At 73.6% G+C, this 52,848-nt stretch carries 61 protein-coding genes, 2 pseudogenes and 1 riboswitch (2 of these 64 cut by a window edge); of the genes and pseudogenes, 34 read left to right on the top strand and 29 right to left on the bottom strand.

Translation table 11 applies throughout. The features are described from left to right. Together HNR61_RS09620 and HNR61_RS09625 are read right to left on the bottom strand one after the other, a co-directional pair. Positions 1 to 637, bottom strand: the 5' portion of a protein-coding gene (locus HNR61_RS09620) for a sensor histidine kinase (protein WP_182842765.1). It extends 479 nt beyond the left edge of the window; only the first 637 of its 1,116 coding nucleotides appear in the window; the start codon lies at positions 635 to 637; its stop codon lies beyond the left edge, outside the window. Continuing rightward, positions 637 to 1,335: a response regulator gene (locus tag HNR61_RS09625; protein WP_067812552.1), complete on the bottom strand. Its 699-nt coding sequence runs from the start codon at positions 1,333 to 1,335 to the stop codon at positions 637 to 639. The genes HNR61_RS09620 and HNR61_RS09625 overlap by 1 nt, the downstream gene beginning before the upstream one ends. 270 nt (positions 1,336 to 1,605) lie before the next feature. On the opposite strand from HNR61_RS09625, the gene HNR61_RS09630 reads away from it, so the two are divergent. Further along, complete coding sequence (locus HNR61_RS09630) at positions 1,606 to 1,776, top strand: hypothetical protein (protein WP_169813905.1); 171 nt, start codon at positions 1,606 to 1,608, stop codon at positions 1,774 to 1,776. Between the two features lie 34 nt (positions 1,777 to 1,810). Here the strand turns inward: HNR61_RS09630 and HNR61_RS09635 are convergent, their stop codons facing one another. Further along, a complete protein-coding gene (locus HNR61_RS09635) occupies positions 1,811 to 3,175 on the bottom strand; it encodes an MFS transporter (RefSeq protein ID WP_182842766.1) in 1,365 nt (454 codons plus the stop codon). Between the two features lie 119 nt (positions 3,176 to 3,294). On the opposite strand from HNR61_RS09635, the gene HNR61_RS09640 reads away from it, so the two are divergent. Together HNR61_RS09640 and HNR61_RS09645 are read left to right on the top strand one after the other, a co-directional pair. Then, a complete protein-coding gene (locus tag HNR61_RS09640; RefSeq protein WP_182842767.1) occupies positions 3,295 to 4,152 on the top strand; it encodes a helix-turn-helix domain-containing protein in 858 nt (285 codons plus the stop codon). 81 nt (positions 4,153 to 4,233) lie between these two features. Further along, positions 4,234 to 5,790, top strand: coding sequence for a long-chain-fatty-acid--CoA ligase (locus tag HNR61_RS09645; RefSeq protein WP_182842768.1), 1,557 nt, complete (start codon positions 4,234 to 4,236; stop codon positions 5,788 to 5,790). 48 nt (positions 5,791 to 5,838) lie between these two features. Here the strand turns inward: HNR61_RS09645 and HNR61_RS09650 are convergent, their stop codons facing one another. The 3 genes from HNR61_RS09650 to HNR61_RS09660 all read right to left on the bottom strand — a co-directional run bounded on the left by HNR61_RS09650 (position 5,839) and on the right by HNR61_RS09660 (position 9,625). Next, positions 5,839 to 6,738 (bottom strand): endonuclease/exonuclease/phosphatase family protein, encoded by a 900-nt coding sequence (locus tag HNR61_RS09650; RefSeq protein WP_182842769.1) that lies wholly within the window; start codon positions 6,736 to 6,738, stop codon positions 5,839 to 5,841. Positions 6,739 to 6,878: 140 nt separating this feature from the next. Beyond that, positions 6,879 to 9,011, bottom strand: coding sequence for a bifunctional polysaccharide deacetylase/glycosyltransferase family 2 protein (locus HNR61_RS09655; protein WP_312897825.1), 2,133 nt, complete (start codon positions 9,009 to 9,011; stop codon positions 6,879 to 6,881). Further along, positions 9,002 to 9,625, bottom strand: coding sequence for a hypothetical protein (locus HNR61_RS09660; protein WP_182842770.1), 624 nt, complete (start codon positions 9,623 to 9,625; stop codon positions 9,002 to 9,004). The genes HNR61_RS09655 and HNR61_RS09660 overlap by 10 nt, the downstream gene beginning before the upstream one ends. A gap of 139 nt (positions 9,626 to 9,764) precedes the next feature. Here HNR61_RS09660 and HNR61_RS09665 point away from each other — a divergent pair, with 139 nt between their 5' ends. Both HNR61_RS09665 and HNR61_RS09670 read left to right on the top strand, forming a co-directional pair. Further along, entirely contained in the window at positions 9,765 to 10,370 is a 606-nt protein-coding gene (locus HNR61_RS09665) for an RNA polymerase sigma factor (RefSeq protein ID WP_312897826.1), read from the top strand. Continuing rightward, positions 10,367 to 11,080: a hypothetical protein gene (locus HNR61_RS09670; RefSeq protein WP_182842772.1), complete on the top strand. Its 714-nt coding sequence runs from the start codon at positions 10,367 to 10,369 to the stop codon at positions 11,078 to 11,080. The genes HNR61_RS09665 and HNR61_RS09670 overlap by 4 nt, the downstream gene beginning before the upstream one ends. A 57-nt stretch (positions 11,081 to 11,137) precedes the next feature. On the opposite strand, the gene tuf is transcribed toward HNR61_RS09670, so the two are convergent. Next, on the bottom strand, positions 11,138 to 12,322 hold the full coding sequence (gene tuf / locus HNR61_RS09675) for an elongation factor Tu (protein WP_182842773.1): 1,185 nt from the start codon (positions 12,320 to 12,322) through the stop codon (positions 11,138 to 11,140). A 319-nt stretch (positions 12,323 to 12,641) separates the two neighbouring features. On the opposite strand from tuf, the gene HNR61_RS09680 reads away from it, so the two are divergent. Then, a complete protein-coding gene (locus HNR61_RS09680; RefSeq protein WP_182842774.1) occupies positions 12,642 to 13,862 on the top strand; it encodes an arginine deiminase in 1,221 nt (406 codons plus the stop codon). Positions 13,863 to 13,988: 126 nt separating this feature from the next. On the opposite strand, the gene HNR61_RS09685 is transcribed toward HNR61_RS09680, so the two are convergent. From HNR61_RS09685 to HNR61_RS09700, 4 genes are all read right to left on the bottom strand, one after another. Continuing rightward, positions 13,989 to 14,588 (bottom strand): ATP-binding protein, encoded by a 600-nt coding sequence (locus tag HNR61_RS09685; RefSeq protein ID WP_312897827.1) that lies wholly within the window; start codon positions 14,586 to 14,588, stop codon positions 13,989 to 13,991. A 400-nt stretch (positions 14,589 to 14,988) separates the two neighbouring features. Next, the gene (locus tag HNR61_RS09690) at positions 14,989 to 17,022 is read right to left on the bottom strand and encodes a sensor histidine kinase (protein ID WP_182842775.1); all 2,034 of its coding nucleotides are present in this window, start codon (positions 17,020 to 17,022) and stop codon (positions 14,989 to 14,991) included. A gap of 115 nt (positions 17,023 to 17,137) precedes the next feature. Further along, positions 17,138 to 18,475 (bottom strand): purine-cytosine permease family protein, encoded by a 1,338-nt coding sequence (locus HNR61_RS09695; RefSeq protein ID WP_182842776.1) that lies wholly within the window; start codon positions 18,473 to 18,475, stop codon positions 17,138 to 17,140. Further along, positions 18,470 to 18,581: riboswitch (TPP riboswitch) on the bottom strand. It overlaps the preceding gene by 6 nt. 355 nt (positions 18,582 to 18,936) lie before the next feature. Then, positions 18,937 to 19,278 (bottom strand): rhodanese-like domain-containing protein, encoded by a 342-nt coding sequence (locus HNR61_RS09700; RefSeq protein WP_182842777.1) that lies wholly within the window; start codon positions 19,276 to 19,278, stop codon positions 18,937 to 18,939. 88 nt (positions 19,279 to 19,366) lie between these two features. On the opposite strand from HNR61_RS09700, the gene HNR61_RS09705 reads away from it, so the two are divergent. The 4 genes from HNR61_RS09705 to HNR61_RS09720 all read left to right on the top strand — a co-directional run bounded on the left by HNR61_RS09705 (position 19,367) and on the right by HNR61_RS09720 (position 23,858). Beyond that, positions 19,367 to 19,786, top strand: a complete 420-nt coding sequence (locus tag HNR61_RS09705) for an SSI family serine proteinase inhibitor (RefSeq protein WP_246442393.1) — start codon at positions 19,367 to 19,369, stop codon at positions 19,784 to 19,786. 573 nt (positions 19,787 to 20,359) lie between these two features. Beyond that, on the top strand, positions 20,360 to 20,569 hold the full coding sequence (locus HNR61_RS09710) for a heavy-metal-associated domain-containing protein (RefSeq protein WP_182842779.1): 210 nt from the start codon (positions 20,360 to 20,362) through the stop codon (positions 20,567 to 20,569). A 1-nt stretch (position 20,570) separates the two neighbouring features. After that, the gene (locus HNR61_RS09715; protein WP_182842780.1) at positions 20,571 to 21,566 is read left to right on the top strand and encodes a DUF8832 domain-containing protein; all 996 of its coding nucleotides are present in this window, start codon (positions 20,571 to 20,573) and stop codon (positions 21,564 to 21,566) included. Between the two features lie 36 nt (positions 21,567 to 21,602). Continuing rightward, positions 21,603 to 23,858, top strand: coding sequence for a heavy metal translocating P-type ATPase (locus HNR61_RS09720; protein WP_182842781.1), 2,256 nt, complete (start codon positions 21,603 to 21,605; stop codon positions 23,856 to 23,858). Positions 23,859 to 23,933: 75 nt separating this feature from the next. Here the strand turns inward: HNR61_RS09720 and HNR61_RS09725 are convergent, their stop codons facing one another. Together HNR61_RS09725 and HNR61_RS09730 are read right to left on the bottom strand one after the other, a co-directional pair. After that, positions 23,934 to 24,185, bottom strand: coding sequence for a hypothetical protein (locus HNR61_RS09725; RefSeq protein ID WP_067812537.1), 252 nt, complete (start codon positions 24,183 to 24,185; stop codon positions 23,934 to 23,936). 85 nt (positions 24,186 to 24,270) lie between these two features. After that, complete coding sequence (locus HNR61_RS09730) at positions 24,271 to 24,738, bottom strand: hypothetical protein (protein ID WP_182842782.1); 468 nt, start codon at positions 24,736 to 24,738, stop codon at positions 24,271 to 24,273. 192 nt (positions 24,739 to 24,930) lie between these two features. Between HNR61_RS09730 and HNR61_RS09735 the strand changes: the two genes are divergently transcribed. Both HNR61_RS09735 and HNR61_RS09740 read left to right on the top strand, forming a co-directional pair. Beyond that, entirely contained in the window at positions 24,931 to 25,710 is a 780-nt protein-coding gene (locus tag HNR61_RS09735; RefSeq protein ID WP_220509150.1) for a DUF8832 domain-containing protein, read from the top strand. 90 nt (positions 25,711 to 25,800) lie between these two features. Next, on the top strand, positions 25,801 to 26,613 hold the full coding sequence (locus tag HNR61_RS09740) for an NAD-dependent epimerase/dehydratase family protein (RefSeq protein WP_182842783.1): 813 nt from the start codon (positions 25,801 to 25,803) through the stop codon (positions 26,611 to 26,613). Here the strand turns inward: HNR61_RS09740 and HNR61_RS09745 are convergent. The 3 genes from HNR61_RS09745 to HNR61_RS09755 form a co-directional block, all read right to left on the bottom strand. Next, positions 26,525 to 27,511, bottom strand: a complete 987-nt coding sequence (locus HNR61_RS09745; RefSeq protein WP_182842784.1) for a CU044_5270 family protein — start codon at positions 27,509 to 27,511, stop codon at positions 26,525 to 26,527. The genes HNR61_RS09740 and HNR61_RS09745 overlap by 89 nt on opposite strands. Before the next feature lie 3 nt (positions 27,512 to 27,514). Then, on the bottom strand, positions 27,515 to 28,093 hold the full coding sequence (locus HNR61_RS09750) for an RNA polymerase sigma factor (RefSeq protein ID WP_182842785.1): 579 nt from the start codon (positions 28,091 to 28,093) through the stop codon (positions 27,515 to 27,517). 90 nt (positions 28,094 to 28,183) lie between these two features. Next, positions 28,184 to 28,606 (bottom strand): MarR family winged helix-turn-helix transcriptional regulator, encoded by a 423-nt coding sequence (locus HNR61_RS09755; protein ID WP_182842786.1) that lies wholly within the window; start codon positions 28,604 to 28,606, stop codon positions 28,184 to 28,186. 103 nt (positions 28,607 to 28,709) lie between these two features. Here HNR61_RS09755 and HNR61_RS09760 point away from each other — a divergent pair, with 103 nt between their 5' ends. Beyond that, positions 28,710 to 29,102: a RidA family protein gene (locus tag HNR61_RS09760; RefSeq protein WP_312897828.1), complete on the top strand. Its 393-nt coding sequence runs from the start codon at positions 28,710 to 28,712 to the stop codon at positions 29,100 to 29,102. 35 nt (positions 29,103 to 29,137) lie between these two features. Next, positions 29,138 to 30,211, top strand: coding sequence for an alkene reductase (locus HNR61_RS09765; RefSeq protein ID WP_182842788.1), 1,074 nt, complete (start codon positions 29,138 to 29,140; stop codon positions 30,209 to 30,211). Here HNR61_RS09765 and HNR61_RS09770 read toward each other — a convergent pair. Together HNR61_RS09770 and HNR61_RS09775 are read right to left on the bottom strand one after the other, a co-directional pair. Further along, complete coding sequence (locus HNR61_RS09770) at positions 30,175 to 30,792, bottom strand: GNAT family N-acetyltransferase (RefSeq protein ID WP_182842789.1); 618 nt, start codon at positions 30,790 to 30,792, stop codon at positions 30,175 to 30,177. The genes HNR61_RS09765 and HNR61_RS09770 overlap by 37 nt on opposite strands. A gap of 68 nt (positions 30,793 to 30,860) precedes the next feature. Next, positions 30,861 to 31,469 (bottom strand): TenA family protein, encoded by a 609-nt coding sequence (locus HNR61_RS09775; RefSeq protein WP_182842790.1) that lies wholly within the window; start codon positions 31,467 to 31,469, stop codon positions 30,861 to 30,863. A 303-nt stretch (positions 31,470 to 31,772) separates the two neighbouring features. On the opposite strand from HNR61_RS09775, the gene HNR61_RS09780 reads away from it, so the two are divergent. The 4 genes from HNR61_RS09780 (at position 31,773) to HNR61_RS09795 (ending at position 33,908) form a co-directional block, all read left to right on the top strand. Next, positions 31,773 to 32,567, top strand: coding sequence for an alpha/beta fold hydrolase (locus tag HNR61_RS09780; RefSeq protein ID WP_182842791.1), 795 nt, complete (start codon positions 31,773 to 31,775; stop codon positions 32,565 to 32,567). Between the two features lie 5 nt (positions 32,568 to 32,572). Next, positions 32,573 to 32,932, top strand: a complete 360-nt coding sequence (locus HNR61_RS09785) for a 5-carboxymethyl-2-hydroxymuconate Delta-isomerase (protein WP_182842792.1) — start codon at positions 32,573 to 32,575, stop codon at positions 32,930 to 32,932. 49 nt (positions 32,933 to 32,981) lie between these two features. Continuing rightward, entirely contained in the window at positions 32,982 to 33,404 is a 423-nt protein-coding gene (locus HNR61_RS09790; protein WP_182842793.1) for an STAS domain-containing protein, read from the top strand. A gap of 75 nt (positions 33,405 to 33,479) precedes the next feature. After that, entirely contained in the window at positions 33,480 to 33,908 is a 429-nt protein-coding gene (locus tag HNR61_RS09795; protein WP_182842794.1) for a hypothetical protein, read from the top strand. 14 nt (positions 33,909 to 33,922) lie between these two features. Here the strand turns inward: HNR61_RS09795 and HNR61_RS09800 are convergent, their stop codons facing one another. Beyond that, positions 33,923 to 34,432 carry an isochorismatase family protein gene (locus HNR61_RS09800; RefSeq protein ID WP_182842795.1) on the bottom strand — a complete coding sequence of 170 codons (510 nt, stop codon included), beginning with the start codon at positions 34,430 to 34,432 and terminating at the stop codon, positions 33,923 to 33,925. A gap of 68 nt (positions 34,433 to 34,500) precedes the next feature. On the opposite strand from HNR61_RS09800, the gene HNR61_RS09805 reads away from it, so the two are divergent. The 4 genes from HNR61_RS09805 to HNR61_RS09820 are packed head-to-tail and all read left to right on the top strand — an operon-like array spanning position 34,501 to position 36,566. Then, positions 34,501 to 35,082 carry a TetR/AcrR family transcriptional regulator gene (locus HNR61_RS09805; protein WP_182842796.1) on the top strand — a complete coding sequence of 194 codons (582 nt, stop codon included), beginning with the start codon at positions 34,501 to 34,503 and terminating at the stop codon, positions 35,080 to 35,082. Next, entirely contained in the window at positions 35,079 to 35,666 is a 588-nt protein-coding gene (locus HNR61_RS09810; RefSeq protein WP_182842797.1) for a hypothetical protein, read from the top strand. The genes HNR61_RS09805 and HNR61_RS09810 overlap by 4 nt, the downstream gene beginning before the upstream one ends. Positions 35,667 to 35,682: 16 nt before the next feature. After that, the gene (locus HNR61_RS09815) at positions 35,683 to 35,880 is read left to right on the top strand and encodes a hypothetical protein (RefSeq protein WP_182842798.1); all 198 of its coding nucleotides are present in this window, start codon (positions 35,683 to 35,685) and stop codon (positions 35,878 to 35,880) included. Between the two features lie 2 nt (positions 35,881 to 35,882). Beyond that, positions 35,883 to 36,566, top strand: coding sequence for a PhzF family phenazine biosynthesis protein (locus HNR61_RS09820; protein WP_312897829.1), 684 nt, complete (start codon positions 35,883 to 35,885; stop codon positions 36,564 to 36,566). On the opposite strand, the gene HNR61_RS09825 is transcribed toward HNR61_RS09820, so the two are convergent. After that, complete coding sequence (locus HNR61_RS09825; RefSeq protein WP_182842799.1) at positions 36,563 to 37,381, bottom strand: MOSC domain-containing protein; 819 nt, start codon at positions 37,379 to 37,381, stop codon at positions 36,563 to 36,565. The genes HNR61_RS09820 and HNR61_RS09825 overlap by 4 nt on opposite strands. 138 nt (positions 37,382 to 37,519) lie before the next feature. On the opposite strand from HNR61_RS09825, the gene HNR61_RS09830 reads away from it, so the two are divergent. Both HNR61_RS09830 and HNR61_RS09835 read left to right on the top strand, forming a co-directional pair. After that, entirely contained in the window at positions 37,520 to 38,077 is a 558-nt protein-coding gene (locus HNR61_RS09830) for a dihydrofolate reductase family protein (protein WP_182842800.1), read from the top strand. A 54-nt stretch (positions 38,078 to 38,131) separates the two neighbouring features. Continuing rightward, entirely contained in the window at positions 38,132 to 38,521 is a 390-nt protein-coding gene (locus HNR61_RS09835; RefSeq protein WP_182842801.1) for a hypothetical protein, read from the top strand. Between the two features lie 15 nt (positions 38,522 to 38,536). Here HNR61_RS09835 and HNR61_RS09840 read toward each other — a convergent pair whose 3' ends face one another. Beyond that, entirely contained in the window at positions 38,537 to 39,655 is a 1,119-nt protein-coding gene (locus HNR61_RS09840) for an NADAR family protein (protein ID WP_182842802.1), read from the bottom strand. Between the two features lie 80 nt (positions 39,656 to 39,735). Between HNR61_RS09840 and HNR61_RS09845 the strand changes: the two genes are divergently transcribed. Both HNR61_RS09845 and HNR61_RS09850 read left to right on the top strand, forming a co-directional pair. After that, complete coding sequence (locus tag HNR61_RS09845; protein ID WP_182842803.1) at positions 39,736 to 41,532, top strand: WD40 repeat domain-containing protein; 1,797 nt, start codon at positions 39,736 to 39,738, stop codon at positions 41,530 to 41,532. Between the two features lie 679 nt (positions 41,533 to 42,211). Next, a complete protein-coding gene (locus tag HNR61_RS09850; RefSeq protein ID WP_182843198.1) occupies positions 42,212 to 42,475 on the top strand; it encodes a MerR family transcriptional regulator in 264 nt (87 codons plus the stop codon). Positions 42,476 to 42,478: 3 nt separating this feature from the next. On the opposite strand, the gene HNR61_RS09855 is transcribed toward HNR61_RS09850, so the two are convergent. Next, the gene (locus HNR61_RS09855; RefSeq protein ID WP_182842804.1) at positions 42,479 to 43,246 is read right to left on the bottom strand and encodes an SDR family NAD(P)-dependent oxidoreductase; all 768 of its coding nucleotides are present in this window, start codon (positions 43,244 to 43,246) and stop codon (positions 42,479 to 42,481) included. A 209-nt stretch (positions 43,247 to 43,455) separates the two neighbouring features. Here HNR61_RS09855 and HNR61_RS09860 point away from each other — a divergent pair, with 209 nt between their 5' ends. From HNR61_RS09860 to HNR61_RS47495, 4 genes and pseudogenes are all read left to right on the top strand, one after another. Next, positions 43,456 to 44,436, top strand: a complete 981-nt coding sequence (locus HNR61_RS09860; RefSeq protein ID WP_182842805.1) for a hypothetical protein — start codon at positions 43,456 to 43,458, stop codon at positions 44,434 to 44,436. Positions 44,437 to 44,445: 9 nt separating this feature from the next. Beyond that, positions 44,446 to 45,633, top strand: a complete 1,188-nt coding sequence (locus HNR61_RS09865; RefSeq protein WP_182842806.1) for an amidohydrolase family protein — start codon at positions 44,446 to 44,448, stop codon at positions 45,631 to 45,633. Between the two features lie 88 nt (positions 45,634 to 45,721). After that, positions 45,722 to 45,790, top strand: a pseudogene (locus tag HNR61_RS50440) (Ada metal-binding domain-containing protein); the annotation flags it as partial. A 179-nt stretch (positions 45,791 to 45,969) separates the two neighbouring features. Beyond that, positions 45,970 to 46,566, top strand: a pseudogene (locus HNR61_RS47495) (AlkA N-terminal domain-containing protein); the annotation flags it as partial. Between the two features lie 524 nt (positions 46,567 to 47,090). On the opposite strand, the gene HNR61_RS47500 reads toward HNR61_RS47495, so the two are convergent. The 4 genes from HNR61_RS47500 to HNR61_RS09890 form a co-directional block, all read right to left on the bottom strand. Continuing rightward, positions 47,091 to 47,432 (bottom strand): isocitrate lyase/phosphoenolpyruvate mutase family protein, encoded by a 342-nt coding sequence (locus HNR61_RS47500; protein ID WP_312897830.1) that lies wholly within the window; start codon positions 47,430 to 47,432, stop codon positions 47,091 to 47,093. After that, a complete protein-coding gene (locus HNR61_RS09880) occupies positions 47,429 to 47,725 on the bottom strand; it encodes a putative quinol monooxygenase (protein ID WP_182842808.1) in 297 nt (98 codons plus the stop codon). The genes HNR61_RS47500 and HNR61_RS09880 overlap by 4 nt, the downstream gene beginning before the upstream one ends. Before the next feature lie 122 nt (positions 47,726 to 47,847). Next, on the bottom strand, positions 47,848 to 48,042 hold the full coding sequence (locus tag HNR61_RS09885; RefSeq protein ID WP_182842809.1) for a DUF397 domain-containing protein: 195 nt from the start codon (positions 48,040 to 48,042) through the stop codon (positions 47,848 to 47,850). Then, a complete protein-coding gene (locus HNR61_RS09890) occupies positions 48,039 to 48,920 on the bottom strand; it encodes a helix-turn-helix domain-containing protein (RefSeq protein ID WP_182842810.1) in 882 nt (293 codons plus the stop codon). Before HNR61_RS09890 ends, HNR61_RS09885 begins: the two co-directional genes overlap by 4 nt. A gap of 158 nt (positions 48,921 to 49,078) precedes the next feature. Between HNR61_RS09890 and HNR61_RS09895 the strand changes: the two genes are divergently transcribed. Together HNR61_RS09895 and HNR61_RS09900 are read left to right on the top strand one after the other, a co-directional pair. Then, complete coding sequence (locus tag HNR61_RS09895; protein ID WP_182842811.1) at positions 49,079 to 49,351, top strand: hypothetical protein; 273 nt, start codon at positions 49,079 to 49,081, stop codon at positions 49,349 to 49,351. Next, positions 49,348 to 49,731, top strand: a complete 384-nt coding sequence (locus HNR61_RS09900) for an ATP-binding protein (RefSeq protein ID WP_182842812.1) — start codon at positions 49,348 to 49,350, stop codon at positions 49,729 to 49,731. Before HNR61_RS09895 ends, HNR61_RS09900 begins: the two co-directional genes overlap by 4 nt. Before the next feature lie 4 nt (positions 49,732 to 49,735). Here the strand turns inward: HNR61_RS09900 and HNR61_RS09905 are convergent, their stop codons facing one another. The 3 genes from HNR61_RS09905 to HNR61_RS09915 form a co-directional block, all read right to left on the bottom strand. Then, the gene (locus HNR61_RS09905) at positions 49,736 to 50,905 is read right to left on the bottom strand and encodes a PQQ-binding-like beta-propeller repeat protein (RefSeq protein ID WP_182842813.1); all 1,170 of its coding nucleotides are present in this window, start codon (positions 50,903 to 50,905) and stop codon (positions 49,736 to 49,738) included. 93 nt (positions 50,906 to 50,998) lie between these two features. After that, positions 50,999 to 51,316, bottom strand: coding sequence for a hypothetical protein (locus HNR61_RS09910; protein ID WP_182842814.1), 318 nt, complete (start codon positions 51,314 to 51,316; stop codon positions 50,999 to 51,001). 63 nt (positions 51,317 to 51,379) lie between these two features. Further along, complete coding sequence (locus tag HNR61_RS09915; protein ID WP_182842815.1) at positions 51,380 to 51,577, bottom strand: helix-hairpin-helix domain-containing protein; 198 nt, start codon at positions 51,575 to 51,577, stop codon at positions 51,380 to 51,382. 44 nt (positions 51,578 to 51,621) lie between these two features. Here HNR61_RS09915 and HNR61_RS09920 point away from each other — a divergent pair, with 44 nt between their 5' ends. Together HNR61_RS09920 and HNR61_RS09925 are read left to right on the top strand one after the other, a co-directional pair. After that, complete coding sequence (locus HNR61_RS09920) at positions 51,622 to 52,200, top strand: Type 1 glutamine amidotransferase-like domain-containing protein (RefSeq protein ID WP_182842816.1); 579 nt, start codon at positions 51,622 to 51,624, stop codon at positions 52,198 to 52,200. A gap of 39 nt (positions 52,201 to 52,239) precedes the next feature. Next, on the top strand, positions 52,240 to 52,848 hold the 5' portion of the coding sequence (locus HNR61_RS09925) for a GNAT family N-acetyltransferase (RefSeq protein ID WP_182842817.1). Its footprint extends 21 nt past the window's final position; the window shows 609 of its 630 coding nt (coding positions 1-609); it begins with the start codon at positions 52,240 to 52,242; its stop codon lies off the right edge, out of view.

Below are 52,848 nucleotides of genomic sequence, written 5' to 3' on the forward strand. Positions count from 1 at the left end.
TGCGCGACAGCTCGAACAGGTCGTCCACCATCTCCGCCAGGCGGTCGGTCTCGACGCGCATGCGCCCGTGGTAGCGGCGGACCGTGTCGGCGTCGGTCACCACCTCGTCCTCCAGCGCCTCGGCCATCGCGCGCAGGCCCGCCAGCGGGGTGCGCAGGTCGTGGCTGACCCAGGCGACCAGCTCGCGGCGGCTGGCCTCCAGGGCCTGCTCGCGCCGGTGGGCGGCCTCCAGGCGGGCGTGGGCGGCCTCCAGCTCGCGGGACAGCTCGGCCAGCTCGGCGGGCAGGTCCACGGCGGGCGGCCGGAACGGGTCGGCGCGCACCGCGTCCGACAGCGCCCGGTTCGCGGCGACCAGCCGGCGGCCCAGCAGCGCCGACACCACCAGCGCCACCAGGCCCGACGCGGTGACCACCGACAGCGTCACCGCCAGATCATGCTCGTTGACCAGCATCATCAGCGCGATCACGACGATGCCGGAGACCGTCGCCAGCACCGTCGCCACGCCGACCACCAGCGACTGCGTGGCCACCGACCGGCGGCGCAGCCGGTGCAGCAGCCCCAGCGCCAGCATCGCGACCGTGAACGCCGCCACCGCCGCGTACCAGGCGACCCACAGCAGCTCATCGAACGCGAGCATCACGCGTCCCCCGCAGGCTCGTAGCGGTAGCCGACGCCCCACACGGTGACGATGCGGCGCGGCGCGGCCGGGTCGTCCTCGATCTTCTCCCGCAGCCGCCGCACGTGCACGGTGACCGTGGAGGAGTCGCCGAACGACCACCCCCACACCCGGTCCAGCAGCTGGTCGCGGGTGAACGCCTGCTGCGGGTTGCGCAGCAGGAACGCCAGCAGGTCGAACTCGCGGGCGGTCAGCGTCAGGCGGCGTCCGGCGCGTTCGGCCTCGTGCGCGACGACGTCCACGACCAGGTCCCCGTCGCGCAGCGGCCCGCCGACGCCCGGCACGACCGCGCCGCGCGCCCGCCGCAGCACCGAGCGGACCCGCAACGCCAGCTCGCGCGGGCTGAACGGCTTGGTCACGTAGTCGTCGGCGCCGCTCTCCAGCCCGACGAGCCGGTCGTTCTCGTCGCCGAGCGCCGTCAGCATCACGATCGGCACGGCGGAGGTCGCGCGCAGCCTCCGGCAGACCTCCAGCCCGCTCATGCCGGGCAGCATCAGGTCGAGCACGACCAGGTCGGGCGGCCGGTCCGCCGCCCGCCGCAACGCCCGCGCGCCGTCGGCGACGCACTCGACCTCGTGCCCGTCCCGTTCCAGGTAGCGGGCGACGACCTCGGCCACGGTCGGGTCGTCGTCCACGACCAGGACCCGCCCGGCGCTCATGACACGTTCCTCACGAGCTCACGCTACGCGCCGGGACGCCCGGAACGGCAGGCACGTCACCACCTCGTAAGGAATCGCCGTTTCCATGGGTGAACGGCCGCCCCCTTCCTTTTCCCGCCGGGTTCGAGATCGGCGGCCGGACGGTCTTCGGCACCGCCCGCGCAGTGGGTGACACCCCGGGGACTCAGGGTCGGTGACCCCCGGAAGTCGGGGTCGGGTCGTCCTCCAGGGTGATGACGCCCCCGTCCGGCGCCGCATACGTTGGGGCACATGGGTCGGACAATCCTGACAATCATCGGTGTCATCCTCGCCATCTGGCTCGCCTTCACGGCGCTGGGATGGCTCTTCTCGATGCTGAAGTTCTTCTTCTTCATCGGGATCATCGCCGTCGTCGTCTACCTGGTGGTCACGGTGCTGGCCAAGAGCAAGAAGCGCGTCTGACGCCGGAGGGGCCCCGCCGCCGGGGCCCCTCCCGTCAACGCCGGCCGGCGGCGCGGGGCAGCAGGAACGCCGCCACCGGCACCCCGGCCAGGGTGACCAGGCCCGCCGCCAGGAACGCCGCGTGCAGCCCGGCCAGGCCGCCCCGCGCGCCGGCGAACGCGGCCAGCGCCGCCACGCCCACGGACCCGACGAACTGCGGCGTCTGCGCCAGGCTTCCGGCGACGCCCCGCTCGTCGTCGCGCAGGCCGGAGGTCAGCGCGGTGGTGAACGCCACCACCGCCAGCACGTGCCCGAACCCCAGCGCCGCCGAGGTCCCCAGCAGCAGCGGCAGGTTCCCGTGCGCCGGGAGCAGCGCCATCGCCGCCGTGCCCGCCGCCTGCGTGAGCAGGCCGACGACCAGCGCGAACGCCGCGCCGCGCGCGGTGACCAGGCGGCCCGCCACGCCCCCGGCGGCCAGCGCGGCGACGCCCTCGGCCAGCAGGCCGAAACCGGTCCGGAGCGGCGACCAGCCCAGCACCTCCTGGAGGTACAGGCTGAGCAGCAGCGTCGCGCCGCCGCACATCCCGAACGTCACCAGCCCGAGCAGCAGGCTCCACTTCACGGTGGGCCGGGCCAGCAGCGCAAGCGGGATCAGCGGCGCGGGGTGCCGGGCCTCGACCAGCAGGAACGCGCCCAGCGCCACCGCCGCGACCGCCGCCCAGCCCGCGTGCGCGCCGGTCGAGACCGCGTAGACCAGGGCGAACAGGCCGCCGCTGGCCAGCACCGCGCCGGGCACGTCCAGCCGGGTCGCGGTCCGGTCGCCGTCGCGCGGCAGCAGCGCCGCGCCCGCCAGCGCGGCGGCCCCGATGAGCACCAGCAGCAGCATGGTCCAGCGCCAGTCCAGGCCGGTGGTGACGACGCCGCCGCCGATCGTCCCGGTGACGAAGCCGAGGGACAGGACCGCGCCGTTCACGCCCAGCGCGCGGGTGCGGCGCGGGCCCTCGGGGAACACGGCGGTCAGCAGCGCGATGGCGGTCGCGCCGATCGCCGCCGCCGCGGCGCCCTGGGCGACCCGGGCGGCGACCAGCGCCGCCGGGGAGACGGCCAGCGCGGCCGCCAGCGACGCCACCGTGAACGCCGCCACCCCGCCGGTGAACAGCCGGCGCCGCCCCACCAGGTCCGACAGCCGCCCGCACAGCGGCAGCAGCGCCGCCGTCGGCAGCACGCACGCGGTCGCCACCCACTGCAGGGCGCCCGGCGAGGAGAAGCCCAGGTCGCGGCCGATGCTCGGCAGCGCGACGGTGACGATCGAGTAGTCCAGCCCCGTCATGAACGTCGCGCCGCACAACGTCAGGAGGACCAGCAGGTCACGTGCGCCGAGCCGGTCCGCCGGCGGCGCGTGGGGAGTCGTCGTGCTCATGGCCGACAGCCTGCGGCCGGCCGCCGGCCCCACCCAGCCCCCTGCCGTGGATGGATCCGCGGAGGCTACCCCTGACAGGTGCAGGCTCGGTCCCGGGCCGATGGGCCATCCTGGAGGGCATGGAGCGAAGCGCTGAACTGGGCGAGTTCCTGCGGACCCGGCGGGCCCGGCTGGCCCCGGCCGAGGTGGGGCTGGCCGACTTCGGCGGGCGCCGCCGCGTCCCGGGCCTGCGCCGCGAGGAGCTGGCGCAGCTCGCCGGGGTCAGCGCCGGGTACTACACGCGGCTGGAGCAGGGGCACAGCCCGAACGCCTCCGACGCCGTCCTCGACGCCATCGCCCGCGTGCTGCGGCTGGACCCCGACGAGCGCGCCCACCTGTACGCGCTGGCCCGCCCGGCGAGGCCCGCGGCGCGCCGCCGCCCCCGGCCGGAACGGCTGCGGCCCGCGCTGCGCGCCATGCTGACGGCCGTCGGCGACGTCCCCGCGCTGGTCGTCGGGCGGAGCGCCGACGTGCTCGCCTGGAACCGCATGGCCCACGCGCTGCTGGCCGCCCACCTGGACTTCGACGCCCCCGACCGGCCGGGGGACCGCCCCAACATCGCCCGCCTGGTGTTCCTGGACGCCCACACCCGCGAGCTGTACGCCGACTGGCGCGCCAAGGCGCGCGACACGGTCGCGGACCTGCGGCGCGCGGCGGCCCGGTACCCCGACGACCGGGAGCTGGCCGCGCTGGTCGGGGAGCTGACGATGAAGAGCCGGGACTTCGCGGCGCTGTGGTCGGCGCATCCGGTGCGGGCCTGCGCCCACTACGTGCGCGAGCTGCGCCACCCGACGGTCGGGCCGCTCACCCTGATCAACGAGACGCTGGAGCTGCCCGACGACGACCGGCAGCGGCTCGCGCTGTTCTACGCCGAACCCGGCACTCCGGATGAAACCGGTCTGCGGCTGCTCGCCGACCCCACCGGTGACCGGAACTGATCGCGCGTTCCCCTTGCCCGGGTGCGCCCGGCACCGCATGATGCCCAGACAACCAGGTGGCTTCGGCGAAAGGGGCCGTCCGTGCCGGGCTTGTCCGACATCCTGCGCGAGAGAGCACGCCAGCATCCCGACCGCGTCGCCTTCCACGCGGGCGACGTCTCCGTCACCTACCGCGAGTTCGACGAACGCGTGGACCGCGCCGCGGCGGCGCTCGCGGCGGCCGGCATCGGCCGCGGCGACCGGGTCGCGGTACTCGACAAGAACTCCCTGGAGTACGCCGAGCTGCTGTTCGGCGCGCCCCGGATCGGGGCCGTCCAGGTCCCCATCAACTACCGGCTGGCCCCCGACGAGGTGGCCTACATCGTCAACAACGCCCGGGCCAGGGTGCTGGTGGCGGGGCCGGAGTTCGTCCCGGTCCTCGACGCGATCGCCGACAAGCTGGAGCACACCGAGCTGATCACGGTCGTCGGCGGCGAGGGCCACTCCTACCGCGAGCACCGGGCGTGGGTGGACGGGCACGAGCCCGCGCCGCCCGCGCACGAGGAGGACCCGGACGACGTCTACGTCCAGCTCTACTCGTCGGGCACCACGGGCCTGCCCAAGGGCGTGATGCTCACCCACGCCAACTGGCTGTCGGTGCTGCCGCTCACCCACCAGGTGTGGGACATCGACGACTCGACCGTGCTGATGGTCGCGATGCCGATGTACCACGTGGCGGGCAGCGGCATCACCACGTGCGTGGTCTACGACGGGATCACCGGCGTGATCGTGCGCGAGCCGGACCCGGTGGGCATCGCCAAGGAGATCGAGCGGCACGGCGTCACGCACATCTTCCTGGTCCCGGTCCTGCTCCAGTTCATGCAGCTCATCCCCGAGGTCGTCGCGACCGACCTGTCGAGCCTGCGGCTGGTCCTGTACGGCGCGTCCCCGATCAGCGAGGACGTGCTGCGCGGCGCGATGCGGATGCTGCCGGACACGCGGTTCATGCAGCTGTACGGGCTGACGGAGACCACCGGCGCGATCACGTACCTGCCGCCGGAGGACCACGACCCCGACGGCCCGCACCCGCACCGGCTGCGCGCGGCGGGCATCCCCAACCCCGAGTGCGAGCTGAGGATCGTCGATCCGGCCACGCTGGAGGAGGTCCCCACTGGGCGGGTCGGCGAGATCCTGTGCCGCACCCCGCAGAACATGAAGGGCTACTGGGGGCTCCCGGAGGCCACCGAGGCGGCGCTGCTGCCCGACGGGTTCTTCCGCACCGGCGACGCGGGCTACCTGGACGAGGACGGCTACCTCTACATCCACGACCGCGTCAAGGACATGATCATCTCCGGTGGGGAGAACATCTACCCCGCCGAGGTGGAGAACGTCCTGATGGGCCACCCCAAGGTCGCCGACTGCGCGGTGATCGGCGTGCCCGACGAGAAGTGGGGCGAGACGCCGAAGGCGGTCGTCGTCCTCACCGAGGAGGTCCCGGAGCGGGAGCTGATCGACTACTGCCGCGACCGGCTGGCCCACTTCAAGTGCCCGACCTCGGTGGAGATCCGCACCGAGATCCCCCGCAACCCGTCGGGCAAGATCCTCAAGCGTGAGCTCCGCGCGCCCTACTGGCAGGGCCAGGACCGCTCGGTCCACTGAGCCGCCGCGCCCCCTCCGCCGCACACCGGCGGAGGGAGGGCGCGCGGGTCAGCCGAAGCGGACGACCGCCGAGACCGGGCGGTGGTCGGAGGCGTGCTCGGCCCTGGTGGGAACGGTGCAGGAGATGCTGACCGGCTTCGCCGTGAACAGGTAGTCGGTCTTCTCGATCGCGTTGCCCGCGCCGTCCTGGGCGGTCCTGCCCCCGCCGCGCTTCTCCGGGCCCTGGTCGCACTCGGCGTAGGAGTGGTACAGCGGGTCCAGCGCCCTGCCCCGGGGACCCTCGACGAAGTCGCCCGCCAGGATCGTGCGGGCTCCGGCGGCCAGCTCGGCGAGCCTCGCGGTCTGCTTGCGGCGCCACTCGCCGGCCGGGTCGTCGGCCGAGCTGAGCTGGGCGGTGCACAGCCGCGCCTGCCAGGCGTCCACGGTGCCGCACAGCGCGACGCGGCCGTGGGCGGGGGGCGACGGCAGATCGGTGCGGCGGACGTCGCCCACCGTCCCGCGGACGCCGAGCGCGACGCCGAAGCGGCCCTGCCCGTTGGCGCAGGCACGCGGCCTGCCGTTCTGGGTGTGGGCGGCGAACGCCCAGCTCCATCCCTTCAGCGCCGCCGTCTTCTCCAGGGCGGTCACGTGCCCGGAGCACACCTCCTGGAGCAGCAGGGCGTCGGTCCGGACCTTGCGTCCGCCGACGACGGTGCCCTGGGCCTGGGCGGTCAGCCGGCGGACGAGGTCGGCGGGGCGGGGGCCGAGGGGGCAGCCGGGACCGGCGTCGCCGCAGACGTTCCAGGTCACCGTCGCGATCGAGACGGGGGAGGTCTCGCGGGACTGGTCGGCATGGGCGGGGCCGAGCGACGGGAGCCCGTCGATGGCGGAGCCGGCACCGGCGGTGGCGACCACGGCGGCGGCACCGGCCACGGCGAGCAGGGGGATCAGAGCGCGGGGGGCTCGCACACGTTCTCCAGAGATGAGAATGCGGGGATTTCAGGGGAGATCTCACCACAACCAAGATCCCTGCCGCCACCCGAACGCGACCGTGCGATCACGTTCGGGTGGTCGCGTTCGGGCGGCGGCGGGACCTCACCGGGGAGGGTTCAGCGGGCGGGCAGTTCCGAGGGTGTCCCCGGAACGTCCGAGAACGTCCCGGTCCGGCGGATCACCTGCCACCGTAGCCGCACCCCCAGCATGGCCGTCACCAACGACTGGATCACCACCAGGTACAGCAGCTGCCGGTACACGATCTGCTGGAGCGGCAGCGTCCACAGCGGCCCGATCCTCTCGCCGTCCAGCCACAGCGCGTATCCGCCCGCGGCCACCTGGACGGTGGTGAACGCCAGCCACATCAGCGCCGGGGCCGTCGGGTCCATGAACGCGACGCCGTACAGCGCGAACAGGTCCACCGCCGGCGCCAGCAGCGGCAGGATCACCTGGAACACCGTCAGGTAGGTCAGGCTGCGCCGCCCGTACCGCCCGGCCCGGCCGCGTTCCAGCACCGCGTCCCGGTGCTTCCACATCGCCTGGACGGTCCCGTAGCACCAGCGGTACCGCTGCCGCCACAGCTGCCGCAGCGACGCCGGGGCCTCGGTCCAGGCCAGCGCGTTCTCCTCGTACACCACGCGCCATCCGGCCCGGCCGAGCGCCATGGTCAGGTCGGTGTCCTCGGCGAGCGTGTCGTCCTGGACGCCGCCCACCGACACCAGCGCGCGCCGCCGGAACGCGCCGATCGCGCCGGGGATCGTCGGCATGCACCGGAACACGTCGAACATGCGGCGGTCCAGGTTGAAGCCGATCACGTACTCGATGTGCTGCCAGCGCCCCAGCACCCCGCGCCGGTTGGCGACCTTGGCGTTGCCGCTGACCGCGCCGACCTCGGGGTCCCGCAGCGGGAACACGAGGTTCCGCAGGGTGTCGCGCTGGAAGACGGTGTCGCCGTCCACCAGCACGAGGATCTCGGCGCGCGCCGCCGCGATCCCGGCGTTCAGCGCGCTGGGCTTGCCGCCGTTCGGCTTGCGGACCAGCCGCACCCCGGGCAGCGCCAGCGACTCGACGATCTCGGCGGTGCGGTCCGACGACCCGTCGTCCACCACGACCACCTCGACGGGCCCCGGATAGTCGTTGTCCAGCAGGGAGCGGACGGTCGCCGCGATCCCCGCCTCCTCGTTGTAGGCCGGGACGACGACCGACACCGGCGGCATCGTCGCGGGGAACACCCGCCGGTGCCGCCGCACCCGCCGCATGTGCACGTGGGCGCACACCAGCAGCACGACCAGCCGCAGCACGCACAGCACCCCGACGGCCACGAACGCGACCTGGAGCCAGCGGGTGAGCCAGCCGCCGGTGCGCTGCGCCGCGACGAGCGTCTTGCCGATCATCCGGTCGGTGAGCGACGCCGAGGCCTCGGCCCGGGGCAGCCGCAGCGCCTCGGTGACGGTCGTGAACCGGTACCCCTGCGGGGACAGCCGCCGCAGCACCTGCTCGACGGCGGCGACGGTCGGGGCCCGGTCGCCGCCGGAGTCGTGCAGCATCACGATCGCGCCCTCGCCGCGCCGTTCCGCCGCCAGCGACCGCTCGACGATCTTCTGCGCGCCGGGCCGGGCCCAGTCCTCGGTGTCCCGGTCGGTGAGCACGACCACGTACCCGGCGGTCCCGGCCTGGCGGGCGGCGCGCCACTCGGGGTCGGTGAGGCCGTCGGGCCGGGACGAGTACGGCATCCGCAGCAGCCGGGTGTGCACCCCGGCCGTCCCGGCCAGCGCCCGCTGGGTGAGGTCGAGTTCGAGGCGGTTGCGCCAGGCGGGCGCGGTCGCCATGTCGATGTGCGTGTAGGTGTGCGACCCGATCTCGTGTCCCTCCCGCAGGATCCGGCGGGTCAGCTCGGGGTGCTGGGCGATGTGCGTGCCGGTGGCGAAGAACGTGGCGCGCGCGTTGTGCCGCCGCAGCAGGTCCAGCAGCCTCGGCGTCCACTTCGGGTCGGGCCCGTCGTCGAACGTCAGCGCGATCGTCCGCGCGGGCATCCGAAGGCTGCGCGGACGGTCGCCGTCCAGGCTGACGACCGGGCCGCCGGAGGTGACCTCGGCGGGCGCGGGGGGCCGGGGCGGGGGGTCGGTGCGCGGGGCCTCGCCGACCACGCCGCGCGCGAACCCGTCCAGCAGCAGCATCGCGGCCAGCGCGAACGCGCCGAGCAGCAGCAGGAGCCAGTGGCTCCGGGGTTCGGCGCGCTTCACCACCACTTGTTCTTTCCGTTGCCATTCCCGTTCCCGTTGCCCCGGCCCGGACGGGTGGGCGTGGGCAGCGGCTCCCCGGGCACCGTGGGAACGGCCGAGGTCGGCACGGACGTCGGCCGCTGGGACGGGCGACCGGACGGCCGCGCCGACGACCGGGGCGCGGGGGCGGAGGGCCGCGTCGACGGCGGCGCGGCGGGGGACGGCCCGGAGCCGTCGCCCCGGGGCGCGGGCGGCGCGCCCGGAAGCCGCGGGTCACCGGTCGGGACGCTGCCCGGGTGGTGCTTGAGCAGGGGCGGGTTCCTCCGCTTGCCGCCGTCGGCCTCGTTCTGCTGGGAGGACCACGGCGTGAACGGCACGTCGGCCCCGGTCGCCACGCTCACCCCCATCGCGACCAGGAACAGCGCCAGCAGCCCCCCGCAGGCCACGCCGGCCTGGCGGACGAGGCGGCGGCGGCGGCCGGAGGAGTCCACGAAGACGGGGGCGGCGTCGTCCGGATCGGAGGGGCGGCGGCCCGGGACGGGAGGGGTCAGGGTGACCCGGACCGGCGTCTCCTGGAGGAGGGTGCGCCCGTCCGGCGCGGGCGCTTCCGGTTCCGGCCCGGGGGCGATCGTGTCGTTCATGTCGTTCCAGCGGGAGGGGTGCGGCGGGTGGTCACGACACTCAGCGCCGGAGGGGCCGTGAGTGTCACAGTTGATGATCGAAGTGGCCGATCGTGGCGGAAGGGCCCGGGCAGGGCACGCGGGACTGCACAATGTGGGGGTGAAGGATGCGGTCCCGGTCAGGGATGCGGCCGGGGAGGAGGAACTGACCCGCGCCGTCGCGGCGGCCCGTGACGGCGACGAGGCGGCGTTCCGGCTGCTCTACCGGGACACCCAGCCTCGGCTGCTGCGCTATGTCCGGGCGCTGGTCGGCGAGGACGCCGAGGACGTGACGTCGGAGGCGTGGCTCCAGATCTCGCGGGACCTGCCCCGGTTCCGGGGGGACCTGGACAAGTTCCGCGGCTGGGCGGCGACCGTCGCCCGCAACCGGGCCCTGGACCTGCTGCGCCGCCAGGCGCGCCGCCCGGTCGCCGACCTTCCGGCGGAGGCGCTGGCCGCGCTGGCCGCCGACGGCGACACCGCCTCCCTCGCGCTGGACGGCATGGCCACCGAGGCGGCCCTGACGTTGATCGCCGAACTCCCCCGCGACCAGGCCGAGGCGGTGCTGCTGCGGGTGGTGGTGGGGCTCGACGCCAAGACGGCCGGAAAGGTGCTGGGCAAGCGTCCCGGAGCGGTGCGGACCTCCGCCTACCGGGGACTGCGGCGGCTCGCCTCCCGGCTGTCGGGTGACGAATCGGCGGTCTCCGGCGCTGAAGGGACGAGATGAACGAGCGCGAGGGACTCCCCGACTTCGGGGACCACGCCGGGATGACCCGGCTGCTGGCCGCCGCGACCGCTCCCGCCCGCCCCGAGGAGCTGGCCGGCGAGGAGGCCGCCGTGGCGGCGTTCCGTGACGCCCGGGCCGCCGCCCCGGGCCGGCGGGGCCGGACACGGCTGCTGACCGTCAAGGCCGCCGTCGTGGCGGCCGCACTGCTGGCGGGCGGCGGAGTCGCCTGGGCCGCCAGCACCGGAAACCTTCCCGGGCAGAGCCCGTCCCGGCCCCCGGCGACGCCGACGCACCGGCCCGCGCCCGGGAGCGGGAGCATGGTCCCGGTCGATCCGAACTCCCCGGGCCCGCGCACCGTGCCCGGCGGCCCGACGTCCTCGGGCACGCCGGCGCCCTCGGGTTCCCCGACGCCGTCCGCCCCGGACGGCAGGGGTCGCGGGCAGGAGGGCAAGCCGCCGTCGAACGGCCAGGGGGGCCAGGGCGGGGGCAACAGGGACCGGAACAAGAGCAAGCCGAACAGGCCCGGCCAGGGCGGCCAGAACGACCAAGGCGGCCAGGACGGTCAGAACGGCCAGGGCGGTCAGGGCGGTCAGGGCGGCCAGAGTGGTCAGGGCGGCAGGGACGCCGGGAAAGAGGACGACCCCGGCCACCACGACCCGCGGCACCCCCCGAAGCTCCCCCACCGCGACCGGGAGAGCCCCCGCCGCTAGGGGACCGGCCCCGGACGCGAGGAGACCGCGGGACGGGTCCCGCGGTCTCCCCTCTCCCTAGCCGAGCAGCTCGGTCACCGTTCCGGCGCCGACGGTCCGGCCGCCCTCGCGGATCGCGAACCCGAGGCCCTCGGTCATGGCGACCGGCTTGCCCAGCTCGACCGTCATCTCGACGGTGTCGCCCGGCAACGCCATCGCGCCGTCGTCGCCCAGGTCCACCGTGCCCGGCACGTCGGTGGTGCGGAAGTGGAACTGCGGCCGGTAGCCGTGGAGGAACGGCCCGGTCCGGCCGCCCTCCTCGGCGGTCAGCACCCGCACCCGCGCCCGGAACCGGGTGTGCGGCTCGATCGTGCCGGGGGCGGCGACGACCTGGCCGCGCCGCACCTGGTCCCGCTTGACCCCGCGCAGCAGCAGGGCCGCGTTGTCCCCGGCCTCGGCCCGGTCCATGGTCTGCCCGAACGTCTCCAGCCCGGTCGCCACCGACGTCGCCGTCTCGCCGAGCCCGACGACCTCGACGGGCTCGCCGACGCGGATCGCGCCCTGCGCGACCACGCCGGTCACGACGGTGCCGCGCCCGGTGATGGTGAGCACGTTCTCCACCGGCATCAGGAACGGCGCGTCCAGCAGCCGGGACGGGATCGGCACGTAGCCGTCGATCGCGTCGAGCAGGTCGACGATCCGGGCGGTCCAGTACGGGTCGCCCTCCAGCGCCCTCAACCCCGACACCCGCACGACGGGGACCTCGTCGCCGGGGAACCCGTACTCGGCGAGCAGGTCGCGGACCTCCAGCTCGACCAGGTCGAGCAGCTCGGGGTCGTCGACCGCGTCGGCCTTGTTGAGCGCCACCACGACGTGCCGGACGCCGACCTGGCGGGCCAGCACGACGTGCTCGCGGGTCTGCGGCATGGCGCCGTCGGTCGCCGCGACCACCAGCACGGCGCCGTCGATCTGCGCCGCCCCGGTGATCATGTTCTTGACGTAGTCGGCGTGGCCGGGCATGTCCACGTGCGCGTAGTGCCTGGTGGCGGTCTCGTAGTGGACGTGCGCGATGTTGATGGTGATGCCGCGCTCGCGCTCCTCGGGGGCCCGGTCGATGCGCTCGAACGGCACGGCGGACGCCATCCCGCGCTCGGCGAGCACCTTGGTGATCGCGGCGGTGAGGGTGGTCTTGCCGTGGTCGACGTGGCCCATCGTGCCGATGTTGAGGTGTGGCTTGCCCCGCTCGTAGAGCTGCTTGGCCATGGTGATCTCGTCCTCACTGGATTCCGAGGGAAAGGGCGAGAACCGCCGCGCGCGGGCGTGGGCCCGTGTCACGGTCCTGCGGATTCCACCCCCCTCCGCTGGTTCTCCGGAAGGGGACGGAGAGGGGTCAGCGTCGCGCGCCGTCGAGGGCGTCCGCTGCCGCGTCCAGGAAGGAGGCAGCCGACACCGCGCTCAGCAGAGTGACCTCTGCGAGCAGGCGGGTGTCGGCTGCGAAGAACATGGGACGAGCGTACGGAGCGCCCACCCCGCCCGTCGAACGATTTATCGCCCCGAAAGGCGGCGATCTACACTCGGTGTAATGGAGAGCACTCGGCAGGGGACGAAGGCGCACGGGCATCGGGTCACCAGCGAGGTCGGGCGGCTGCGAACGGTGCTGCTGCACCGGCCGGGCGCGGAGCTCAAGCGGCTCACCCCGCGCAACAACGACAAGCTCCTGTTCGACGGCATCCCGTGGGTGGGCCGCGCGCAGGAGGAGCACGACGCGTTCGCGCAGGCGCTGCGGGACCGCGACGTCGAGGTGCTGTACGTGACCGAGCTCCTCCAGCAGGTGCTGGAGTACGAGGGGGCGCGGGCGCGGGCCATCGCCGACACGATCGACGACAACCGCTGGGGCGACCAGCTGCGGCGGGTGGTGCGCGGCTACCTGGAGGACCTGGACCCCGAGGACCTGGCGCAGGTGCTGGTGGCGGGGCTGGCGCACGAGGAGCTGAAGACCGCGCACGGTCTGGTGTACCGGTTGATGGACCGGCTGGACTTCATCATCGACCCGCTGCCGAACCTGCTGTTCATGCGCGACAACAGCGCCTGGATCGGGGACCGGGTCGCGGTGACGAGCCTGGCGATGCCCGCGCGCCGCCGCGAGTCGACGCTGACCGGGCTGATCTACGCCTGGCACCCCCGGTTCGCGGGCGTCGAGCCGGTGTACGACCCGTCGCTGGAGCACGTGGAGGGCGGCGACGTCCTGCTGCTGTGCCCCGGCGTGATCGCGGTCGGCACCGGGGAGCGGACCACCCCGGCGGGCGTGGAGCGGCTGGCCCGCCAGGTGTTCGACGCGGGCCTGGCGCACACGGTGCTGGCCGTTCCGATCATGCAGGAGCGCGCGACGATGCACCTGGACACCGTCTGCACGATGGTGGACGTCGACACGGTCGTGATGTACCCGCCGATCGCGCACTCGCTGACCGCCCACACCGTCACCGCGGCCAACGGCGACCTGCGGGTGGAGGGGCCGCGCCCGTTCCTGGAGGCCGCCGCCGAGGCGATGGGGCTGGACCGGCTCAAGGTGATCGACACCGGGCTGGACCCGGTGACCGCCGAGCGCGAGCAGTGGGACGACGGCAACAACACCCTGGCCGTCGGGCCGCGCCTCGCCGTCGCCTACGAGCGCAACATCGAGACGAACGCGCATCTGGAGGCGGCCGGGATCGAGGTCATCCGGATCGGCGGCAGCGAGCTGGGCAGCGGACGCGGCGGGCCGCGCTGCATGTCCTGCCCGATCCTGCGCGACGAGCCCCGATGAGACGACGTGACCCCGGGGGCCGGGCGGCCTCCGGGGTCACGGACGTTGGATGGCTCGGGCGGTGTCGACGGGGGCACGACAGCGCCCGAGCTTGAAGAGGACCATACAAGGTGCGGGCATGGTCCGCTAGCCGGGGTATGCCCGAGTTTGCGGTATCCCATGCCGGGGACCGTGGCGCAGATCCTCGTCGGGGTGGCCCGCCTCGTCCGGAAGCTCCACGAGGCCGGGGATCGCGGCGTGGACCGAGCCCGCGGGGACGGCCCCGTTGCGGCCCGCTCCCGTCCGGACGGTCCGCGGCGCGCGCAGCACGGCCCAGACGGTGGTGACGCCGCCCTCCTCGTGCCGGACCCCCCAGTTCTCCGACAGCGCCTCGACGATGCCGAGACCGCGTCCCCCCAGGGAGGACAGCGTTCCCGGGCCCCGGCGCGGCTGGGTGGTCGCGCCGCCGTCGCTGACGGAGAGCTCCAGTTCGTCCCCCTGACGGCTCCAGGCGAGCCGGACCTGCCCCCCGGGCAGCGGGCGCGCGTGCCGCAGGGCGTTGCTGAGCAGCTCGCTGACGATGACGTTGACGTCGTCGACGACCGACTCGCTCACGCCCACGGCCGCCAGTTCCGAACCGAGGCGCCGCCGAGCGGCCGCGACACTGGTCGGCGCGTGTGGCAGCAGTACGACGCTCGACGCCCTCACCTCCCCGTGGATCCGCTGGATCCGTCTTCCCGGATGCACCCCGCCGCCCGTATTCCGGTAAGACCGAAATGCCCAGTACGGCTTGGACTGAAACCGGACGGCATGTCCACGCCACCGGCCCCTCGACGCGACCGCTCTGTCGCCCACCGTGCGACCACCTCTCCCGTCACGGCGATCACCCCCCGCACGGCGCCAGGCCGGGACCCCCTCGCGAACGAAAGTCAACAAAGGATCTATCCAGCCACGGACTGATTACTCCTCACGCGCACGTTTCGTCCGTCACACCCTCGGGACACCACTCTTTTCCACGGAGACACGAGTGGTCTTCCCCCATGATCACGGCGAGGGGCCGATTCCGGTGACCGCATCCGGCCGCCCGATCCGGCCGCCGCCTTATGGCACCGCCCCAAACCCCGGAACGCCGCAGGTCAAAACCGGGTCACGCCGGGTCGGCCCGCTTCAGCACCAGGCGCATGCAGGTGCCCGGCCCCGGCTCCGGGCTTTCGGCGGCGTCGCCGGGCGGTCGCCAGCCGAGCGGCCCGGCGCCGATCCGCTGGTGCTCCGGAACGCCCGAGTACGGCCGCCCGCCCATGACCGGGGCCTGCGGCCGTTCGCCGGGGACCCGCCGGGGGGCCGGCGGCGCGGACCGGCGCGCGGCCGGATGCGCGGAGATCGTCCCGCCCTGCGCCTCGGTCAGCCGCCGGACGATGTACAGGCCGAGGCCGATGCCGCCGAACCGCCGCCGGTCCCCGGCCTCGCCCTGCACGAACCGCTCGAAGATCCGCTCATGGTCGCCGGGCGCGATCCCGATCCCCTCGTCCTCGACGGTGACGAGCAGGTCGTCGCCCTCCGCCCAGGCCCGCACCCGGACCGTCCCGCCGTCCGGGGAGTACTTGAAGGCGTTCTCCAGCAGCTGCCCCAGCACGATGTCGGTGGCCATCGCGTCGCCGCGCGCCTCCGGCAGGTCCGGCGCGACGTCCAGCTCGACCCGGTGCAGCGGCGACAGCGACTCGAAGCCCGCCACGACGCCCGCCAGCACCCGCGCCAGGTCGAACGCCTCGATCGTCACCGGCAGCTCGTCGGCGCCGGCCCGCGACCCCAGCAGCAGGTGCTCGACCAGGCGACCCAGGGAGCGGGCGCGCTCGGCGATGGTGGCGACGGCGGAGCGGCGCGCGTCGTCGGCGAGCTCGTCCCAGCGGTTGACCAGGGTGGCGGCGAACCCCTGCACGACCGTGATCGGGGTGCGCAGCTCGTGGCTGGTGGTGGCCAGGAACAGGTCCTTGGCCTCCTCCAGGGCCTTGGCCTCCGACACGTCGCGGAAGTCGACCACCAGCTCGCCGGTCTCGGGGATCTCGGCGGTCAGCACGTTCAGCCAGCGGCCGGACGGCAGCGGGAACGTCGACTCCCGGCCCGGCTCGGGGGTCGGGAACGGCGGCTCGCGCCCGATCGCCTCCGCCGACGGGATCCCGGTGAGGGTGTGCGCGGCGGGGTTCCACTGGCGGACGGTCCCGTCGGGGCCGAGCACCGCGATGCCGTCGGCGGAGGCGTCGATGACGGCGCGTTCGTGGGCGCGCTGCCGGACGACCTCGGCGTAGGCGACGGCGTTGCCGACCGCGACCCCGGCGTGCCCGGCGAGCAGTTCCAGCAGCTCCAGCTCGGTGTGGCCGACCTTGCGCCCGCAGAACAGGGCGTACAGGGCGCCGTAGGGCTCGTTCTGCACGTAGCTCAGGCTCAGCGCGATGGTGTGCAGCCCCGGCAGCTCCGACCAGATCAGGTCGCCGAGCCGCTGCTCGCCGCTGGCCAGCTTGACGCTGCGGCCCGAGCGCAGCAGCTCCCCGACCAGGCTGTCGCGCAGGTCGGCGGTGCTGCCGCGCAGGTGGGCGGGCAGGCCGTGCATGCTGACCAGCCGCAGCCGCCGGCCGTCCTCGATCCGCACGAAGCCGCCCGCGTCCGCGCCGGTCAGCTCGATCAGCGCGGTGGTGATGCGGTCCAGCACCTCGGCCAGGTCCAGCTCGGTGCCGAGGTCGGCGACGACGTGGTTGAGGCGGCGGACCAGGCGGGCGCGCTCGGCCATGTGGTGCGCGGCGACCTCGTCCTCCTCGACCGGGTGGTACACCCCGACCCAGCCGAGCTGCTCGCCGGTGGCGTCCCGCAGCAGGCTGGTGTCGATCCGCACGTCGATCAGCCGCCCGTCGCGGTGGAACCGGCGGGTGGCGATGGAGATCTGGCCGCCGCCGTCGCCCCGCGTGAGCAGGCGCTCCTGCACGGCGTTGTGCTCGGCCTTCAGCTCGTCGGGGACGATCGGCGGGACGCGGCCCAGCATCTCCCCGGCGGTCCAGCCGAACATCCGCTCGGCCGCCGGGTTCCACACCGTGACGCGGTAGCGGTTGTCGACGGCCACGATCGCGTCGGCCGCGCTGTCGAGGACGGCGCGGGCGATCGAGTCGTGGGCGAGGTCGTGCACGACTGCCATCGTGCCACCGGATGGTGGGGCGGCGCCGGGCAACGGCCACCGAAAGGTTCTTGCGACCTTCCGGTCACCTCCGGAGGAACGCCACTTCACGGGTGACGGCCGCCGCCGGGCCCGGTCAGGACGACCGGCGCGCCAGCCGGCCGGCCAGCAGCGCCGCGAGCCCGGCCACCAGGAACGACAGCAGCGACGCGCTCATCCACGACTGCGGGGTGAACCCGACCGTGCCCTGGAGGTCCTTCCAGAACGCGGCCCACCAGCCCACCGCGCCGGGGTAGATCATCTGGTAGGTGACGAACCCGGCCAGCCAGGCGACGATCATGCTCCAGCGGGACGGCGCGTCGCGGTCGGTGTTCCAGCCGCGCCGCCCGCCGCCGAGGAAGAAGTCGGCGGCCAGCACTCCCAGCATGGGAACGAACACCGAACCGATCAGTGACAGGAAACTGGCGTAGTCGCCGATGTCCAGCAGCAGCGCCAGCCCGGTGATCAGCACGCCGAGGGTGACGGTCAGCACCCGCCGGTCGGCCCTGGGCACGAGGTTCTGGATGGAGACGGCGGTGGAGTAGACGTTGGCGAACGACTGGTCGGCCTCCCGCAGCACGAACACCGCGAAGAACACCACGCCCAGTGCCACGTGCAGGAACGGGTCGAACACCTTGCCCGAGTCGCCCGCGACCAGCGCCAGCGCCAGCAGCCCCAGGATGTAGGCGAAGATCTGCGTGACGGAGTAGCCGATCGCCGCCGCGCCGAACGCGCCCCGGGCGCTGCGCGCGTGCCGCGTGTAGTCGGCCGCGACCGGCACCCACGAGATCGAGACGGCCAGCGCCGCGTCCGCGCCGATCCAGAACCCGCCCCACGAGCCTTGCGTCAGGTCGGGCAGCGGCTCCCGGAGCAGCTGCACGTAGAAGTAGACCAGCGCGACGAGCACGGCGGCGGTGACGTACCGCCGCAGCAGCCGCACCGACCCCAGCGGCCAGATCGTCAGCGCGGTGGTGAGCACCCCGGCCGCGATCACGTACACCTCGCGGGGCAGCCCGTCGTACAGGGCCCGCGCCGCGTCGGCGATGACGATCAGCTCGAACGTCCCCCAGCCGATGAGCTGGGCGATGTTGAGCACGGTCGGGACGTAGGACAGCCGCGCGCCGAACAGCCCGCGCAGCAGCACCATCGCGGGCTTGCCGGTGATCGCGCCGGGCGCGGCGGCCAGGCCGAGCATGAGCCCGCCGACGGCCGTTCCGACGATCATCGCGACGATCCCGGCGACGATCGACATCGTCGGCCGGCCGTTCTCGTCCGGGGCGAGCAGCGTGTACGCCCCGGAGAAGGCGAACAGGCTCACCCCGAGGTTGGCCCAGAACGCCCCCTGGTCCCAGAACCCGAGCACCCTGGGCGCGGGTTCGTCGAGGGTGAGGGGGGCCTCGGCGGGCTGAGGGCGTTCTTCGACGGCGGACGTCACGGGGTCACACTCCCTACGCCGGCATTACCCGGACAGGTTCAGGCGGTCGGTGACGCCTCCGGTCACCCTCTCAGCCCGGCTGACCCGAGCTCCCGCGTTGTTTCGGTCGGTCGGAAATCGTACCCTCACCGCCGAGCCACCCGATACCCCTGGTGAACCCGCCTATGCTCCGGAAATGAGGGCACGAGCACTGATCTTGGCGGTGGGCGCGGGAGTGCTGCCGCTCACCGGCTGCGGCGACGGCGACCCCGCCCGCGCAGGGGCGCGGCCCCGGTCCGGTGGCCTGTACCGGCCGCACGAACGACGGGCAGGCCGTGGCGCCCAGCGGCCGGATCGACTCGATTTCCCCGGACGACCGGGCCGACTTCGTGCGCGGGGACTTCACGGTCACGGTCGGCGGACGGCAGGTCCTGAAGGGGAACCGCCTCGGCCCCGGCTGCCGACCGGCCGGGATCCGCCGGTCAGGCGACGTACGGCGGGCCGTCCTGGGTGGGGCCCGCCTCCATGGGGCGGCCGTTCTCGGCCCAGCGCTTCATGCCGCCGTCCACGTTCCGGGCGACCCAGCCCGCCTGGTTGAGCGCGACCGTGACCTGCGCCGACCGCATCCCGGACCGGCAGATCACGAAGATCTCGCGGTCGCGCGGGATCTCGGCGGCGCGGTCGCTCAGCTCCCCCATCGGGATGTGCACGGCCTCGGGCGCGTGGCCCGCCTCCCACTCGTCGTCCTCACGGACGTCCAGCAGGTACGCGTCCTGCGGAACCTCGGCCGCGTCCACCGCCGGTACGTCGTCCCCGAAAAACATCACACCTCCATGGAACCGTGTGGAGCGCCCCTGCGTCGAATTCCGCATGCGGTATCGGACGCTCCTTTTCGCCACGTCCAGTCTGGCCATGATCCTGCCACTGGCGGGATGCGGCTCCCAGCAGGCCACGAACAACCGACCCGCTGACAAGCCCCCCGCCACCTCGGTCGTCCCCACGCCACCGGCGGGGGACTCCCTCACCGTCGAGGTCAAGGCGTCGCCCGAGGCGCCCGCGAAGACCTGGAAGCTGACCTGCGATCCGCCGGGCGGCGACCATCCGAAGGCCAGGGAGGCGTGCGCGGCGCTCGCCAAGGCCAAGGACCCCTTCGCGCCTCCGCCCAAGGACCGGATCTGCACGAAGATCTACGGCGGCCCTGAGGTCGCCACGGTCAGGGGCACCTGGCAGGGCAGGCCGGTCGACGCCAAGTTCACCCGCACCGACGGTTGCGAGTTGCACCGTTGGAGCAGCGTGGGTCCGCTGTTCGGCGACGTCCCCAAGGTCCGCTGAGCCCGCGTTCCGACCGGCCCGCCGTCCCCGACCCCACAGGTCCGCCGACGCGGACGAGCCCTCCCCGTTCCGGCTCGACCGCGGGAAAAAGGCCCCGGCCGCCCGGCCGGGGCCGTTCCCTTGTCCGGGGACGTGCGAGACCATCGATCGAGTCGATCTTCCGTCAAGGCTTCGCGACGAAGAAACCCACAGGCTTGTGGAAAGCTGTGGACAGTCCTGTGGACAACTTCGCGACCCTCGGGAACTTCGCGACATTCACCCTGGCTATCCGGTCACCAGAGGACAAAAACCCTAGGGATTACCGTCTCCGGCTCCACGCATCCTGTGGATAACTTCCGTGTAACAAGGCGCCCAAAGTCCTCCCATCCACGGCCGTCCCCGCTAGACGGCGTTTCCGGTCACTCGCCGCGAGCGGGAACGGGCGGCCCGGCCCGGGGCCGGGAGACGCCCGCGCGTCCGGTGTGTCCCAGGTCACGGGGAACCCATACCCCCTAGGGGTTGCAATCCCGGCCCTGATGAGTACTATCGAGGTCATGAGATACCCCCTAGGGGTACTTGAGAGGGAGGTTCGGGATGAGCGTTGACACCACCTACACCGTCGCCGGAATGACCTGCGGCCACTGCGTCGGCTCCGTCAGGCAGGAGGTCGGCCAGATCGCCGGGGTGACCGCCGTGGACGTGGACCTGGCGACCGGCAAGGTGACCGTGACCAGCGACGGCCCGCTCGACGACGCCCGGGTGCGGGACGCCGTCGAGGAGGCCGGCTACGAGGTGAAGGTGTGACATGAACGTCGCGACCAAGCTGGGGGCGTTCGCCCTGGGCCTGGCCGCCGTCTTCGGAGGCGCCGTCGGGGTCGGGCAGATCACCGGCCCCGTCGGCGCGACCGCCGAGACCGGCGGACACGGCCACCAGGCGGGTGGCGCCCGGAACGCAACGCAGAGCGGCGGGCACGGCGACGGCCACGGCGGCGGCGACGCGCCGGCGACCTCCCCCGTCCCGGGCGGACTCCAGGTGTCCGAGGACGGCTACACGCTCGTCCCGGCCACCACGACGGTCGAGCCGGGCGAGCGGACCGACTTCCGGTTCACGGTGAACGGCCCGGACGGCAAGCCCGTCACCGCCTACGAGGCCCTGCACGGCAAGAAGCTGCACCTGATCGTCGCGCGGCGGGACCTGTCGGGGTTCCAGCACCTGCACCCGACCCTGCTCGAAGGGCAGGCCGGGGGCGGGGTCTGGTCGATCCCGCTGACCCTGCCCGACGCCGGGACCTACCGCTTCTTCACCGACGTCAAGCCGCAGGGCGCCAAGCGGCAGCTCACGCTGGGAACCGACGTCGTCGCGCCCGGCGAGCAGAAGCCGAAGCCGCTGCCCGAACCCGGGCGCACCGCCCGCGTCGACGGCTACGAGGTCACGTTGAACGGCGACCTCGTCCCCGGGCGCAGCAGCAAACTGACCCTGTCGGTGCGCAAGGACGGCCGGCCCGTCACCGACCTGGAGCCGTACCTTGAGGCGTACGGTCACCTGGTCGCGCTGCGCGGCGGCGACCTGGCCTACCTCCACGTCCACCCGGACGGGGAACCGGGCGACGGCAGGACCAGGCCGGGGCCGGACATCACGTTCCACGCCGAGGTCCCGAGCACCGGAACATACCGCCTCTACCTGGACTTCCAGCATGAGGGCAAGGTCCGCACCGCCGAGTTCACCGCGCGGGCGGGAACGGCCGCGACCCCGCCGCCCGCCGGAGACGGCGGACACGGGGACGACGGACACACGCACTGAGACGTCCCGCACGAAGATCACCGAGAGGAGCGAGCAATGGGCACCGGCAGCACGACCGGGCAGATCGAGCTGGCGATCGGCGGGATGACCTGCGCGTCGTGCGCCGCCCGCATCGAGAAGCGCCTGAACAAGATCGAGGGCGTGACCGCGACCGTCAACTACGCCACCGAGAAGGCCAAGGTCGAATACCCCGACGGCATCTCGGTCCAGGAACTGATCGCCTCGGTGGAGAAGGCCGGCTACACCGCCGCGCCGCCCCCGCCGCCCAAGGACGACGGCGCCGGTGACGAGGCGGAACCCGCCGGAGCCGACGAGCTGCGGCCGCTGCGCCAGCGGCTGGCCACCGCGCTGGTGCTGGCGGTCCCGGTGATCGCGATGGCGATGGTGCCGGCGTTGCAGTTCACCAACTGGCAGTGGCTCTCGCTCACCCTGGCCGCCCCCGTGGTGGTCTACGCCGGGTGGCCGTTCCACAAGGCGGCCTGGACCAACCTGCGGCACGGCGCGGCCACCATGGACACCCTGGTCTCGCTGGGCACCCTGGCGGCGTTCGGCTGGTCACTGTGGGCGCTGTTCTTCGGCACCGCCGGGACCCCGGGCATGAAGCACGGCTTCGAGTTCTCCATGACCCGCACCGACGGCTCGGCCAACATGTATCTGGAGGCCGCCGCCGGAGTGGTCGCCTTCCTCCTGGCCGGGCGCTACTTCGAGGCCCGCTCCAAGCGCCGCGCCGGAGCCGCGCTGCGCGCCCTGCTGGACCTGGGCGCCAAGGAGGTCTCGGTCCTGCGCGACGGCCGCGAGGAGCGCGTCCCCGCCGGCCGGCTGGCGGTGGGAGACCGGTTCGTGGTGCGGCCCGGTGAGAAGATCGCCACCGACGGCGTCGTGCGCGAGGGATCGTCGGCCGTGGACGCCTCCCTGCTGACCGGCGAGTCCGTCCCGGTCGAGGTCGGGCCCGGCGACACCGTGGTCGGCGCGACCGTGAACGCGGGCGGGCGGCTGGTGGTGGAGGCCACCCGCGTCGGCTCCGACACCCAGCTCGCGCAGATGGCGCGGCTGGTGGAGCAGGCCCAGACCGGCAAGGCCCAGGTGCAGCGGCTGGCCGACCGGATCTCAGGGATCTTCGTGCCGATCGTGATCGCGATCGCGGTGGCCACGCTGGGCTTCTGGATCGGCACCGGCACCGGCATCGCGGCGGCGTTCACCGCCGCGGTCGCCGTGCTGATCATCGCCTGCCCGTGCGCCCTGGGCCTGGCCACCCCCACCGCGCTGCTGGTGGGCACCGGGCGCGGCGCGCAGCTCGGCATCCTGATCAAGGGTCCGGAGGTGCTGGAGTCCACCCGCCGCATCGACACCGTGGTGCTGGACAAGACCGGCACCGTCACCACCGGCAGGATGACCCTGACCGAAGTGATCACCGCCGGCAACGCCACCGAGGACGAGGTGCTGAAGCTGGCCGGGGCGCTGGAGGACGCCTCCGAGCACCCGATCGCCCAGGCCATCGCCAAGGGCGCGGTCGAGCGGGTCGGGGAGCTGCCCGGGGTCGAGGACTTCGCCAACGTCGAGGGCCTGGGCGTGCAGGGCATCGTGGACGGGCACGCCGTCCTGGTAGGCCGCCCGCAACTGCTGGCCGAATGGTCCCAGCACCTCACCCCCGAGCTGGAGAAGGCGATGGCCGAGGCCGGCGAGGCCGGGCACACCGCCGTCGCGGTCGGCTGGGACGGCGAGGCCCGCGCGGTGCTGACCGTGGCCGACCAGGTCAAGCCCACCTCCGCCCAGGCCATCACCCAGCTCAGGGCGCTGGGGTTGCGGCCGGTGCTGCTGACCGGCGACAACCAGGCGGTGGCCCGCACCGTCGCCGACCAGGTGGGGATCGAAGAGGTGATCGCCGAGGTGCTGCCGGCCGACAAGGTCGAGGCGGTCAAGCGTCTCCAGGGCGAGGGCCGCACCGTGGCGATGGTGGGCGACGGGGTCAACGACGCCGCCGCGCTCGCCCAGGCCGACCTGGGCCTGGCGATGGGCACCGGCACCGATGTGGCGATCGAGGCCTCGGACCTGACCCTGGTGCGCGGGGACCTGCGGGCCGCCGCCGATGCGATCCGGCTGTCGCGGCGCACGCTGCGCACCATCAAGGGGAACCTGTTCTGGGCGTTCGCCTACAACGTGGCCGCCCTGCCGCTGGCCGCCGCCGGACTGCTCAACCCCATGATCGCCGGTGGGGCGATGGCGTTCTCCTCGGTCTTCGTGGTCAGCAACAGCCTGCGGCTGCGCGGCTTCAATCCGCTGAACGCCGAGTGATCCAGGAGCGGACGCTCCACGGGAACAGGCCCCGCCCGGGTTCGGGCGGGGCCTGTTCCGTCCGCTTCGCCGGGGTCACCGCTGGGCGGGGACCAGCCCTCGGGGTCCTCCCGGGAACGCCTTGACCTGGAAGCCCTGGCAGGTCGGGCAGAGGGGGTCCACCCATGGGGGCAGCGCGGCGTGGCCGTTGAGCCGCCAGACGACGTGGTCGCCGCCGTGCCCGTCGTCGCAGTGCCGTGCCTCGAAGTCCCGCTGCCACGAGCAGAGGCAGTTCATGCAGTAGAAGTACCACTTTTCGGTGATGACCTGAACGTCCCGGACGCGCATGGATTCCCGCTCCCTTGTCTGCCGGTCTGGACGGATGTCGCCGGACGCGGGCGGCTCGGCGGTCGCCGAGGGCCCGCGGGGCGGGTCACGTCCGGGAGACCTGGAGGCCGGTGAGCAGGCGCGCGCCGGGGGTCCGGCGGGCCGGGCCCGCCCGGGGGCCGGACAGCGGGGCCGGGTGCGCGGCCGCGGGAAGGGGCGGGAGCGCGTTCGGGACGATGACCGTCAGGAGCCGGAACGGCAGCGGCCGCGCCGCGAACGGCCCGGCCGACCGGCCCCGGGCGGTGGCGTGGCCGCCGGGCTTCTCGCCCCGGCCGCCCTCGCCGTCGCCGCGCAGCACGCGTTCGCCGGAGCCGCCCTCCTCGCCGCCGCGCTGCTCCTCGGGAATGGTTCCGGAGGAGCCGGACGACGCGCCCGCGTACGGCTGGACGGCGGAGGCCGGGGCCGGACCGCCGACTCCCGCCAGGCAGGTCAGCAGGAGGACCGCGACGAGGAGGGCCGGCCACGTTCCCCCACGGGGGCGGCCGGCCGATACCTGGCGGTACCTCCTGCGCACGAGAGAAGCCTACTTCACTCTGCGTAGTCATCATATAACTCTTTGTCAAAGAAACTCGGCTCCACCTGCGCGTTTATTGCGACCATGAAAACGATCCGGCCCACCAGGGGAGAGTGTCCCGAATCACATCTCGCCCTGATGACAGATACCCCCCAGGGGTATACATTCGGTGTCATCGAAGGGAGCGCGACAATGAACACCACGGGCCACACCAACCACGCCGACGCCGCGCCCGGCGGACTCCAGATCACCCGGGACGGTTACACGCTGGCCCTCGACCAGACCGTCCTGCGCCCCGGCCGCAACGAGCTGACGTTCCGGATCCTCGGCCCCGACGACCGTCCCGTCACCGAGTACGGCCTCCTCCACGACCGCGAGCTGCACCTGATCGTCGTCACCCGCGAGCTGACCGGGTTCTGGCACGTGCACCCCGAACGCGCCGCCGACGGCACCTGGCGCACCGAGCTGGACCTGCCCGAGGCGGGCTCCTACCGGGTCTTCACCGACATCGCCCCGCGCGACCTCGGGCGGCCCCTCACCCTCGGCGCGGACCTGGCCGTCGCGGGCGACTACGCCCCGCGTCCCCTTCCCGAGCCCGCGCCCACCGCCGTCGTCGACGGCTACGAGGTGACGCTGACCGGCGAACTGGGCGGCATGGTCACGCTGACGGTGCGCAAGGACGGCGCCCCGGTCACCGACCTCCAGCCCTACCTCGCCGCCTACGGCCACCTGGTGGTGCTGCGCGCGGGCGACCTGGCCTACGTCCACGTCCACCCGAACGGCGAACCGGGCGACGGCGTCACCCCGCCCGGCCCGGAGGTCACGTTCCATGTCGCCGTCCCGGGCCCCGGCGTCTACCGGATGTTCCTGGACTTCAAGCACGACGACACGGTCCGCACGGCGGCGTTCACCCTCGAAGCGCCCATCACCGCCCCCACCGCCCATGCCCACGCCCATGCCCACCACCACTGATCCCTCCGACGACGCGGACGCCCGGCGGGAGCCGGGCGTCCGCGTTTCGCGTCGGCGGCCGGTGGGAGGAAGCCTCGCGGAGGTGCGTTCATGTCACTGGGAACGGTCGTCCTCACCGGCGCCGCGGGCCGGATCGGATCGGTGCTGCGGGAGCCGCTGCGGCGGGAGGCCGAGCGGCTCGTCCTCGTCGACCGCGTGCCGCTGACCGCCGAGGCCCCCAACGAGGAGGCCCGGACGGCCGACCTGACCGACCCCGGCGCGGCGGTCCCCCTGGTGGAGGGCGCGGACGGGATCGTCCACCTGGCCGGGGTGCCGGGCGAGGCCCCGCTCCCGGACCTGGTCGAGGGCAACGTCCTGGCCACCCACCACGTGCTGGAGGCGGCCCGCCGCGCCGGGGTGCGCCGGGTCGTGCTGGCCAGCAGCAACCATCTGACCGGCCACTATCCCCGGTCGCGACGGGTCTCCCCGGACCTGCCGCCGCGACCGGACGGGCTCTACGGGGTCAGCAAGGTCGCCGTGGAGGCGCTGGGCCGCCTGTACGCCGACCGGTTCGGCCTCCAGGTGGTGTGCCTGCGCATCGGCAGCTTCGAGGCCGAGCCCACCGAGTCCCGGCACCTGGCGACCTGGCTGAGCCACCGCGACGGCGCGGGGTTCGTGCGGGCCGCCCTCACCCTGCCCGGCGTGGACTTCCTGACGGTCTACGCCGTCTCGGACAACAGCCGCCGCCTCTGGGAGCTGAGCGACGAGATCGGTTACGTCCCGCGGGACGACGCCGAGGAGTACGCCGCCCGGATCCCCGACGCCGACGCGTTCTTCACCGGCGACCCGATCCAGGGTGGTGACCCGGCCGGTTCCGGGGCTGCTTCCCGGCGGGCGGCCGGGGCCGCTTGTCGCGGGGCGTGACCTTCGGCGCGGTGTCGGTCACGGAGACGCCCAGCAGCGTGCCGGCCCACCTTCCGCCGTCCCGCAGGCCGATGACCTGGAACGTGCGCCGATCGAACACGATCTCCCCCCGCTCTCCACCGCCCTCCCAGGCCCTCCCCGGCATGGTGACGGCGACGGCGGGGCGGCCCGCCGGGTCGGTGATCCCGTTGATGACCCGGCTGCCCGGCATGCGGCTCACCATGGTGAACATCGCGGCGCGCAGCTTCGGCGGCACGTACTGTTCGAGCAGCGTCCCCTCGATCTCCATCCAGATGCGCTGCTCCATGGTCGGCTTGCCCTTCTCGAAGGTGTGGCCGGCGCCGACGTGGCGGCGGAACCACGCCTCCAGCGCCTTCGGGTCGGTCGGCAGCCGCCGGTAGAACGCGGTCGGACGCCCCTCCTCACGGAAGGAGTCGGTGCACGCCTCCTCGCCGGAGGGACGGCACGGGTCCCGGTGGAGCACCGACGCCTTCCTTCCGTCCACCGATCTCCAGAGCTCACGCCTGGTGCCGTTCGCGTTGTCGATCGACCTGATGTGGATGTACTGGTCGTCGCGGGGGTTCAGGTCGCGTTCGCGGCCGGCGGCGTCGGCGGCGTGGCGCAGCACCTCGCTCGCGCTGGCCAGTCGCACGGCGGGCTCGGTGGTGGACGGCCCCACCCGCGGCTTCTCGGTTCCGGGGACGACGGCGACCGCTCCGGCCGCCGTCGCCACCGCGCCGACCGCGACCAGCCCGGCCATCCAGCCGCGCCGGGGCCTCCGCGTGCGGACGGGCGCCCCGGTCCCGTGGGCCGCCGCGAGCAGCCGCACGCGGCCCTCGGCCAGCGCGTCCGGGCCGACCGGGCGCACCTCGTCGCACATCTTCCTCAGCTCGCTCATCGGTCAGTCCTTCGCGTTCGTCAGGGGGTCGCGGCCGTCCAGCGCGGCGCGCATCCTGCGGCGCGCCCGGTTCAGCCGGGAGTGGACGGTGCCGGGGGCGACGCCGAGCGCCTCCGCGATCTCGGCCGGGGTCAGCTCCCCGGCGGCGGTCAGCAGCAGGACGTCGCGCTGTCCCCGGTTGAGGCGGGCCAGGGCGGCGGCGAGCGCGGCGCGTTCGCCCTGGGCGCTGACCCGTTCGGCGATCCGGTCGGCGGGGGAGTCGACGGCCGGGTCGATCCCGGTCCGCGCGATCATCCGCCAGAACCGGACCTCGGCGCGGCGGTGCCCGCCGACCAGGTTCGTGGCGATGCCGTACAGCCAGGGGCGGGCGTCGGGGCGGGCGCGGTCGTAGCGGGCGCGCCGCTGGAACGCCCGCAGGAACGTCTCGGCCATCAGGTCGTCGGCCAGGTCGGGCCCGAGACGGCGGGCGAGGTAGCGGTGGACGGCCGGAGCGTGCTGGTCGTACAGCGCGGCGAACGCCTCGGGCTCGCGCAACGACCGTTCGATGACCTCGGCGTCGCTCTCGGTGCGCACCGCGGTCACGTCGGACTCGTTCTCATCGCGGACGGCCTCTCTCAGGGGGACGGGACACCGGTTATTGGTCCGGTGCGGCCGTCCGCTTCCCGAGAGGGTCTACGCGAGGGCGTACTGGCTTCTCAGGGTGGCGACCAGGGGGGCCAGGCTCTCGTCGCCGGCGGCGGCGTCCAGGGTCTCGGTCAGGACCGCGCGGTAGGTCGGGTTCGCCTCCTCCTGGATGGCGCGGCCCTCCTCGGTGATGACCGTGTAGACGCCGCGGCGGTCCGCGGCGCACAGGTCGCGGCGGGTGAAGCCCGCCGCCTCCAGGCGGGCGACCAGGCGGCTGACCGAGCTCTGGTTGAGGCCGATGAGGTCGGCGAGCTCCTGCATGCGCAGTTCGCCGTCCTCGGCGCGGGCCAGGCGGCACAGGGCGCGGAACTCCGACAGGCCGAGGCCGTGCCTGCGCTGCATCGCCTTGGACAGGGCGTGTTCCACCCGGCCGTGCAGAGTGATCACCCGGTCCCAGACCTGCGCGTCCACCGTCGCACCTCGCTCTCTCCTGTTGACAGAAGAATACCTCTCATGCAACCTATGCATGTACATGCAAGTCATGCAGGTACATGCACCTATCCCTGGAGGACTCGTGTCCAAGCACATCGAGAAGATCGCCACCGACCCCGACTGGTACGCGCCCTACCGGATCTCCCAGGCGGTCAAGGCCAACGGCGTGCTGTACGTCTCCGGCCAGGCCGGGATCGACGAGCAGGGCCGGACCGTGCCCGGCGGGTTCCTGGAGCAGGGACGGCAGGCGTTCGAGAACCTGCGCAAGGTGCTGGCCGCCGCCGGGGCGGACCTGTCCGACGTGGTGCGGGTCGGGATCTTCGTCCGGGACATGGCCGCCCATCTGGACGAGCTGATCAAGCTGCGCGAGGAGTTCCTGTCCGAGCCCTACCCCGCCGACACGCTGGTGGAGGTCTCCTCGCTCGCGCAGCCGGACTGGCTGATCGAGGTCGAGGTCACCGCCCTCGCCCGCTGACCCCCGACGCCCCTCTCCCGAAAGGTCTTCCGCAGATGAGCCCCCTGCTCACGTCCTACGAGGGACCCCACCTCCGCCTGCCCAACCGGATCGTCATGGCCCCGATGACGCGCGGCCGCGCCGACGACGTCACCGGTGTCCCCCATCCGCTCACGAAGATGTACTACGCGCAGCGCGCCGGCGCCGGGCTGATCGTCTCCGAGGGGATCTGGGCCGACCCGCTCGGCAAGGGCGGCCCCGGTATCCCCGGCCTGGTCACCGACGAGCAGGTGGCGGGGTGGCGGGAGGTCACCGAGGCCGTGCACGCCGCCGGTGGGCGGATCTTCGCGCAACTGTGGCACGTCGGGCGCATGACGCACCCGGACATCCTGCGCGGGGAGACGCCGGTCGCGCCGTCGCCGGTGCGGATCGAACACGAGCAGATCTACACCGCCGAGGGGATGGCCGACCACGTGACGCCCCGCGCGCTGACGACCGCCGAGGCCGAGGGCGTGGTCGAGGCGTTCGCGGCCGAGGCGCGCAACGCGGTCCGCGCCGGGTTCGACGGCGTCGAGATCCACGGCGCGAACGGCTACCTGATCCAGCAGTTCCTGGGCAGCAACACCAACCGGCGCACCGACCGGTACGCCGAGCCGACGCGGTTCGCGACCGAGGTGGTGGAGGCCGTGACGGCGGCGGTCGGCGCGGACCGGGTCGGGCTGCGGATCTCCCCCGACAACCCGGAGAACGAGATCGTCGAGGACGACCCGCAGGCCGTCTACCGGCGGCTGCTCGACGCGGTCGACCCGCTCGGGCTGGCCTACCTGCACGTCATCGAGCGCGGCGCGTACGGGGCGCTCGCCGACCTGCGCCCGCGCTGGTCGGGCACGCTGGTCGGCAACTTCAACGGCTCCGAGCCCACCACCCGGCGGGCGGGCGAGGAGGCCCTGTCGGCGGGGCTGGCGGACCTGTTCTCGTTCGGGCGGCTGTTCCTCGCCAACCCGGACCTGCCGGAGCGGTTCGCCGCCGGCGCCCCGCTCGCCGCCTACGACCCGGCGACCGTCTACGGCGGCGGGGCCGAGGGGTACGTCGACTATCCGGCGTTGACCGGTGCGGACTCGACGTCGTAGCGCATCGTCGTCACCGCGCCGAAGCCCATCAGGCGGCGCAGGTACGGGGTGCGGACGGTCTCGCCGGCGCGGAAGCCGAAGCGTTCGTAGAGGGCGCGGGCGCGGGGGTTGGTGTCCACGACCTCCAGGCGGACGCGCCGGAGGCCGCGGGCGCGGGCCTGCTCGACCACGGCGTCCAGCAGCGCGCCGCCGACGCCCCGGCCGCGCGCCGCGCCCGACACGGCGAGCGAGTCGATCATCAGTTCGTCGGCGTCGGGCGTGGTGGAGGCCAGGCAGCGCGCGAGCAGCCCGCGCCACAGCCCCCGGACCGGGCCGAACTCGCGGACCAGCCGCCGGAGCGACAGGTCCAGGGGAGCGGCGCCGCCCTGCTGGAGGAACGCGACGCCGAGCAGGCGGTCGCCGTCCCACGCGCCGAGGACGCGGCCGGGCACCAGCGACTCCGCCACGAACCCGGCGCGCCGGGGGCCGTCCAGCACCGGGCCGGCCTTGCGGGAGAACGCCTCCCAGTACAGGGCGGCCGCGGCGGGGCGGGCGCCGGCGGGCAGTCCGAGTCGGATGTCGAGGGTCGTCGTGGTGCTCATACCTCAGAGAACGCCACGACGGCCTCGACTGATTCCGTTGGGTGACGGGCTCCTCACCGAGGAGGACGTCAGAGTGGGACGTCCCAGAACGCGATCTCGTGGCGCATGCCCTCCAGGAACAGCGCCTCGGAGCGTTCCCGGTCCCCGCCCGCCTCGTCGATCATCTGGGCGATGCGGCGGGTCAGCCCGGCGAAGCCGGGGTCGGCGTAGGTGTCGACCCAGCGGCGGTACCGGGGTTCGGCGGGCGGGTTCTCGGCGAGCCGCCGCCCCAGCGTCGAGTAGCCCCACATGCAGGGGTAGAGCGCGGCCAGGCCCTCGGCGTAGTCCGCGGCGGCGTCCAGCAGGAACGCGGTGTAGGCCGCGCAGGCCGGGCCCTTCTTCGCGCCCTCCAGGTCGGCCCCGAACTCCGCCGACAGGGAGCGGTGCAGCTCCAGCTCGTCGTGGAACGTGGCGTGGGCGAGGTCGACGAGGTCGCCCAGGTGCGCGTCCGGCGCCTGCCAGGCCAGCCGGGAGAACACCCGCACGTAGTCCAGCAGGAAGAGGTGGTCCTGCTCCAGCCAGGACCGGAACACCGCGACGTCGAGATCGCCGCGGGCGATGCCCGTCACGGTGGGGTGCTCCAACTGCTCCTCGACCAGCGGAAGGCCGATCTTCTCCAGGTGCGCGGCGAGACTCATACCGGAAGTGTCCCATCCGCGGTGGACGACGAAGGCCCCGCCGGACGCGGGGTCCGGCGGGGCCTTGACGCTTGGGCCGGTGCGCGGGTCGCCTCTCGGCGAAAGGCACGACACGGCTCCGGCCGAACGGTATTCCGTGAAGGCGATAGGTAGGGCCCGGGGACACCAGGCACACCGACCATCACGTGTAACCACCCCCCGCCGGACATTGTTCCCGACCTGTCCGCCACCCCCTTCTGTAGCGATCGATACAGATATGCGCTAGATTTCTTTATCGTTCGATACAGAAGGAAGGGATCCCTCATGACCTCCCCGTTCGCTCGCACCGTCCGCGGCTCCGGACCGGGCCTGGCCCTCGCCCACGGCGCCGGCGGCGGCGTCGCCCCCAACTACGGCGCGATCCTCGACGGCCTCGCCGAGCACCGGACCGTCGTCGGCGTGGACTACCCCGGCACCGGCGGCACCCCGCGCTCGGGGCGGCCCCTGGAGCTCGACGGGCTCGCCGACCAGCTCGTCGCGGCCGCCGTGGACGAGGGACTGGAGACGTTCGCGGTCGCCGGGTACTCGCTGGGCGGCGCGGTCGCCGTCCGGGCCGCCGCCCGGCACCCCGAACGGGTCACCTCCCTCGTGCTGACCGCCGCGTTCGCCCGGCCCGACAACCACATGCGGCTCACCCTGAACACCTGGGCCACGCTGGTGGAGCACGAGGACCGCGGCCGCCTGGCGGACTTCCTGCTGCCGACCGCCCTCTCCCCGGCGGCCCTGGAGGCGCTGTCGGAGGAGGAGCTGCGGGACGCGCTCGCCGGGACCGCCGCGACCGTCCCGCCGGGGACGCCCGAGCACGTCGACCTCGCGGGGCGGGTGGACGTGCGCGGGGACCTGGCGGGGATCTCCGTCCCGACGCTGGTCGTCGTCACCACCGCCGACCGGCTGGTCCCGCCCGGGGCGCAGCGGCGGCTGGCCGCCGGGATCCCCGGCGCGCGGGTCGCCGAGCTCGACACGGGCCACCTGCCGTTCGCCGAGCGCCCCGAGGAGTGGCGGAAGCTCATCGCCGACTTCCTCGCGACGGCGGACGGACCGGCCGACCGGGCAGAATAGGTCGCATGCCGCAGATCACCATCGAGTACTCCGCCGTCCTCGCCGACCTCTTCGACCGGCGCGGGTTCGCGCTCGCGCTGCACCCCGCCGCGTCGGAGCTGATCGGCAGCGCGCCGGCCGACTTCAAGACCCGCTTCCACGCCCTCGACGAGGTGGTCATCGGCGACGGCGGCGCGGCCGAGGCGATGATCCACGCGGATGTGGCGATCATGCCGGGGCGCGCCGCGGCCGTGAAGGAACGGCTCGGCGCGCTGACGCTGGAGACCCTGTGCCGCTTCCTCGGTCCCGGATCCGGACGGAACACCCAGGTCACCGTGGAGGTCCGGGATATCGCCGACTATCACAAGCGCGTCCTGCCGCAATAGTCACGCCGATGCTGGGTAGAGGGGAGCAGAACAGCCGAGCACTGACGGGGTGACCCTGGTGATCAAGGAGACGACACCTCCGGACGACGCAGTGGAGATCAGCCGGCGGGTGGAGGGGCGGTGGGTCGTGGTGTCCGTGGCCGGTGACCTCGACCTCGCCACGGCGCCGCGACTGGAGGCCACGCTCGACCCCTCCCACCTGGGAGAGCACAAGCACGTCGCCATCGACACGCACCGCCTGCGCTTCATCGACTCCTCCGGCCTGAACACCCTGATCAAGGTGTGGAAGCGCCTGCGGAGGGCGCAGGGGCAGCTGGTGCTGATGCGGGTCCCGCCCTCGCTGGGCGAACGCCTCAACTGGATGGGGCTGGACCGGTTCCTGACGGTGACCGACACGCTGCCCGACCTGCGGAACCGCGACCGGTTCCGCGTGTCCGCCGAGCCGGAGCGGCGGACGACCGAGAACGCCTGATCCCGGCCCCTCCGGCGCGCGGCCCCACCGAAACCCTCTTCACCTCGGCAGATCCAGGGGAGATCATGAGGTGTCGTGAGATACGAGAAGGCCACTCCCGGGACGTGCCGGGCCCGGGATCGCCTGGCGGCGCACGCGCGTAACGCGCTGGCCGCGGCCGGGTTGCCGCTGATGCCGAGCGATCTGGAGGTCACGCTCGGCTCCGGGGCCGAGATCGAGGTGGACTACGGCGCGGACGCGGCCGGCGGCGTCTACGCGACCTGGCGCCTGCACCCGCAGCTCGCCCGCGCCGCCGCCTACGCCATCGGGGAGGAGACCGGGGAGGACGACCCGGCGCTGCTGTTCAGCGGCGCGGTGGCCGTCGCGATGGAGCGGGCCCTCGGCGCGATCCTCACCGCGGCGGGGTTCACGGTGGAGGAGGCCGACGACGAGTACCGGCCGTTCACGCTGCGGATCACCGCCGGACCCGCGGGCGGCCCGGACCCCTGGGCCGACCCCGAATGACCCCGGGCGCGGGGCTAGGCGGGCTCGATCTCCGCTGACGCGACCACCCTGCCGAAGCGGGGCAGGCTCAGCGTCGTGGCCGCGCGGTGCTCGTCGGCGGTCAGCGCCGTCATCGCGTCCTCGGCGAACAGCAGCTCGTAGCCGTGGTCGTCGGCGGAGCGGGCCGTGGACTCCACGCCCATGTTGGTGGCGATGCCCGCCAGGACCAGCGTGGTCACCTCGCGCTGTTGCAGGGTCCAGTGCAGACCGGTCTGGTGGAAGCCGCCGACCGTCCGCTTGACCACGACCGCGTCGGCGAGCGCGGCGGCGCGTTCGGCCAGGTGGCTGCCCGGGGGCTGCTCGGCCGTGGGGCGCTCGGAGCGCAGCGCGACCACCAGGGCCCCGGCCGCCCGGAACCGTTCGGCGAGGCGGCAGCCCGCCTCCAGCACGGCCGTCCCGGGACGCGGCGCGAGCGGCAGGTCGACGATCCGCTGCATGAGGTCGACCAGGACGAGGGCGGTACGGGCGGGATCAACGGTGACCATGATCACACCATAGGGGGTGATCCGCACCACCCTGGACAGCAGCTGAACATTTGTTTAGTCTACTGAACATGCGTTCAACAATCGACGACCGGACCGCCCGCGCGGTCATCCGCGACGAGGCGCTGCGGCTGTTCGCCGAGCACGGCCCGGACACGGTGACGGTGCGGCGGGTCGCCGCCGCCGCCGGGGTCTCGCCGGGGCTGGTGATCCACCACTTCGGGACCAAGGACGGGCTGCGCGAGGAGGTGGACCGGCATGTCGTCGAGACGTTCGACGGCATGCTCGGGGAGCTGACCGCCGACTCCTCGGGCGGCGGGTCGCTGGCGGCGGCGCTGCTGCGGCACCTGCCGCCGGACTCCCCGATCCCCGACTACCTGCGCGGGCTGCTGCTGGGCGACGGCGAGGCCGGGCGCGCGCTGTTCCGCCGCCTGTTCGAGATGAGCCGGGCCAGGCTGGACGCCATGCCGGAGGGCGGCCGGGGGCCCGACCCCGCGGTGCGGGCGGCGTTCCTGACGGTCAACGACCTGGCGATGATCCTGCTGCGCGACCGCATCACCGACGTGCTCGGCCTCGACCCGCTGTCGACCGAGGGGCTGGTCCGCTGGACGTCCGAGGCGATGCTGGTCTACACCCGGGGCCTGCGGTCATGAGCGCGCGGCCGAGCTGGTTCTTCGGGACCGGGACCACGGCGGCCGAGTACGCGCTGCCCTGCGCGGCGGCCGTCGCCGGGATCGCCGGGCTGCTGGCCTCCGCCCGCGGCCTGGACTGGGAGTGGTGGCGCCACCTGGTGGCGATCGCGCTGGTGGTGGACTTGGCCGGGGGCGTCGTCGCGAACGGCCTCGACGCCGCCAAGCGCTTCTACCACGGTCCCCTGCCGCTGCCGCCGACCCGCCTGAACCGCTTCCTGCACGACCCGGTCGGCTTCACCGCCGTGCATCTCCAGCCGATCGTGGCCGGGCTGGTGTTCGGCGGGCCGTGGTGGTGGGGGCCGCTGTGGTACGCGTGGGCGCTGGCCGGGGTCGTGCTGGTGGTGCGCGCGCCGTCGTACCTGGCGCGGCCGGTGGCGCTGCTGGTGGTGCTGGCCGGGGTGATGGCGTCGACGTCGCTGCCGGACCCGGCGGGCTTCGGCTGGCTGCCCGCCGTGCTGCTGCTCAAGCTGGTGCTGGCCCACGCCGTCCCGGAGCAGCCGTACGAGCGGGCGCCCGAGGGCGGCGGCGTGCGTCAAGGGACGTGATCGGTAGGTTCGGCGCGTGAGCGGAACGGCGGGGACCGTCGCGGTGTTCGCGGCCGGGGTCGCGGTGTGGTGCCCGGCGGCGTCGTGGCTGGGGTCGCACCGGCGGGTCGTCGGGCTGGTCGAGCGGTACGGGAGGCGGCTCGTGCCGGGGGTGTTCATGGCGATCGGCGCGCTGATCGTCGCGGGGTCGGGAGTGCTGGGGCGGATGCTGTGAACGTGGACGTGCACGTGGTGCGGGTGTTCTGCGACGAGGACGGGCGGTTCGGGAACGGGCTGGGCGTCGTGTTCGATGCGGCCGGGCTTCCGGGCGAGGCGGGACCGGCGCTGACGGCGCGGCTCGGGTTCAGCGAGACCGTGTTCGTGGACGACGCCGGGCGGGGCGCGATCCGGATCTTCAACCCGAGGGCCGAGATGCGGATGGCGGGGCACCCCACGGTGGGCGTCGCCTGGCTGGTCGGGGAGGTGACCGGGGCCGTCCCCCGGGTGCTGCGGCCCCGGCTCGCCGGGGAGATGGAGACCTGGCGCGAGGGTGCGACGACCTGGGTCCGGGGGAGCCTCGCCGACGCCCCGGAGTGGGGTTTCGTGCAGGTGGGGAGCCCGGCGGAGGTCGAGGCGCTGCCCGTCCCGCCGGGGCCGGAGTACCGGCACCACCAGTTCTGGGCGTGGCTCGACGAGGCGGCCGGGGTGATGCGGACGCGGGCGTTCGCGGCGGAGGTCGGCGTCGCCGAGGACGAGGCGACCGGGTCGGCGGCGATGCGCCAGGCGGTGCGGCACGGGCGGCCGCTGACGGTCCGCCAGGGCCGGGGGTCGGTGATCGCCGCGCGGCCCGCGCCCGAGGCGGGGCGGGCCGACGTCGGCGGGCGGGTCGTGCTGGACGGCGTCCGCTCCGTGGCGCTCTAGACCTCCGGGTCGCCCCAGGCCAGGACGTCGATCGCGGCGCCGGTCGCCAGCGTTCCGGGTCGGGTGACCGAGAGCTTGACCCCGAACGCCACCCCGCCGCCGGGCGCGCGGCGGTAGGTCGCGAGCGTGCGCAGCGGCTCGGGTCCGGCCTTGGCGGCGGTGTCCTGGTCGACCAGGGTGACCGCGCAGCGGATCGCGGGCTTGGCGTAGGCGAGTTCGGCGTCGCCGGCGGCGAGGCGGCGGACACGGTCCTCGCGGTGCGGGTCGTCCCAGCCGTCGATCACCAGGTTGGGGCGGAAGCGGGACAGGGGGACCGGCGGGCCGGGCACGCGGTCGTTCAGCGCGCGCAGCGTCGCGCGGGAGACCGCGTGGACCGCGCCGCTGTCGGCGTAGGCGGCGCGGCCGGGGACGAGGCCGTCGGTCACGCGGTCGAGTCCGGGCGGGAAGCGGACCAGGCGGCTGGGGGCGCCGAGCGCCTCGGTGAGCCATTCGGCGGCGGTCTCGCCCTGGTCGATGCCCTGGTAGGGGGCGCCGAACATGGTGACGTCGCGGCGTTCGGCGTCCAGGTCGACCTTGAGCCGCAGGTCGTCGAGGCCGGGCGCGCGGAGGGTGAGCTCCTCGCCGTCCTCGGAGACGTCGGGGCGGATGAGCGCCAGGCGGGGGTCGCGGCGCTGGCTGCGGAACGTTCCATCCGGCCCCGTCACCATGAACGCGCGGTCGTGCGCCAGGCCCGCCGGGGTGAGGACGGCGGCGGCGCGCGGGACCCCGGCGCAGCCCTTCACCGGATACGTGATCAGTTCCACGATGGTCGCCATGGACGCGAGCCTAGGAGTGATCATCAGCTCGGGGCCAGGGCGGGGCGCGACAACTGACGAGGATCTGTCAGATACCGCGATGAGTCCGGGCCGCCGGGCCGGTCGGTACCCGTGACCGCCACCGGAGGAGGGCAGCGGATGAGGGATCTGATCGTCACCGAGAACATCACGCTCGACGGGGTCATCGACGCGGCGAAGGGGTGGTTCGCCGTCGCGAACGAGCCCGGGGTGGACCAGTCGGACATGACGGCGGTGCTCCGAGAGCACATGGCCGCGAACGGCGCCGTGCTGTTCGGGCGGGTGACGTTCGAGGAGATGCGCGGCTACTGGCCGCGCCAGGCCGACGACGCCTCCGGGGTGACCGCGCACCTGAACACGGTGGAGAAGTACGTCGTGTCGAGGACGCTGCGCGATCCGGGGTGGGAGCGGACCACCGTGCTGCGCGGGCCGCTGGAGGAGGAGGTCCGGGCGTTGAAGGCCGCGCCGGGCGGGGACATCGTCGCGACCGGGAGCATGACGCTGGTGCGGGGGCTCGTCGCGGCCGGGCTGGTGGACGAGTACCGGCTGTTCGTCCACCCGGTGGTGGTCGGTCGGGGCGCGCGGCTGTTCGAGGAGGCGGAGATCCCGCGGCTGCGGCTGGTGGAGACGCGGCCGTTCCGCTCGGGGGTCGTGCTGCTGCGGTACCGGACGGGGTGACGCCGCCGGGCGCGGCTGGCATGCTGTCGGCCATGACCGACACGCGAAAGGACGATGCCGCGTAGGCGGCCGTCACGGGTACGCGCCGAGTCGCGCGACCGTTCCCCCCACCTCCGTGACCAGCCCGGCCCGGCGTTCGCGTCGTCCGCGCTCGTCGCCGCGTTGAGAGTGCTGGACCGCGAACGTTTCCGGCCGGGCGCCGGTGCGCGGGCGCTGCGCCGCTGGGCGGAGATCTCCCGGGAGCCCCGGCCCTACTGCTGCCCGTGCTGCGACGAGGGGCACCGCGAGATCATCGAGGTGGCCCTGCACGCGTTGCCGCTGCGGACGGCACGGGAGCTGCGGGCGCTGGTGGAGCCGCTCGACGCGGCGTTCGCGGCCCGCACCTCCCCCGATCCGTTCGCGCCGCCCGACGACCCGTGGTGGCTGCGGCGCCATGTCGACTGAGGCCGGCCGAGGCGGCTACAGGCCGTGGCGGCGGGCCTGGAGCTCGGAGCGGACCAGTTCGAGGAGGCGGCCGATCCAGTTGCGGCCCTCCTCGCCCGTCCCCCAGAACGGGGACGGCGCGGAGGCGTAGTGGATGCGGCCGTCGCCGGTGGCGAGCAGGACGTCGGCGAGGTCGGGGTGCTGGTCGAACTTCGTCCGCAGCAGCTCGGTCATGACCGCCAGCCGGACGTCGTCCCAGCCGGGGCGGCGGGGGCCCTCGGCGGCCAGGTCGCGGACGGCGGCGCTGTCACCGGCGCGGACGCGTTCGGCCAGCGCCTCGTCGGTGGTGGACAGCGCCCAGTAGGCGTGCTCGACCGTGGGGTAGGTCGTCCCGTCCACGGTGACGGGGGCGGGGAACTCGTTGCGCAGGCCGTGGCTCTCCGGGTACATCGGCCTGCCGTAGTTCAGCACCACGGTGGGGGACGTCGTCGTGTCCCGCGGTTCGCGCCGCCGGAAACCCGGCACCCCGTACTCGGCGAAGTAGTCGAGCGCCCACTGCCTGACCTGCTCGGTGACGACGAGGTGGCCGTCCCGCGTCACGGCGTCGTCGGCGTACTCCAGCTCGTAGGTGGTGTAGTCGTCGCAGACGTCGCCGATCCCGGCCGCGAGCAACCGCAACGGGACGTCGCGGTGGTCCATGTCGCCGAGCACGTAGACGCGCTGGTGGGACGGGATCGCCTCGTAGGCCGCCTTCAGCGCGAGGCGGTCCTCCTCCCGCCGGGTCTCCACGTACCGGTACACGGCCTCCAGGCACCGTTCGGCGGAGGTCGGGCGGCCGTTGAGCTCCTCGATGACGTCGGCGACCTCGCCCAGCAGGTCCTCGGCCGACACCGCCATCGCCGGTTCCGTGAACCGCCAGGCCGCCAGATGGTGGACCGAGGCCCGCCCGCCGGGCTCCAGCTCCGTCGCGATCCAACCGGACTCCAGCTTGCCGCGCAGGCCGTCCAGGTCGGTCCACCCCCAGCAGTCGATCGCGCCGTCGGCGAAGATGGCCATGTTCGTCAGGTAGTAGTCGCCGTTCCGGACGAACACCGGGCGGAGAACGCCTTCGATGCGTTCGCCGTCGACGACCCGGTACGTCCGGTCGAGAGGCATGCCCGACAGGCTAGCCCTTCCCGATCACTTCTCCGCGAAGTCCGCGCCGATGTCGGGCCCTGTTCCTACAGTCCTCGATCATGGACATCCGAGGTAAGCGGGTCATGCTGGACTCCTCCCTCCTCCACGGGGAACGGCAGGGACTGCGGCGACGGCTGGAAGAGCTCTGCGCCGAGGTGGTCCCGGGGTCGTCCGGCCCCGGCGACGTGGCGTTCGCGCGGTTCGCCGACGGGTTCGAAGGGGTCCCGGTGCTCCCGGTGACCGAACTGGTGGACGCGGTCGTGAGCGGCGGCGGCCACGACGTCTCCGTGCCCGCGTGGTTCGAGGAGGAACGCGAGCGGCTCGCGGCCCTCGAACGCGAGCGCGGCGTCACCGGCGAGCACCGGGCCGCGACGGCGCGGCTCCGCGAGCTGGGCGCGCGGCTGCGGCACCCCTACGTCGACGTGACGGCGACGTTCAGGGACTACACGCTGAGCCCGTGCGGACGGTGGCTGGCGACCGCCCGCTGGGACATGACGGACGACGCCGGCACGCTCCAGATCTGGGAGATGGCGACCGGGCTGTCGGTGAACGTGATCGAGGACATCGAGGACGGGCCCGGCTGGCCCGGGTACCGCGAGACGGTCCAGTGGTCGGCGGACGGGACGCGGATCGCGGTGGCGTTCAACACCAACCTGGTCGGCGCGTGGGAGGCGTTCGGCGAACGCCTCGACCCGCTGGGGACCGCGGACGTGACCGACGGCAAGGACGCGGCGGCGATCTTCGCGTTCCGGCCCGACGGCAGCGGCGCCTACATCTCGATGCGCGGCGACCACGAGGTGATGGGGTGCGTCGCGGCGCTCGACCGGGGCGCGGTCTTCTCCAACGGCTCCGGGCACGGGGACGGCCCGGGGCTGGAGCAGCTTCCCGAGCCGATCCCCGCGGAGTTCGCGCAGCGCCTCGGCCACCGCGAATGGTTCTTCTCCCGGGTGCGGTGGTCGAGGGACGGCACCCGGTTGCTGGGATCCGACGGGCGCGACCGGGCGTGCTCGGTCGACATGCCGGGCGGGCGGATGCGGTGGCTGGTGCGGGCGGACGCGCCGGTGGAGTTCAGCCCGGACGACCGGCGCCTGGCGTCGGTCACCGGCGGGCTGCTGCGCGTGTTCGACGCCGACACCGGCGAGGAGGCCGGCGAGCCCGCGCGGCAGGCGGAGGGGTCGCTCCACTGGGGCATGCGCGGGAACGCGCCGGTGCTGGCCGTCGTGGCCGAGAACGGCGGCGGCGTCACCGTCCACGACGAGAACGGCCGTCCCCTCCACCGCCTGGACATCGCCACGACCGAGAACACCGGCCGCGGCTTCTTCGAGGGCGAGCAGCGCCCCTGGGCGTGGGCGCCGTCCGGGACGCACGGGGCCTGCCTGACGGATGACGGCCGGGTCGAGGTCTGGTCGCTGGACGGCACGGCGGCGCGGACCGGGTCGTTCCCGGTGCCGGAGGGGTCGGTGGCGGTGCTGTGGGGCGCGGGCGACGTGCTGGCCGTGCTCGGCGAGCGCACGCTGCGGTTCGTCCGGGCCCTGACGGGTGAGGCCGTGGGCGACCACACGTTCGGCGAGGACGGCGAGGACGGCGAAGGTGAGCCGCCCGTGGAACGGGAGGACCTGCTGCACGGCGTGTTCGAGGCCGACCCGTTCCCGCTGGCCGGCCAGGGGTGGGGCGTTCTGGCGTCCCCGGCGGCGGGGCCCGGCGCGGCCCTGGTGATCACCGACGGGGAGAACCGCGACGACCTCGACGCGGTGCTGGCGTGGGTGGTGGGGCGCCGGTTCGCCTGGCCGGTCCGATGGGGTGACCTCGACGTCGTCCCGGACATCGAGGCCGCCGAGGACCGGCTCGCCCGCTGACCCTCGGCGGACCACAGCGCGGATCACATCAGATGATCTACGAAAATCTACAGCGACCCGAGTAGATATTTGGGCGGGCAGTCGGTAGAGTTCCTGTCATCGAACAGAGAAGGTCCAAAAGACGCGGCAGAGGACGAACTGCCCGTACAGATGGATGGCGCAGACCGGGCGTGCCGGGGCCAGCGCAGTGGAAGGGGCTCTGGCAGCCGGTCTGCCGCCCGGCGGACGACGAGCCGCCGGTGAGGAGAGACGCAGTACCGCAACACGCAGATGAAGTTGAGGGAAAGGAGAGTTCGGCGCCATCGGGATCGCCCGCAGCAGGCTCCAGTCACGCCGCGCGGGTACCGCAGCCTCCACGAAAAGGACGGTGGTCTACGGTCACGCATTCGCGATCCCCACGTCCCCGCGCGAATGAGCGGTCGACGTGGAAGACCGGCCGCAGGGCCGGGTAGATGGTGTTGTACCTCTGGGCCCCGGCGCCGCGGTTTGGCGCCGGGGCCCTCGTTGCGTTCCCCCCATCGCGGCAGTACTGATAAATGGAAGCACCGACGGCAGTACGGAAGGTTTCGTGACAGCACCTGAGCCGGCCCTGACCGGCGAGCAGCAAGCACCCGCGCGGGCGGTCCCGGGCGACAGCCTCGACGGCAAGTTCGAGGACGAGGACTACCCGGCCTACAGCATGGGCCGCGCCGCCGAGATGCTGGGGGTCACCCCGGCGTTCCTGCGCAGCCTGGACGCCACCAAGCTGATCGTCCCCCAGCGCTCGCCCGGCGGGCACCGCCGCTACTCGCGCTACCAGCTCCGCCTGGCGCAACGCGCCCGCGACCTGGTCGACCAGGGCACCCCCCTGGAGGCGGCCTGCCGCATCATCATCCTGGAAGACCAGCTGGCCGAGGCGCAGCGCATCAACGCCCAGCTCCAGCGGGACCGCCAGCACACCTGACCGCTACCAGGGCACCGGGCCGTCGTGGGTGAAGAACCCGGCGGTGGGGCCGTTCGCGTCGAGGGTGGCCAGGTGGACCAGGATCGCGGCGCCCTGGGCGGGGGTCAGGTGTCCGGTGTGGTTGTTGCTGTCGGTGTCGACGTAGCCGGGGGCCGCGGCGTTGACCAGGATGCCGTCCTTGCGCAGTTCGTTGGCGTACTGCACGGTCAGGGCGTTGAGGGCGGCCTTGGACGGGGTGTAGGCGGCCGAGGGCAGCAGCGCGGCGAAGGGCCCGTCGGGGTCGCTGGTCAGGGCCATCGACGCGGCGTGGCTGCTGACGTTGACGATGCGCGGGGCCGGGGAGCGGCGCAGCAGCGGCAGCAGGGCGTTGGTCACCGCGATCACCCCGAACACGTTGGTCTCGAACACCGCCCGGACCATGTCCGGCTCGACGGTGCTGGGGATCTGGTCGGTGGCGTCGGCGGGCGAGACCTGGCCCGAGCCGGTGATCCCGGCGTTGTTGATCAAGACGTCCAGATGACCGAAGCGCTCCTCGATCCACCGGGCGGCCCGCTGGACGGTGGTCGCGTCGGTGACGTCCAGGGTCAGCGCGTGCGCCTCGCCGCCCGCCGCGCGCAGCGCCGCGGCGGCTTCCTCGCCGCGCCGGGGGTCGCGGGCGCCGACCAGGACGGTCATGCCCAGCGCGGCCAGCTGTTCGGCGGCCGCGCGGCCAAGGCCCTTGTTCGCCCCGGTGACCAACGCGATCTTCTGGTGGGTGGTGTCCTCGTTCATGGCCAAGCTCCTGATCGTTGGCACGGCGTTCTGACGACCATGGAGATGCCGGTGCCCCCGCCCGTGTGACAACTCCGGCCATGTGACCTGCGTCACCCGCCACGGGTGCCGCGAAGCGGCGGGGACCGGCCTCCTACGCGCGCGGCGGGGCTCACTATGATCCGTAGCGGTTCCGCGCCCGACGCGGCCCTTCGACCAGAGGATCCGCGGTGCCCCCTGCCGACGACGCGACCCCCGCCGCCGAAGCGGACGCCTCGCCTCCCAACCCGCCTCCTAACGCCTACGGCTGCCTGTTCCCCTCCGCCGGGCTGCACGCGCTGGGCCTGGTCCTGGCGCTGCCCCCGCTGCGCTGGACGGCCGTCGGCTACCTCCTCACCCTCGCCGGCGCGATACTGCTGGCGGTCACCTGCGGCCTCGCCCGGCTCCCGGCCGGCTCCCCGGAGAGACCGCGCGCCGTGCGCGCGGCGGACCACCAGATCCTGTACGGGGCGGCGGCGACGGCCATGACCGTGGTCACGGCGGCCACCACCGCGAACGACACCGCCGTCTGGATGGGGTACCTGAGCCTGGTCCCGGTGGGCACGGGGATCTACACCCGTGGCGGCCTGCTGGGATGGGACCGCGCCCTGCCCGCCGGGGCCGTCACCGCCCTGGTGGTGGCGGTTCCCGTGCTGTGCGCCACGGGCGCGCTGTTCGCCCACGGCACCGAACGCCTCCCCGCGCTCACGGTCCTGCTGACGATCGCCGGTGTCGGGCTGCTGGGCGTGGGCCTCCTCCGCTCCCGGCGGGGCGTCGTTCCCGGCGCGGTCCTGCTGTTCCTGGTGTGCGCCCTGTTCGTCACCGACTTCACCGGTGGCCTCCACGCGTGGCTGGGCGTCGCCGGGCAGCGCGTGGACTGCCGCCACGTGGACACGACGACGTTCCGGCCGAGGGCGGCGTCGCCGGACATCGTTCACCACTACCGGTGCGGGGACCGGCGGATCGACGTCCGGGGATCCGAGGCGGGCCGCGCCGCCGACGGGGCACTGCTCGTCGATCCCACGGGCGTCTCCGACCGCGGCCTGCGCGACGCGGAGGTCCCCGGCGGGCGCGGCATGCTCTGGTGGGCCACCCTCGCCGCCGTCATCGCCGCGATGGGCGCCGTCCTCCTCCTCGGCAGAGGATCGCGGAATCCCGGGATGCGCGTCTAGCCTGACGCCATGGACAGGGTGGCGCTTCGGGCGGCGAGGGTGTTCGACGGCGAGCGCGTGCTCGACGGCCCCGTCGTGGTGTTCGTGGAGGACGGACGCGTTCTCGGCGTCGAGCGGGGCACGGCGGTGCCCGACGGATGGCCGACACGGGACCTGCCCGGCGGCACCCTGCTGCCCGGCCTCATCGACGCGCACGTGCACCTGTGCGCCGACGGCACGCCGGGCCCGCTGGACCGGCTCGCCGGACACTCCGCCGAACGGCTGGACGCCACCATCGAGGCGTCGCTGCGCGCGCACCTCGCCGCGGGCGTCACCACCGTCCGCGACCTCGGCGACCAGGACGGCGCCGTCCTGTCCTGGTCGTCGCGCGCCACGGCGGGCCTTCCCACCGTGCTGGGCTCGGGCGCGCCCATCACCACGCCCGGAGGCCACTGCCGGACGATGGGCGGCGCGGCGCGCGGCGTGGCGGAGCTCCGCGCGGCGGTACGGCGGCGGGCCGGGCAGGGCGCGCACGTCGTGAAGATCATGGGCAGTGGCGGCGTGATGACGCCGGGCACCGACACCATGCGGCCCCAGTTCACCGATGAGGAGATGCGGGCCGCGGTCGCCGAGGCGCACGCGGCCGGACTGCCCGTCACCGTGCACGCGCACGCGCTGGCCGCCGTCCGGCAGGCCGTGGACGCCGGGGCCGACGGCATCGAGCACTGCACCTGCCTCACCCCCTCGGGGGTGCGCGTCGACGACGACCTGCTCGGCGCGCTCGCCGGCGCGGGGGTCGTCGTGTGCCCGACGCTGGGATCCGACCCCGGGTTCACGGTGCCACCGGAGATCGTCGCGATGGCGGCGCGGGCGGGCCTCACGCAGGAGGCCCTGAACGAGGTCGTCGCCCGCCTCCACGCGGGCGGGGTCCGGCTGGTCGCCGGGACCGACGCGGGCATCGGCCCGCCCAAGCCCCACGGGCTGCTGCCGGTCGCCCTCCGCGAGTACGCCGGGTGCGGCATGCCCGCGACGGACGTGCTGGCCGCCGCCACCTCGGCCGCCGCCGCGGCCTGCGGCGTGGCGGACCGCAAGGGCTTCGTCCGCCCCGGCCACGACGCCGACCTGCTCGCCGTGGACGGCGACCCCGCCACCGACATCACCGCGCTGGCCAGGCCCCTCGCCGTCTACCTGGCCGGGACCCCGGTGGCGGCCGCCTGACGGCCCCTCCCCGGCCGCCCTGTCCGGATCCGGCGAGAAACCGCGGGCCGGGGCGGGCCAGCATGGAGGCGTGACGACGTATTCCGCGGTGCGGACGACCGGGATCTACTGCCGTCCCGGGTGCGGGGCCAGGCCGCGCGCCGAGAACGTCCGAACGTTCGAGCTGGCCGCCTCGGCGGAGGCGGCGGGGTACCGGGCATGCCTGCGCTGCCGTCCCTACCGGGTCGCCGGGGCCGTGGCCGGGACGCTCCCGAGCTGGTCTGCCGCGCGGTCCAGCTCATCATCGGCGGCGCGCTGGACGAGGCGGGCGAGGCGGCGGTGGGGGCCCGGCTCGGGATGTCGGCGCGGCACCTGCGGCGCCTGTTCCGGGAGCACCTGGGGGCGACCCCGGACCAGCTCGCGCGTTCGCGCCGCGCGCACTTCGCCCGGCGGCTGCTCGACGACTCGGACCTGCCGGTCGCGGACGTGGCGTTCGCGTCGGGGTTCGGCAGCCTGCGCCAGTTCAACCGGGAGATGCGGCAGGTGTTCCGGGCCACGCCGCGCGAGCTGCGGGAGCGGCGGCGGCGCGGCGACCGGCTCGCCGCCGACGGCGGGCTCGCGCTGCGGATGCCGTTCACCGCCCCCTACGACTGGGACGCCGTCGCGGGGTTCCTCGCCGAACGCGCGGTGCCCGGCGTCGAGTCGGTGGAGGCGGGGGTGTACCGGCGGACGATCACCCTCGACGGGGCGCCGGGGACGCTGGAGGTCGGGCCGGGCGGCGCGGACCACCTGCTGCTGCGGGCGCACCTGCCCCACTGGGAGGGCGTCATCCACGTGGTGGAGCGGGCGGCCCGGCTGGTGGGCGTCGACGCCGACCCGGCCCCGGCGCTGGAGCGGCTGGCGGCGGACGCGACGTTGGGGCGTCTGGTCGCCGCGCGGCCGGGGGTGCGGGTGCCGGGGGCGTGGGGCCCGTTCGAGGTCGCAGTCCACGCCGTCCTGCGCCAGGAACTCGACGCCTCGCGGGCGCGGCGCGGCCTCGGCGCCCTGGTCGCCGCCCACGGGACGCCCGTCCCCGGGCTCTCCCACGGGCTCACGCACGCCTTCCCGTCCGCCGGGGTCCTGGCGGAGGTCCCCGCCGGCGACCTCGGGCCGTCGGGCCGGGCCGTCAGCGCCCTGGCGCGGGCGGTGGTGTCGGGGCCGTGCTCCTCGACGGCGGCGCGTCACCGGAGGCACTGGTGGCGGCGCTGCTCGCGGTGCCGGGCGTGGGGGCCGACGCCGCCCACCACATCGCCCTGCGGCTGGGCGCGCGCGACGCGTTCCCGGCGACGGACCCGGCGGTGCTGGACGGGCTGCGGCGATGCGGGATCGAGCACGGGGACCCGGCCGAGGCGTGGCGTCCCTGGCGCGCGCTGGCCACGATGCACCTGCTCACCGAGGCCCGGTGAGGTGAGCCGGGGGACGGTCCCCCGGCTCGGCTCTCACGCGGGCGCGGTCCGCCCGCCCAGCAGGTCGTTGAGCTCGCCGTACCCGGCCTCGATGTCGGCGGTGACCGGGACCGACACGGCGGCGACGATGCGGCGCAGCGCGGTGGCGCGGTCCAGGCCGCCCGCGTCGGCCACGCCCGCCGCCCACGACAGCCCGGCGCTGGTGGTGGCGATCGCCGCCGCGCCGGCGGCCTCGATCGCCACCGCCGAGGCCGGGTCCCAGGCGTTCGGCAGCACCAGGGGCGGCCGTTCGTGCAGGGCGTGCAGCAGGGCCGCCCGTTGATGCCGGTCAGGGAGTCGCACCGGTGATCCTCCGATCGTCGCCCCTGCGGTCACAGACCGACGACCATCTCGTGGTCGATCTCCACGAACTCGACGATCAGATCGGCGAGCTCCCCGGCGATCAGCTCCTTGTAGGCGGCCGAGCCGGTGTGGGCGTCGTAGGCGGCCCGGTCGGCGAAGTGCTCGACGAACAGCAGGTAGCCGGGCGTGCGGGGGTCGCGGTAGACGCGGAACGACAGCGTGCCGTCCTCCCGTGCGGGCCCCCGGTCCGCGAACCTCCTGACCAGCTCCTCGGCCCTGGCCTGGTTGCCGGGCTCCAGATGGATGGGGAACACCTTGGCGAGCATGGACGGATCCCTTCTCGTTGGGCTCGTGGGGACGCTCGGACGCGTCACAACAACGATCACCCGAAGGGCTGTCCCCGGTCTGGTCATATCCGGACAGGAACAAGAACCCGTCCGCCGAACGACTACGGGCGGGAGGTCTTGAGGTACGCGAGGAGCGCGGACCAGGCGGAGGCGCGCAGGTGAAGCCGGGGACCGTCCGGGTCCTTGGAGTCACGAACGGCCATGGCCTCAGCGGTCCGAAGCGGAAGGGCCGCGACCTCCACGCAGGTGCTGTCTTCGACAGCGTTACTGTGGCTGCTCTTTCGCCACGTGATCACGAATTCGCCCCCCGACCGGAAGAGGACCTTACGTCCAGCATGGCACCCTCGACCAGTTCACGCGACTCATCCGCGGTCAGCGCCACCGCCCACAGTTCGTCGAAGATGGTGGCATAGACGTCGATGCCCTCATCCCGTTCCATGAAGACACTGTTCAATCGCGATTCGAGGACCACGACGCTGAAGTTCCCCTCCTCCACGTCCAGGATGCAGAACGCCCCGTCCACTCCGGGATTGCGAGGAGCGGTGAACGGCAGGACGCGCAGGTGAACGTTGTCCTGCTCGAATGCGGCCAGCAAGTACCGTAGCTGCCTCTCCAGGACCGCCGGTCCGCCTATCTGCTGGCGGAGAACGGCCTCCCCGAGGATCGCGTACAACGAGAGCGGGTCAGGTCGGGTCAACGCCTCCTTGCGGGCCATGCGGTACTCCACCGACCTACTGAGACGATCTTCAGGCGCGTTCCCGAACGGATTCATGATGGCTCGGGCGTATTCATCCGTTTGCAGCAGCCCGAAGACGTTGGTCGGATGGTAGGCGCGGATCCTTGAAGAGTCCTGCTCCAGCGGAACGTACTCAAGAGGGGGCTTCGCCGAGACCAGGGCGCCATGCCGCTTTACCCATTCCTGAGAACGACCGGCGGAGGCCAGGCCAAGCATCTTCGCGCGCAGTTCCTCGTCCTCGACCCCGTACTTCAACAGGATGTACTCCACGTCCCGTGGACGCGTGATGACCTGCGCGTTCTCCATTCGAGCGAGTGCCGACCTGGAGAAGCGGAGGAAGGTCGCCGCCTCCTCAAGGCTGAGACCTTGCTCCTCCCGCAGACGGCGCAGATGCGCGCCTAGCCGCCGCATGCGGATCGTGGGGGGACGGTTCGCCATGGCACTCATTGTGACCAGGTGGATACAGCACCAAAAGGCGATCATGGAAAAGCGGGAATTCCCGCTTTTCACGTTTCCCGATGTCCGTCGAGCCGGTTGTGGTGGCTCACCTGGGGGTTCAGGCTGGCGGGCGACCCTTCCCGGAAGGGAGCGCGGTCATGACCCCGTGTGAGAGACGGTTCGGCTTGCTGGTGGGGCTCGCCTGGGAGCTGCGGCGGATCGGGGTCGGGTCGAGTGTCGTGCTCCCGCGCGTGGGTGAGGCCCTGCTGGTCGTGCGCGGGCCGGGGAACGTCCGGGTGTCGGTGCCGGGGGTGCGGCAGGACGACCGGTGGGCGCTGGTGTGGAGCCCCGGCCGGGTGGTGACGGCCGAGCATCTCGACCTGGCCGCGCGGGAGATCGCCGCGGACGTGCGGAGGCGGTGGACGGCTTGAACCTGTTGGGAGTCATCAGCCTGCCCGGCGTCGCGCGGTCGGCCCCGGAGGCGCGGGCGTTCGTGCGGCGGGTCGTCGGGGACGGCGGTGACCTGCTCGGCGACCTCGTGCTGTGCGTGGACGAGCTGGTCGCCAACGCCTGCGAGCACACCGCCTCCGGGCGCGGCGGCCGGGTCTCGATGCTCGTCGAGGGAACGGACGGGGCGTTGCGGGTGACCGTCGTCGATGACAGCGGCTCCGCCACCAAACCCTGTGTGCGGACCGAGGTCTGCGGCGAGGACGGGCGCGGGCTGCGCCTCGTCGAGGCCCTTTCCAGTGGGTGGGGTGTCGCGGAGGCCGGTGGGGGAACGGCCGTGTGGGTCGAGTTCCGGCGGAGGTAGCCGGTCAGCGCAGCGCGACCACCCCGGTCGCCGTACGGACGTAGAGCGTCCCGTCCGTCGGGAGCACGGCGGACGCCGTCTCCTCGTAGAGCGCTTCGTCGTTGGGCTCCTTGACGTCGATGTCCAGGCCCGTGTCGAGGGACCAGCGCGGTTCTCCGGTCGCGGCGTCGAGGGCGAGGACCGTTCCCTTCGAGGTCGCCGTGTAGACGACCCCCTCCGCGAACACGGGCGTGCCGACCCCGGCGGCGGGCAGGGGCCGGGTCCACACCTCCTCGCGGGTCTCGATGTCGACGGCGTGGACGGCGGGCTCGTCGCCGTGGGTGGCGAAATAGACCCTCCCGTCGGCGACGGCCACAGATCCGCTCGGCGACCCCGGCCGCACCCGGTGGCGCCACCGGGGCTTGCGGGTGAGGGGGTCCAGGCCGACGATCTGGTCCGTGGACCGATGGACCGGCTTCCAGATCAGTCCCTCCGCGACGGTGGCGTGCGGAGGGTTGTCCCCGTACGACTCCTCCTGCGGGGAGTACCTGAACCGCCGCTTGCCGGTGCGGAGGTCCAGGGCGAGGATCCCGCCGTGCGTGCGGTTGCCCTCCCAGCCGCAGGACAGGCAGAGGAGACCGTCCGGACCGGTCGCCGGTGCGGTCTGCACGCAGCCTTCGGCCTTCTTGTTCCACCAGAGGGGGGTCAGGTCCGGGAGGCTGAGTGCTCGCACGCCCGAGTTGAGGCCGATGAGCAGGAGCGTGTCGCCGACGACGGCCGGGTAGCCGCCACGGCCCACCTTCCGCAGGAGCGCGCCCGACCGGAGGTCGAGGATCCCGACCTCCCCGTCGTCAAGCTCCTCGCCGTCGTATCCGGCGTCGGCCAAGCCGTCGAAATAGCCCGTGCCGTCGCACACCCCGACGACGACCTGGTCCCGCCACACGTCGACGGCCGTCGTGAACACGTCGTATCCGGGGCCCGGCGTGTGGTCCTCGTCGGGGGAACGCCAGCGCCGCTCGCCCGTCGCCGCGTCGAACGCGTGCACCCGGCCTATGGAGTCACCCGCGAGGAGGGTGTCGTCCGCCAGCACCGGTGTGCCGTGCACCGGGAAGCCCGTTTCCGCGATCCAGGCGATCCGCGCGCGGTCGGGCAGCCCGGTGACCGGGTGAGCGCCGCTTCGTCCGCCGTCCGCCATTCGCACCGTCCATGCCGACCCGACCGGGAAACGAAGATCAATAATAGGCCGCGCGACGCGCAGAGGCCATTTCGCCGGGGAGAACCCCGCTGATCAGCGGGGGCGGCTGAGGGCGGCCTCGGCCAGGTCCGTCCACTGGTCGGCCGAGGAGTGGGGCACGACCACCCAGTCCTTGACCTCCCTGCCCTGTCGCGAGGGGTCGAACAGGGACGCTCCGGGCAGCTTGAGCGCGGCCGCGTGCTCGGGGGTGTCCCTGACCAGCCGGAACACCATCGCTCCGTCGCGTTGCAGGCTCGCGAACACCTTCCCGTTCCGGTCCTTGAGCGCGGGCCGTCCCATCATGCTGGAGACCGCCACACCCAGGTCGGCCAGCTCGGCGCCGACCTGCTTGAAATCCTCTTCGGCGCTCATCGTCAGCCGGTCCCCCACTCCATGACGGCAGGGCGCTCAGGCTAGTCATCCCCACGGAAATGATCAAGGTCGGAACGACAGGCCGCGTTCGCGGAGGGCCTCGCGGAGGATGCCGACCGCCTTCGGGCCGACGCCGTGGATCTTCAGCAGTTCCTTCTCCGACAGGGCGGTGAGCTGTTCCAGGCGGGTGTAGCCCTCGTGGATCAGGGCGCCGCGCGCCGGTTTTCCGATATCGGGGAAGTCCGTGAGGTCGTCGGTCATGATCGGTAGACCTTACGGGGTCGGGTTTCTCATCGGTGGACGGCATGCGGCTTTTCCTGGGGTCGGACGGGCTCGGAGCGCTGCCCGCGTGGCTGCCCGAGACGCGGCGGGCGGTGGTCGTTCCCACGGCCGCCACGCCACTGGGGTCGCCGCCGTTCGTCGCGGCGGCGTTCGCCGTGCTGCGCGGGGCGGGCGCGCGGGTGGAGGCCCTCGAACTCGCCGACGCCTCGGAACGCGACGTCGCGCGGGCGTTGCGGGGCGCGCGGGTGGTGTTCGTGACCGGTGGCTATGCGATCCACCTGCTCCAGCACGCGCGGCGGAGCGGGTTCGACCGGGTGGTGGTCGAGGCCGTCCGGGAGGGGCGGCTCGACTACGTGGGGATGTCGGCGGGCGCCGCGCTGGCGGGTCCCGATCTGGAGTGGTTCCGGGACGCCGGGGATCCGGGGGTCGTGGGGTCGGCCAGGGGGCTGGGGCTGGTGCCGTTCACCGTGCTGGCGCACCGGAACCGGGGGCGGGCCGAGCGGCACGACCGGCTCGGCGGCCTCTCGATCAGCGACGACCAGGCCGTGGTGGCCGACGGGGAGCGATGGCGGATCATCCCCTCCCCTTCTTGTTGCGAATGATTTGCAATAAGCTGGCGCCGCCGATCCCGAGGGGGGAACATGCCGGTCAGGCCCGAGGTCGTCGATGACTGGGTGCGGGGGTGGACGGTTTCCCGTGGAACATCGGCCCCCGTCGCGGTGCCGGACGGGTACCGGATCGACGTCGGGCGGCCGGGGCACCTGGTCCGGTACGTGGTCCCCCGCTTCGACCCCGAACGCCTGCGACGGCTGGCCGGGTCGCTGACCGGGCCGGGCACGTGGCTGAAGCTGTTCGCCGACCCGGCGGACGTGCTGGCGGCGCTGCCGGACGGCTGGAAGGAGGACGCCCCCTGCTTCATGATGACCGCCGCGCTGCGGACCGCCGAGATCGCGCCGCCCGACGGCTACTCGCTCTCGGTCGTCGAGGAGAACGGCGTCCTGCGCGCCGTCGTGCGCGCCCGGAACGGCGACCTCGCCGCCCGGGGGCAGGCGGGCCTCGCCGGGGAGGCGGCCGTCATGGACCAGGTCGAGACCGATCCCGCGCACCGGCGGCGGGGCCTCGGCGGGCTCGTCATGACCGCGCTCGGGCACGGGGCCGCGCTCCGGGGCGTCGGGCGGGGCGTGCTCGGCGCGACCGTCGAGGGCCGGGCGCTGTACCTGTCGCTGGGCTGGGAGGAGCACTGCCCGCTG

Origin of the sequence: Actinomadura kijaniata, assembly GCF_014138665.1 — a bacterium.
GTDB classification, from domain to species: Bacteria; Actinomycetota; Actinomycetes; order Streptosporangiales; family Streptosporangiaceae; genus Spirillospora; species Spirillospora kijaniata.

Coding starts and splice junctions, on each gene's coding strand:
- HNR61_RS09625 (WP_067812552.1), bottom strand. CDS start 1,335: ATGAGCGCCGGGCGGGTCCTGGTCGTGGACGACGACCCGACCGTGGCC.
- HNR61_RS09630 (WP_169813905.1), top strand. CDS start 1,606: ATGGGTCGGACAATCCTGACAATCATCGGTGTCATCCTCGCCATCTGG.
- HNR61_RS09635 (WP_182842766.1), bottom strand. CDS start 3,175: ATGAGCACGACGACTCCCCACGCGCCGCCGGCGGACCGGCTCGGCGCA.
- HNR61_RS09640 (WP_182842767.1), top strand. CDS start 3,295: ATGGAGCGAAGCGCTGAACTGGGCGAGTTCCTGCGGACCCGGCGGGCC.
- HNR61_RS09660 (WP_182842770.1), bottom strand. CDS start 9,625: ATGAACGACACGATCGCCCCCGGGCCGGAACCGGAAGCGCCCGCGCCG.
- HNR61_RS09670 (WP_182842772.1), top strand. CDS start 10,367: ATGAACGAGCGCGAGGGACTCCCCGACTTCGGGGACCACGCCGGGATG.
- tuf (WP_182842773.1), bottom strand. CDS start 12,322: ATGGCCAAGCAGCTCTACGAGCGGGGCAAGCCACACCTCAACATCGGC.
- HNR61_RS09680 (WP_182842774.1), top strand. CDS start 12,642: ATGGAGAGCACTCGGCAGGGGACGAAGGCGCACGGGCATCGGGTCACC.
- HNR61_RS09690 (WP_182842775.1), bottom strand. CDS start 17,022: ATGGCAGTCGTGCACGACCTCGCCCACGACTCGATCGCCCGCGCCGTC.
- HNR61_RS09700 (WP_182842777.1), bottom strand. CDS start 19,278: ATGTTTTTCGGGGACGACGTACCGGCGGTGGACGCGGCCGAGGTTCCG.
- HNR61_RS09705 (WP_246442393.1), top strand. CDS start 19,367: ATGATCCTGCCACTGGCGGGATGCGGCTCCCAGCAGGCCACGAACAAC.
- HNR61_RS09710 (WP_182842779.1), top strand. CDS start 20,360: ATGAGCGTTGACACCACCTACACCGTCGCCGGAATGACCTGCGGCCAC.
- HNR61_RS09715 (WP_182842780.1), top strand. CDS start 20,571: ATGAACGTCGCGACCAAGCTGGGGGCGTTCGCCCTGGGCCTGGCCGCC.
- HNR61_RS09720 (WP_182842781.1), top strand. CDS start 21,603: ATGGGCACCGGCAGCACGACCGGGCAGATCGAGCTGGCGATCGGCGGG.
- HNR61_RS09725 (WP_067812537.1), bottom strand. CDS start 24,185: ATGCGCGTCCGGGACGTTCAGGTCATCACCGAAAAGTGGTACTTCTAC.
- HNR61_RS09735 (WP_220509150.1), top strand. CDS start 24,931: ATGAACACCACGGGCCACACCAACCACGCCGACGCCGCGCCCGGCGGA.
- HNR61_RS09740 (WP_182842783.1), top strand. CDS start 25,801: ATGTCACTGGGAACGGTCGTCCTCACCGGCGCCGCGGGCCGGATCGGA.
- HNR61_RS09745 (WP_182842784.1), bottom strand. CDS start 27,511: ATGAGCGAGCTGAGGAAGATGTGCGACGAGGTGCGCCCGGTCGGCCCG.
- HNR61_RS09765 (WP_182842788.1), top strand. CDS start 29,138: ATGAGCCCCCTGCTCACGTCCTACGAGGGACCCCACCTCCGCCTGCCC.
- HNR61_RS09770 (WP_182842789.1), bottom strand. CDS start 30,792: ATGAGCACCACGACGACCCTCGACATCCGACTCGGACTGCCCGCCGGC.
- HNR61_RS09775 (WP_182842790.1), bottom strand. CDS start 31,469: ATGAGTCTCGCCGCGCACCTGGAGAAGATCGGCCTTCCGCTGGTCGAG.
- HNR61_RS09780 (WP_182842791.1), top strand. CDS start 31,773: ATGACCTCCCCGTTCGCTCGCACCGTCCGCGGCTCCGGACCGGGCCTG.
- HNR61_RS09785 (WP_182842792.1), top strand. CDS start 32,573: ATGCCGCAGATCACCATCGAGTACTCCGCCGTCCTCGCCGACCTCTTC.
- HNR61_RS09800 (WP_182842795.1), bottom strand. CDS start 34,432: ATGGTCACCGTTGATCCCGCCCGTACCGCCCTCGTCCTGGTCGACCTC.
- HNR61_RS09805 (WP_182842796.1), top strand. CDS start 34,501: ATGCGTTCAACAATCGACGACCGGACCGCCCGCGCGGTCATCCGCGAC.
- HNR61_RS09810 (WP_182842797.1), top strand. CDS start 35,079: ATGAGCGCGCGGCCGAGCTGGTTCTTCGGGACCGGGACCACGGCGGCC.
- HNR61_RS09825 (WP_182842799.1), bottom strand. CDS start 37,381: ATGGCGACCATCGTGGAACTGATCACGTATCCGGTGAAGGGCTGCGCC.
- HNR61_RS09830 (WP_182842800.1), top strand. CDS start 37,520: ATGAGGGATCTGATCGTCACCGAGAACATCACGCTCGACGGGGTCATC.
- HNR61_RS09835 (WP_182842801.1), top strand. CDS start 38,132: ATGCCGCGTAGGCGGCCGTCACGGGTACGCGCCGAGTCGCGCGACCGT.
- HNR61_RS09840 (WP_182842802.1), bottom strand. CDS start 39,655: ATGCCTCTCGACCGGACGTACCGGGTCGTCGACGGCGAACGCATCGAA.
- HNR61_RS09845 (WP_182842803.1), top strand. CDS start 39,736: ATGGACATCCGAGGTAAGCGGGTCATGCTGGACTCCTCCCTCCTCCAC.
- HNR61_RS09850 (WP_182843198.1), top strand. CDS start 42,212: ATGGGCCGCGCCGCCGAGATGCTGGGGGTCACCCCGGCGTTCCTGCGC.
- HNR61_RS09855 (WP_182842804.1), bottom strand. CDS start 43,246: ATGAACGAGGACACCACCCACCAGAAGATCGCGTTGGTCACCGGGGCG.
- HNR61_RS09865 (WP_182842806.1), top strand. CDS start 44,446: ATGGACAGGGTGGCGCTTCGGGCGGCGAGGGTGTTCGACGGCGAGCGC.
- HNR61_RS09880 (WP_182842808.1), bottom strand. CDS start 47,725: ATGCTCGCCAAGGTGTTCCCCATCCATCTGGAGCCCGGCAACCAGGCC.
- HNR61_RS09890 (WP_182842810.1), bottom strand. CDS start 48,920: ATGGCGAACCGTCCCCCCACGATCCGCATGCGGCGGCTAGGCGCGCAT.
- HNR61_RS09895 (WP_182842811.1), top strand. CDS start 49,079: ATGACCCCGTGTGAGAGACGGTTCGGCTTGCTGGTGGGGCTCGCCTGG.
- HNR61_RS09905 (WP_182842813.1), bottom strand. CDS start 50,905: ATGGCGGACGGCGGACGAAGCGGCGCTCACCCGGTCACCGGGCTGCCC.
- HNR61_RS09910 (WP_182842814.1), bottom strand. CDS start 51,316: ATGAGCGCCGAAGAGGATTTCAAGCAGGTCGGCGCCGAGCTGGCCGAC.
- HNR61_RS09915 (WP_182842815.1), bottom strand. CDS start 51,577: ATGACCGACGACCTCACGGACTTCCCCGATATCGGAAAACCGGCGCGC.
- HNR61_RS09920 (WP_182842816.1), top strand. CDS start 51,622: ATGCGGCTTTTCCTGGGGTCGGACGGGCTCGGAGCGCTGCCCGCGTGG.